Annotated in this window: 58 protein-coding genes and 1 pseudogene; 31 read left to right on the top strand and 28 right to left on the bottom strand. The window is 64.2% G+C overall.

Annotated features, from left to right (window positions below):
- Positions 1–9: 9 nt before the first annotated feature.
- A complete protein-coding gene (locus Q7T26_12355) occupies positions 10–174 on the top strand; it encodes an abortive infection family protein (GenBank protein ID MDO8532932.1) in 165 nt (54 codons plus the stop codon).
- Positions 175–336: 162 nt separating this feature from the next.
- On the opposite strand, the gene Q7T26_12350 is transcribed toward Q7T26_12355, so the two are convergent.
- The 5 genes from Q7T26_12350 to queF form a co-directional block, all read right to left on the bottom strand.
- Complete coding sequence (locus tag Q7T26_12350; GenBank protein MDO8532931.1) at positions 337–867, bottom strand: 2-oxoacid:acceptor oxidoreductase family protein; 531 nt, start codon at positions 865–867, stop codon at positions 337–339.
- Positions 868–870: 3 nt separating this feature from the next.
- Complete coding sequence (locus Q7T26_12345; GenBank protein ID MDO8532930.1) at positions 871–1,731, bottom strand: thiamine pyrophosphate-dependent enzyme; 861 nt, start codon at positions 1,729–1,731, stop codon at positions 871–873.
- Positions 1,732–1,733: 2 nt separating this feature from the next.
- A complete protein-coding gene (locus Q7T26_12340) occupies positions 1,734–2,894 on the bottom strand; it encodes a 2-oxoacid:acceptor oxidoreductase subunit alpha (protein MDO8532929.1) in 1,161 nt (386 codons plus the stop codon).
- 1 nt (position 2,895) lies between these two features.
- Positions 2,896–3,126 (bottom strand): 4Fe-4S binding protein, encoded by a 231-nt coding sequence (locus Q7T26_12335; protein MDO8532928.1) that lies wholly within the window; start codon positions 3,124–3,126, stop codon positions 2,896–2,898.
- A gap of 109 nt (positions 3,127–3,235) precedes the next feature.
- Positions 3,236–3,664 carry a preQ(1) synthase gene (queF, locus tag Q7T26_12330; protein MDO8532927.1) on the bottom strand — a complete coding sequence of 143 codons (429 nt, stop codon included), beginning with the start codon at positions 3,662–3,664 and terminating at the stop codon, positions 3,236–3,238.
- A 373-nt stretch (positions 3,665–4,037) separates the two neighbouring features.
- Between queF and ilvA the strand changes: the two genes are divergently transcribed.
- Entirely contained in the window at positions 4,038–5,297 is a 1,260-nt protein-coding gene (ilvA, locus tag Q7T26_12325) for a threonine ammonia-lyase (GenBank protein ID MDO8532926.1), read from the top strand.
- 4 nt (positions 5,298–5,301) lie between these two features.
- The gene (gene recJ / locus Q7T26_12320; GenBank protein ID MDO8532925.1) at positions 5,302–6,999 is read left to right on the top strand and encodes a single-stranded-DNA-specific exonuclease RecJ; all 1,698 of its coding nucleotides are present in this window, start codon (positions 5,302–5,304) and stop codon (positions 6,997–6,999) included.
- On the opposite strand, the gene Q7T26_12315 is transcribed toward recJ, so the two are convergent.
- Both Q7T26_12315 and Q7T26_12310 read right to left on the bottom strand, forming a co-directional pair.
- Entirely contained in the window at positions 6,996–7,547 is a 552-nt protein-coding gene (locus Q7T26_12315) for a TlpA disulfide reductase family protein (GenBank protein ID MDO8532924.1), read from the bottom strand. The genes recJ and Q7T26_12315 overlap by 4 nt on opposite strands.
- 10 nt (positions 7,548–7,557) lie before the next feature.
- Positions 7,558–8,283 carry a cytochrome c biogenesis protein CcdA gene (locus tag Q7T26_12310; GenBank protein MDO8532923.1) on the bottom strand — a complete coding sequence of 242 codons (726 nt, stop codon included), beginning with the start codon at positions 8,281–8,283 and terminating at the stop codon, positions 7,558–7,560.
- A 268-nt stretch (positions 8,284–8,551) separates the two neighbouring features.
- On the opposite strand from Q7T26_12310, the gene xerD reads away from it, so the two are divergent.
- The 5 genes from xerD to Q7T26_12285 all read left to right on the top strand — a co-directional run bounded on the left by xerD (position 8,552) and on the right by Q7T26_12285 (position 12,612).
- Positions 8,552–9,478, top strand: coding sequence for a site-specific tyrosine recombinase XerD (gene xerD, locus Q7T26_12305; GenBank protein MDO8532922.1), 927 nt, complete (start codon positions 8,552–8,554; stop codon positions 9,476–9,478).
- 53 nt (positions 9,479–9,531) lie between these two features.
- Positions 9,532–9,978: an RpiB/LacA/LacB family sugar-phosphate isomerase gene (locus Q7T26_12300; GenBank protein ID MDO8532921.1), complete on the top strand. Its 447-nt coding sequence runs from the start codon at positions 9,532–9,534 to the stop codon at positions 9,976–9,978.
- Between the two features lie 118 nt (positions 9,979–10,096).
- Complete coding sequence (locus Q7T26_12295) at positions 10,097–10,810, top strand: cytidylate kinase-like family protein (GenBank protein MDO8532920.1); 714 nt, start codon at positions 10,097–10,099, stop codon at positions 10,808–10,810.
- A 1-nt stretch (position 10,811) separates the two neighbouring features.
- The gene (locus tag Q7T26_12290; GenBank protein ID MDO8532919.1) at positions 10,812–11,978 is read left to right on the top strand and encodes an XdhC family protein; all 1,167 of its coding nucleotides are present in this window, start codon (positions 10,812–10,814) and stop codon (positions 11,976–11,978) included.
- On the top strand, positions 11,944–12,612 hold the full coding sequence (locus tag Q7T26_12285) for a nucleotidyltransferase family protein (GenBank protein MDO8532918.1): 669 nt from the start codon (positions 11,944–11,946) through the stop codon (positions 12,610–12,612). The genes Q7T26_12290 and Q7T26_12285 overlap by 35 nt, the downstream gene beginning before the upstream one ends.
- On the opposite strand, the gene Q7T26_12280 is transcribed toward Q7T26_12285, so the two are convergent.
- The 3 genes from Q7T26_12280 to Q7T26_12270 all read right to left on the bottom strand — a co-directional run bounded on the left by Q7T26_12280 (position 12,609) and on the right by Q7T26_12270 (position 15,185).
- On the bottom strand, positions 12,609–12,971 hold the full coding sequence (locus tag Q7T26_12280) for a hypothetical protein (GenBank protein MDO8532917.1): 363 nt from the start codon (positions 12,969–12,971) through the stop codon (positions 12,609–12,611). The genes Q7T26_12285 and Q7T26_12280 overlap by 4 nt on opposite strands.
- 94 nt (positions 12,972–13,065) lie before the next feature.
- Entirely contained in the window at positions 13,066–13,545 is a 480-nt protein-coding gene (locus tag Q7T26_12275) for a DsbA family protein (protein MDO8532916.1), read from the bottom strand.
- 140 nt (positions 13,546–13,685) lie between these two features.
- Complete coding sequence (locus tag Q7T26_12270) at positions 13,686–15,185, bottom strand: MFS transporter (protein ID MDO8532915.1); 1,500 nt, start codon at positions 15,183–15,185, stop codon at positions 13,686–13,688.
- Between the two features lie 169 nt (positions 15,186–15,354).
- Between Q7T26_12270 and Q7T26_12265 the strand changes: the two genes are divergently transcribed.
- Positions 15,355–15,750: a cupin domain-containing protein gene (locus tag Q7T26_12265; protein MDO8532914.1), complete on the top strand. Its 396-nt coding sequence runs from the start codon at positions 15,355–15,357 to the stop codon at positions 15,748–15,750.
- Between the two features lie 10 nt (positions 15,751–15,760).
- Here the strand turns inward: Q7T26_12265 and Q7T26_12260 are convergent, their stop codons facing one another.
- A complete protein-coding gene (locus tag Q7T26_12260) occupies positions 15,761–16,030 on the bottom strand; it encodes a hypothetical protein (GenBank protein ID MDO8532913.1) in 270 nt (89 codons plus the stop codon).
- A gap of 148 nt (positions 16,031–16,178) precedes the next feature.
- Between Q7T26_12260 and Q7T26_12255 the strand changes: the two genes are divergently transcribed.
- The 6 genes from Q7T26_12255 to Q7T26_12230 all read left to right on the top strand — a co-directional run bounded on the left by Q7T26_12255 (position 16,179) and on the right by Q7T26_12230 (position 20,957).
- Positions 16,179–17,237 carry a hypothetical protein gene (locus Q7T26_12255; GenBank protein MDO8532912.1) on the top strand — a complete coding sequence of 353 codons (1,059 nt, stop codon included), beginning with the start codon at positions 16,179–16,181 and terminating at the stop codon, positions 17,235–17,237.
- A gap of 42 nt (positions 17,238–17,279) precedes the next feature.
- On the top strand, positions 17,280–17,582 hold the full coding sequence (locus Q7T26_12250; protein ID MDO8532911.1) for a hypothetical protein: 303 nt from the start codon (positions 17,280–17,282) through the stop codon (positions 17,580–17,582).
- A gap of 63 nt (positions 17,583–17,645) precedes the next feature.
- On the top strand, positions 17,646–17,849 hold the full coding sequence (locus Q7T26_12245) for a hypothetical protein (protein MDO8532910.1): 204 nt from the start codon (positions 17,646–17,648) through the stop codon (positions 17,847–17,849).
- Between the two features lie 132 nt (positions 17,850–17,981).
- Positions 17,982–19,184 (top strand): CoA transferase, encoded by a 1,203-nt coding sequence (locus Q7T26_12240; GenBank protein MDO8532909.1) that lies wholly within the window; start codon positions 17,982–17,984, stop codon positions 19,182–19,184.
- Between the two features lie 11 nt (positions 19,185–19,195).
- Positions 19,196–20,419, top strand: a complete 1,224-nt coding sequence (locus Q7T26_12235; protein MDO8532908.1) for a CoA transferase — start codon at positions 19,196–19,198, stop codon at positions 20,417–20,419.
- A 73-nt stretch (positions 20,420–20,492) separates the two neighbouring features.
- Positions 20,493–20,957: a universal stress protein gene (locus Q7T26_12230; protein ID MDO8532907.1), complete on the top strand. Its 465-nt coding sequence runs from the start codon at positions 20,493–20,495 to the stop codon at positions 20,955–20,957.
- Position 20,958: 1 nt separating this feature from the next.
- Here Q7T26_12230 and Q7T26_12225 read toward each other — a convergent pair whose 3' ends face one another.
- The 4 genes from Q7T26_12225 to Q7T26_12210 form a co-directional block, all read right to left on the bottom strand.
- Positions 20,959–21,276, bottom strand: a complete 318-nt coding sequence (locus Q7T26_12225) for a hypothetical protein (GenBank protein ID MDO8532906.1) — start codon at positions 21,274–21,276, stop codon at positions 20,959–20,961.
- A gap of 664 nt (positions 21,277–21,940) precedes the next feature.
- Positions 21,941–23,875 (bottom strand): molecular chaperone DnaK, encoded by a 1,935-nt coding sequence (dnaK, locus tag Q7T26_12220; protein ID MDO8532905.1) that lies wholly within the window; start codon positions 23,873–23,875, stop codon positions 21,941–21,943.
- A gap of 8 nt (positions 23,876–23,883) precedes the next feature.
- Positions 23,884–24,471, bottom strand: a complete 588-nt coding sequence (locus tag Q7T26_12215; GenBank protein MDO8532904.1) for a nucleotide exchange factor GrpE — start codon at positions 24,469–24,471, stop codon at positions 23,884–23,886.
- A gap of 15 nt (positions 24,472–24,486) precedes the next feature.
- Positions 24,487–24,852, bottom strand: coding sequence for a MerR family transcriptional regulator (locus Q7T26_12210; protein MDO8532903.1), 366 nt, complete (start codon positions 24,850–24,852; stop codon positions 24,487–24,489).
- A 209-nt stretch (positions 24,853–25,061) separates the two neighbouring features.
- On the opposite strand from Q7T26_12210, the gene Q7T26_12205 reads away from it, so the two are divergent.
- Entirely contained in the window at positions 25,062–25,208 is a 147-nt protein-coding gene (locus Q7T26_12205; protein MDO8532902.1) for a hypothetical protein, read from the top strand.
- A 69-nt stretch (positions 25,209–25,277) separates the two neighbouring features.
- On the opposite strand, the gene Q7T26_12200 is transcribed toward Q7T26_12205, so the two are convergent.
- Positions 25,278–25,847: a sulfite oxidase-like oxidoreductase gene (locus Q7T26_12200; GenBank protein MDO8532901.1), complete on the bottom strand. Its 570-nt coding sequence runs from the start codon at positions 25,845–25,847 to the stop codon at positions 25,278–25,280.
- A 211-nt stretch (positions 25,848–26,058) separates the two neighbouring features.
- On the opposite strand from Q7T26_12200, the gene Q7T26_12195 reads away from it, so the two are divergent.
- From Q7T26_12195 to Q7T26_12135, 13 genes and pseudogenes are all read left to right on the top strand, one after another.
- A complete protein-coding gene (locus Q7T26_12195) occupies positions 26,059–28,014 on the top strand; it encodes a cytochrome c-type biogenesis CcmF C-terminal domain-containing protein (protein MDO8532900.1) in 1,956 nt (651 codons plus the stop codon).
- Entirely contained in the window at positions 28,011–28,376 is a 366-nt protein-coding gene (locus Q7T26_12190) for a hypothetical protein (GenBank protein ID MDO8532899.1), read from the top strand. Before Q7T26_12195 ends, Q7T26_12190 begins: the two co-directional genes overlap by 4 nt.
- 8 nt (positions 28,377–28,384) lie before the next feature.
- Complete coding sequence (locus Q7T26_12185; GenBank protein MDO8532898.1) at positions 28,385–29,560, top strand: carboxypeptidase-like regulatory domain-containing protein; 1,176 nt, start codon at positions 28,385–28,387, stop codon at positions 29,558–29,560.
- Entirely contained in the window at positions 29,550–30,275 is a 726-nt protein-coding gene (ccmA, locus tag Q7T26_12180; GenBank protein MDO8532897.1) for a heme ABC exporter ATP-binding protein CcmA, read from the top strand. The genes Q7T26_12185 and ccmA overlap by 11 nt, the downstream gene beginning before the upstream one ends.
- Complete coding sequence (locus Q7T26_12175; protein ID MDO8532896.1) at positions 30,272–30,946, top strand: heme exporter protein CcmB; 675 nt, start codon at positions 30,272–30,274, stop codon at positions 30,944–30,946. The genes ccmA and Q7T26_12175 overlap by 4 nt, the downstream gene beginning before the upstream one ends.
- Positions 30,947–30,952: 6 nt before the next feature.
- On the top strand, positions 30,953–31,669 hold the full coding sequence (ccsA, locus tag Q7T26_12170; protein ID MDO8532895.1) for a cytochrome c biogenesis protein CcsA: 717 nt from the start codon (positions 30,953–30,955) through the stop codon (positions 31,667–31,669).
- Position 31,670: 1 nt separating this feature from the next.
- Positions 31,671–31,841, top strand: a complete 171-nt coding sequence (locus tag Q7T26_12165) for a CcmD family protein (protein MDO8532894.1) — start codon at positions 31,671–31,673, stop codon at positions 31,839–31,841.
- A 99-nt stretch (positions 31,842–31,940) separates the two neighbouring features.
- A complete protein-coding gene (locus tag Q7T26_12160) occupies positions 31,941–33,098 on the top strand; it encodes a MaoC family dehydratase N-terminal domain-containing protein (protein ID MDO8532893.1) in 1,158 nt (385 codons plus the stop codon).
- Between the two features lie 320 nt (positions 33,099–33,418).
- Positions 33,419–34,912, top strand: coding sequence for an ABC transporter substrate-binding protein (locus Q7T26_12155; GenBank protein ID MDO8532892.1), 1,494 nt, complete (start codon positions 33,419–33,421; stop codon positions 34,910–34,912).
- A 79-nt stretch (positions 34,913–34,991) separates the two neighbouring features.
- Positions 34,992–35,435, top strand: a complete 444-nt coding sequence (locus tag Q7T26_12150) for a Zn-ribbon domain-containing OB-fold protein (protein ID MDO8532891.1) — start codon at positions 34,992–34,994, stop codon at positions 35,433–35,435.
- 19 nt (positions 35,436–35,454) lie between these two features.
- Entirely contained in the window at positions 35,455–36,606 is a 1,152-nt protein-coding gene (locus tag Q7T26_12145; protein MDO8532890.1) for a thiolase family protein, read from the top strand.
- A gap of 99 nt (positions 36,607–36,705) precedes the next feature.
- Positions 36,706–38,013: a hypothetical protein gene (locus Q7T26_12140; protein ID MDO8532889.1), complete on the top strand. Its 1,308-nt coding sequence runs from the start codon at positions 36,706–36,708 to the stop codon at positions 38,011–38,013.
- A 129-nt stretch (positions 38,014–38,142) separates the two neighbouring features.
- Positions 38,143–38,733, top strand: a pseudogene (locus Q7T26_12135) (DNA adenine methylase).
- Positions 38,734–38,974: 241 nt separating this feature from the next.
- On the opposite strand, the gene Q7T26_12130 reads toward Q7T26_12135, so the two are convergent.
- Genes Q7T26_12130 through Q7T26_12115 form a run of 4 tightly spaced genes read right to left on the bottom strand, consistent with a single transcriptional unit; the run spans position 38,975 to position 42,177 of the window.
- Positions 38,975–39,841, bottom strand: a complete 867-nt coding sequence (locus Q7T26_12130; protein ID MDO8532888.1) for a metal ABC transporter permease — start codon at positions 39,839–39,841, stop codon at positions 38,975–38,977.
- Between the two features lie 7 nt (positions 39,842–39,848).
- Positions 39,849–40,697 (bottom strand): metal ABC transporter ATP-binding protein, encoded by an 849-nt coding sequence (locus Q7T26_12125; protein ID MDO8532887.1) that lies wholly within the window; start codon positions 40,695–40,697, stop codon positions 39,849–39,851.
- A gap of 9 nt (positions 40,698–40,706) precedes the next feature.
- Entirely contained in the window at positions 40,707–41,723 is a 1,017-nt protein-coding gene (locus Q7T26_12120; GenBank protein ID MDO8532886.1) for a metal ABC transporter substrate-binding protein, read from the bottom strand.
- A gap of 1 nt (position 41,724) precedes the next feature.
- Entirely contained in the window at positions 41,725–42,177 is a 453-nt protein-coding gene (locus Q7T26_12115; GenBank protein ID MDO8532885.1) for a Fur family transcriptional regulator, read from the bottom strand.
- Between the two features lie 232 nt (positions 42,178–42,409).
- On the opposite strand from Q7T26_12115, the gene Q7T26_12110 reads away from it, so the two are divergent.
- Complete coding sequence (locus Q7T26_12110) at positions 42,410–44,953, top strand: hypothetical protein (GenBank protein MDO8532884.1); 2,544 nt, start codon at positions 42,410–42,412, stop codon at positions 44,951–44,953.
- Positions 44,954–44,968: 15 nt separating this feature from the next.
- Positions 44,969–45,739, top strand: coding sequence for a hypothetical protein (locus tag Q7T26_12105; GenBank protein MDO8532883.1), 771 nt, complete (start codon positions 44,969–44,971; stop codon positions 45,737–45,739).
- 161 nt (positions 45,740–45,900) lie between these two features.
- Here the strand turns inward: Q7T26_12105 and Q7T26_12100 are convergent, their stop codons facing one another.
- The 8 genes from Q7T26_12100 to Q7T26_12065 all read right to left on the bottom strand — a co-directional run.
- A complete protein-coding gene (locus Q7T26_12100) occupies positions 45,901–47,073 on the bottom strand; it encodes a CaiB/BaiF CoA-transferase family protein (GenBank protein ID MDO8532882.1) in 1,173 nt (390 codons plus the stop codon).
- Between the two features lie 108 nt (positions 47,074–47,181).
- Positions 47,182–47,592 carry a Zn-ribbon domain-containing OB-fold protein gene (locus tag Q7T26_12095; protein MDO8532881.1) on the bottom strand — a complete coding sequence of 137 codons (411 nt, stop codon included), beginning with the start codon at positions 47,590–47,592 and terminating at the stop codon, positions 47,182–47,184.
- Positions 47,593–47,608: 16 nt separating this feature from the next.
- Positions 47,609–48,769, bottom strand: coding sequence for a lipid-transfer protein (locus Q7T26_12090; protein MDO8532880.1), 1,161 nt, complete (start codon positions 48,767–48,769; stop codon positions 47,609–47,611).
- 203 nt (positions 48,770–48,972) lie between these two features.
- A complete protein-coding gene (locus tag Q7T26_12085) occupies positions 48,973–50,019 on the bottom strand; it encodes a hypothetical protein (GenBank protein MDO8532879.1) in 1,047 nt (348 codons plus the stop codon).
- Between the two features lie 66 nt (positions 50,020–50,085).
- Entirely contained in the window at positions 50,086–50,313 is a 228-nt protein-coding gene (locus Q7T26_12080) for a hypothetical protein (GenBank protein ID MDO8532878.1), read from the bottom strand.
- Between the two features lie 39 nt (positions 50,314–50,352).
- The gene (locus Q7T26_12075) at positions 50,353–50,661 is read right to left on the bottom strand and encodes a hypothetical protein (protein ID MDO8532877.1); all 309 of its coding nucleotides are present in this window, start codon (positions 50,659–50,661) and stop codon (positions 50,353–50,355) included.
- Between the two features lie 301 nt (positions 50,662–50,962).
- Complete coding sequence (locus Q7T26_12070; protein ID MDO8532876.1) at positions 50,963–51,100, bottom strand: hypothetical protein; 138 nt, start codon at positions 51,098–51,100, stop codon at positions 50,963–50,965.
- Positions 51,101–51,306: 206 nt separating this feature from the next.
- On the bottom strand, positions 51,307–53,157 hold a 1,851-nt coding region (locus tag Q7T26_12065; protein MDO8532875.1), incomplete at its 5' end, for a hypothetical protein.

Below are 53,157 nucleotides of genomic sequence, written 5' to 3'. Positions count from 1 at the left end.
TGCATCGCTATTGTTGAGGGTGTAGGCGCTATGAGGAACAAGTTGAGCGATGCACATGGCAAAGGCATGAACTCTCCAGTCCCCGATGACAGACATGCAGAGCTAGCAGTCATCCTAGCAGGAGCTATAGCACTTTTCCTTGTAAAAACTTGGAAGGAGACTAAACAACCATGAGCCCGCAAGATGCCGTTACGCGGCATTGCCAAGATTCAGACGTAGTGTAAAGAACGCCTACCCCTGCAGTTACAGCGGTGGGCATTGCGGTTTGAGTAACACTATCAAAGTTAGATTGTCCAGACAACTTGCTTCCTCGCCGCCGTCCGCTTGACCTCTAGCTTAGGGATCGACGCCATAGCCAAGCTGCAGCGCCTTCAGGTTCACCTTCTCCGTGCCCTTCGGCACGCGCGCCAGCACCGCTTTCTCCAGCGCCTCGTAGGTCACGACGCCGGTGAGCTTCGTGAACACGCCCAGCATCACGATGTTGATCGCCTTGCGCGTGCCCGCCTCGTCGGAGAGCAGCGTGATGGGCGCGACGTACGACTTCGCCTTCAGGCCCGCCGGTAGCTGCGTCACATAGACCGAGTCCACGATGACCAGCCCGTCCGGCCTCACGTCCTTCCAGCCCGTGTCCAGCGCCGACTGGGCCATCGCCACGAACACGTCCGCGCGCTGCACCCACGGGTACGTGACCGGCTCTGACGCGATAATGACATCGCCGGTGGAGGGGCCGCCGCGGATGGCGTAGCCGTAGAACTGCGTCTGGACGGCGTGCAGCCCCTGATAGACGCCCGCCGCCTCCGCGAGGACATGGCTCGCAAGGACGACGCCCTGCCCGCCGATGCCGCTGAACCGAATGTCTTTTCTCATCGCTTACCCCTTCTTCTGCACGCGTGCGATGAGTTTCGCGTACTCCTCGCCGATCTCCGGCTTGTCGCTGCGCACGAACTCGCCGATGACGAACTTGCCCTTCACCTGCTCCGGCGACATCTCCTTCGCCTGCGCCACCGTAATCGAGTCGTCGCGGTACCAGTTGAGCATCTGGCTCGCCTGCGGCATGCCGTTCCGCCTGCCCCACAGCTCGTGGCAGTTCTGGAGCACCTCCACCACCGAGAAGCCCTTGTGCGCGATGGCGTTGGCGACGCACTTGGTCAGGTGCCACGCGTGGTACACCGTGCTGCGCGCCACGTACGTCGCGCCCGCGCCGATGGCGAGCTGGCATATATCAAAGGAGTTCTCGATCATGCCGTAGGGCGACGTCTCCGTCTTCGAGCCGAGGGGCGTCGTCGGCCCGCCCTGGCCGCCCGTCTCGCCGAACACAAAGTTGTTGAAGACGATGACTGTTATGTCAATATTACGCCGCGCCCCATGCACGAAGTGCCCCGCGCCGATGGACACGGCGTCGCCGTCGCCCTGGAGGCAGATGACAGTCAGCTCCGGGTTGGCGAGCTTGATGCCCGTGGCCGCCGCGGCGCCCGCGCCGTGCGGCCCGTGGAACTGGTGCGCTTTGATGTACTGCCCCATGACCGCGTAGCACCCGCTGCCGCTTACCGTCACAATCTTGCTTGGGTCCAGCTTCAGGTAGTCGAATGCCCGGACGACGGCGCTCTGCGCCAGCCCCAGTCCGCAGCCGGGACAGTAGCGGAAGTGGTCGTCCACCGCCGGCATGATGGCGTAGTTCTCTATGTAGTGCTCCATCGGGAGCGGCTTGTAGGTCTTCCGCACGGTCGTCATGGCTACAGCACCCCTGTCAGCTTGTCCAGTATCTCCTCGGGCGTAATCGGGTCGCTATGCAGATGGTTCACGCCCAGGACTTCGGCGGGATGGCGGCGCAGCGCCTTGAGCACCTCGCCTTGCACCTGGCCGGTGTTCATCTCCGGCACCAGAACGACCTTCGCCGCGCGCGCCGCCTGCTTCACTTCCTCGTACGGGAAGGGCCATAGCGTGATAAGCCGGAGCATTCCCGCCTTCTTGCCCCGCGCGCGCAGCCTGTTCATCGCCTCGTGCGCCGAGCGCGCCTGCGTGCCGTACGCGACGAAGAGCACCTCCGCGTCGTCCGTGTGCAGGCTCTCCGTCATGATGATCTCGTCGCGGCGCGACTCTATCTTGGCGTGGAAGTGGTTCAGCGTGAACTTGAGCGCGTCCTGGCCGGTGCGCCCGGCGTAGTTGTGGTTGGGTACGTAGTGCAGCACGCTGCGGTACTTCGAGCCGAAGTCCGCCATCGGCGATATCTCGTCTATCTTGTGCAAGGCGTACGTCTCGTACTTCTCAGGCGGGCCGCTGGGCCGGGGCCGCTCGATACGCTCTATTTTGCTGTAGTCGGGCAGGTCAATCACCTCCCGCATGTGGCCGAGCAGGCCCTCGGTCAACAAAATGACGGGCGTGCGGAAGCGCTCCGCCAGGTTCACCGCCTTGACGGTGAGCCAGAACGACTCCGCCACCGTCGAGGGCGTGAGCGCGATGACGGCGTTGTCGCCGTTGGGGCCGTAGCGCGCCTGCATCACGTCGCACTGGCCGGAACCGGTGGCGTCGCCCGCGCCCGGGCCGGGCCGCGACACCACGACGACGACCAGCGGTATCTCCATCGCCGCCGCGGAGCCGATCCCCTCCTGCATCAGGCCGATGCCTGGGCCGGATGTGGCGGTCATGGCGCGAGCGCCCGCGCCGGACGCTCCCATGATGGCGTAGATGCTCCCCACCTCATCCTCCATCTGGACGTACTTGCCCGCGACTTCCGGCATACGGCGGGACATGTACTCGGCGATCTCGGTCGCGGGCGTGATGGGATAGCCTGCGTAGAACCGGACGCCCGCCGCGATGGCCCCTTCGCAGATGGCCTCGTTGCCCATGAGCAGCCTGCGTGTCGCTTTTGCTGTCGCTGTTATTGTCGCGGTCATGCTATTTCACCACCACGTTGATAGCCCAGTCTGTGCACAGCCACTCGCAGAGGCGGCAGCCGGTGCAGGCGGGCAGGTCCACAACCCTGGCCTTAAGCAGGGGCTTCTCCGCGATGAACACCTTCTCCGGGCAGAGGTCAATGCAGATGCCGCATGAGCGGCAGCGCTGCTCGTTGACGACGACCTGGATGTCGCGGGCTTTCCTAAGGGCGGATGGTGGCTTCGTCGGCACGGGAAACCTCCTTGCGGGCGGCTATGCCGGGAAGGGCTGAAAGCCGCCCCGATGCTAGCAGAGGCGTATGTGCGTGTCAACCGCGGCCCCGTCCGCGGTTGAGCGCCTGTCAGCGAGCGGTCGCGCGCCCCTTGTGCTCAGCCGCCGCGCGCGTGCCCAGCCCGCCGCGCTGGTTGAACCACGCCTCCACGCGCATCGAACGCGGCCTTAGCAGCTTCACCAGGTCGTTCAGGATGCGATTGACGGCGTGCTCCTGGAGAATGCCCACGTTGCGGTAGGAGGTCAGGTAGTACTTCAGCGACTTCAGTTCCACCAGCCACTTTCGCGGCTCGTAGGTGATGACCAGCTTGCCGAAGTCCGGCAGGCCCGTCCACGGGCAGACCGACGTGAACTCGTCCGTGTCGTAGCTCACCATGGTGGCCGACTCCGGGTACTCGAAGGGCAGACGCTCCAGGACCGCCGCGTCAATGGCGCTCACGTCCGCCGCGTCGTAGCGGCGGGCCGAGTACTTGTCTCCGATGTCTGTCTCAGGACACATAGGGTATCTCCTCGGGTTCTCCTGCAAACGCCTTATGATAGGCCGCATGCCCGTCGAGATGCAACGTCAGTCCGACGGCCATCCCCCTTATTCCCCCTTCCGCGGGGAAGGGGGAGAATAGAGTAGAGATTGTGGGAGGACACCTCCCACACCCTCCGGCGAGGGGCTTCGCCCCTCTGCACACCCCCTGTCATTCCGAGTCCTTCCGGAGAAGGGCGAGGAATCTCCGCCGCAGCGCCCACGACTAGAGAGATTCCTCGGTCGCCCTTCCAGGGATGGACTCCATCGGAATGACACTGAGCGTCGCCCTTGACACCCGCCACTCCGCCGTCTATCGTGGCCTCAATTGCGAAGGAGGCGGGACACCGACACGATGGTCACTCGCAGCGACATTGAGCAGGCCCGCCAGCGCATATCGAGCCTGGTCCACCACACTCCCCTGCTCACGTCCGCGACTCTCAGCGTCATGGCGGGCGCTGCTGTCCTGCTCAAGGCGGAGAACCTTCAGCGCACCGGCTCCTTCAAGCTCCGCGGCGCGGCCAACCGCATCGCGCAGCTCTCGCCCGCCGAGCGCAGGCGCGGAGTTATCGCGGCCAGCGCGGGGAACCATGCCCAGGGGGTCGCCCTCGCAGCCAGTCGCATGGGCATACCCTGCGTCATCGTCATGCCCCGGCGCGCCTCGCTCGCCAAAGTGGAGGCCACCCGCGGCTACGGCGCGCAGATGGAGCTGGCCGGGGACAGCTACGACGATGCGCAGCGCCGCGCGAAGACGCTCGCCGACGAACGACGCCTGGTCCTGGTGCACCCCTTCGACGACGCGCAGGTCATCGCCGGGCAGGGCACGATTGGGCTGGAAATACTGGAGGACGCCCCCGACGTAGGGACTATCGTCGTGCCCGTGGGTGGCGGCGGCCTCATTGCAGGCATAGCGGTCGCGGTGAAGGCAATGGCGCCGCGGGTGCGCGTGGTCGGCGTCCAGGCGGCCGCTGCCCCCGCCTGCGTCGAGTCGCTCCGCAAAGGCCGGAGGGTGGCTGTCAGGCCCAGGCCCACCGTCGCGGACGGAATCGCCGTGGGCCGTCCCGGACAGCTCCCCCTGGAGCTAATCCGGCAATACGTGGACGACGTAGTGACTGTGGACGAGGAGGATATCACCCGGGCCATTCTCCTGCTGCTGGAGCGCTGCAAGCAAGTAGTGGAAGGGGCAGGCGCCGTGGCGTTAGCCGCGCTACTGGCGGGCAAGGCGGGAGGCGGGCGTCAGAAGGCGGTCGCCGTCCTCTCAGGCGGCAACATAGACCCCACGGTCATTGACCGAGTGGTGGAGCACGGCCTGGCCCACGCGGGGCGCTATCTCATGCTGCACGTGGTCTTGCTCGACAGGCCAGGGCAACTTGCCCGCCTGCTGAACGCCATCGCCGTGGCGGAGGGAAACGTGCAGGACGTAAGCCACCTCCGGCGCGGACTCCACCTTGCCATCGATCAGGTGGAGGTGCAGGTCTCCGTGGAGACACGCGGCCCGGACCACATCCAGCAGGTGCTGGAGCGACTGACGGCGTCGGGCTACGAGGCCGTCGCCGGGCTGCCGGACTCCGCTGTGCCTGTGCGCGCATTCCAGGCGCGGCAAGGGATTACGTAAGCGCATGGGCCACGCGATGAAGTACCGCTGGCGCGTCCCGCCTCCCGTCCCGCCCAACGAGAGGGCCGCCCTGGCGGGACTCTCGCCCGTCCTCGTCCGGCTGCTCCACAATCGAGGCATGCGCGGCAGGGCCGAGGCGGATGCTTTCCTGGCGCCCGGGCCAGAGCTTCAAGCCGACCCGTCGCTCCTGCCGGACATTGACCTCGCGGTCGCACGCCTGCTGAAGGCGACGCGCTCCGGCGAAGCCATCGGCGTGTTCGGCGACTTCGACTGCGACGGCGTCACGTCCGCCGCCGTGCTCGCCCTGGCGCTGGAGGGCCTCGGCGGGCGCATCGTGCCCTACATCCCCGACCGCGTGAGCGAGGGCCACGGCCTGAACGTGGCCGCGCTGGAGACGCTGCGGCGGGCCGGTTGCCGTCTAGTGGTCACAACGGACTGCGGCGTCAGCAATGTCGCCGAGGTGGCGCAGGCGGTAAGCATGGGCATGGACGTCATCATCACCGACCACCACACCGTGCCGCCGAGCCTGCCGCCCGCCTTGGCCGTCGTCAACCCGCGCCGGACCGACTCCCGGTATCCGCCGTCGGACCTGGCGAGTGTCGGGGTCTCCTACAAGGTCGCCCAGGCGCTCTACCAGGCGGCGGGACAACCGGAGCGCGAAGACCTGTTGGACCTGGTCGCGGTCGGGACTATCGCTGACCTATCGCCACTCCTCCGCGAGAACCGCTACCTGGTGACGCGCGGGCTTGCCGAACTGAACCAGACGCAAAAGCCCGGCCTGCGCGCGTTGCTGGCGCAAAGCGGCGTCAAGCCTGGCGCCGTTGATGTGCAGACCGTGAGCTACGCCCTCGCCCCGCGCATCAACGCGGCGAGCCGCATGGACCACGCCAGCGCAAGCTATCGCCTGCTTGTCACGCCCTCGGCGGACGAGGCACGGCAGATCGCCGCGGAGCTGGACATGCTCAACGGCGAGCGCAAGCGCCTCACCGAAGAGCTGGCGGCCCGCGCGGAGGAGCAGGTGGCCCAACGGGGGCTGGCGCCGCTCCTCATGGTGCAGGGCGCCGAGTTTCCGCCGGGTATCGTCGGGCTTGTGGCCAGCCGCCTGGTGGACGGGTACGGGCGTCCCGCGGTCGTGGTGTCGGCGGGCGACCAACTAAGCCGTGGGAGCTGCCGCAGCATCCCCGAGTTCAATATCGTTGCGGCGCTCACGGAGTGCAAGGACTTGTTCGTGCAGTTTGGCGGCCACGCTCAGGCAGCGGGCTTCACCATCGAAAGCGCCAAGCTGGGGACATTGAGAGAGCGTCTGGTGGACATCGCGGCGCGGCAACTCGCGGGCGTGGACCTGCGTCCCGTTCTGGACGTTGACGCCGAGGCGGGGCCGTCGGCCCTGGTCGGCCCGCCCTGGGTGGACATTCAGCGCATGGCGCCGTTTGGCGTCGGCAACCCTCAGCCAACGTTCGTAGCTCGGGGCGCACGGGTCGCCGCATGCAGGCCCGTGGGCAATGGCGGCAAACACCTGAGCATGTCGCTCAGGCACAACGGCGCTATCTGGAGCGGAATCGCCTTCGGTCTGGGAGACATCTCGGTGCGCTCCGGCGATTGCGTGGACGCGGCCTACACCCTGCTTCTGGACACATGGAACGGCGAAACGACGCTCAAGCTGAAGGTGCTGGACGTGGCCCTCGCGGGTCCGGGGCGCTAGAAGTTGATGATCGCCTGAAGCTGCGCCACCACGTCCTCCTCGGAGACAAAGGGGCCTATCTTCATGGAGCGAATGACGCCCTTCCTGTCAATGAGGAAAGTGGTGGGCAGGCCGAACACGTTATACTTGCCGCCGCTGACGCTCTGATCACCGTCCACCACTGCGGTAAACGTGTACCCGTATCTGGACAGAAACCCCTTAGCCTTCTCCGGCGTTTCGCCTACGTCCACCATCAGCATCTCCACCTTGTCCCGCCCGCCCACGGTCTGCCAGGCTTTTTGCATGTGCGGCATCTCAATCTGACACGGCCCGCACCAGGTCGCCCAGAAGTTCAGCAGCACGGGCTTGCTGCCCCGATAGTCGCTCATCCGCACGGTCCGCCCGTCCAGGCTCTGCAACAAAAAGTCCGGCGCTAGAAAGCCCACCTTTGGCGCCTCCGGCAGAGAGCCTGCCTCTCCGGCTGCTCCCTCAGCGGGGACACAGCTCGCGACAAGCAGACTTGCTATCGCAATGACCGCGAACAGAGAGTGGATTCGGTGGATCCGCATGAACTTCTCCTTAGATGCCGCTGCCCAGGCCAAAGAAATCAAAATACTGGTTCAGGAAGACTAACGCGTTGAAGAAGACCAGGACGCCAACGCCCACCACCAGCGCGCCGCTCACAATCTCCACGGGGCGCAGATAGCGGTTCATCTTGCGGAAGAACCCCATCAGCCGGCTTACGCCCAGCCCCGCAAGCAGAAAAGGCAGACCGAGGCCCGCGGAGTAAACGGCCAGCAGCAGCGCCCCCTGGGCCGCCGTCTGGGTGGTCCAGGCCAGCGTGAAGATGCCCGCCAGAATGGGGCCTACGCAGGGCGTCCAGCCCGCGGCGAACGCGCCACCGATCATAAGCGAGCGCCAATAGCTGGGCCGGGAGCTTCCCACATAAGAGAATCGCTTGTCATAGTAGAGAAAAGGGATGCGGAACACTCCCATAACATGAAGGCCCAGCACCACCAGCAGTACGCCGGCAACCCGCCGAAGCAGCGGCATGTAGGACGAGAGCACGGAACCCAGCAACCCTATGGACGCTCCCAGCGAGACGAACAGAACAGAGAAGCCAAGGACGAACGCCAGTGAATGGAAGAAGGCCACCTTCTGGCGGCCCTGAGCAGCGTCCGCGGAGGCGCCGACGCCCGCCAAGTGCGCCAGGTACACGGGCACCAGCGGGAGGCTGCACGGCGAGAGGAAGGACAGGACTCCCGCCCCAAAAGCTATGAGAAGGGTTATGCTTTGAGTGTCCACGGGCCTCTGCCTCTGCCGCCTGGTCCGCTCGCCAGCGCGCATTCCTGGAGACACGCTCTGCTTTTTTGATGCGCGCCGCGAAGGTTCCAGACATTTATTGTAACTACCACGCGTAGCTAGCGTCAAGAAACAGACGTGGCCACCGACAAAATAGAGTACAAAAGTACCCCGCGGCCTACTGGACGAAAAGAAATCGTGTGGTAGAATAGGGCCAGTTAACCACTAACGTTCTGTAAAGCTGGCCTTGGGCCCGCGAGGTTGATGTACTATGACAATGAGAGAGCGCGTTGACGCATTCCTCGATCACCTCATGGTCGAAAAGGACTTCTCCGGCAACACCACAGCCGCCTACCAGAATGACCTGACTCAGCTTGCCGACTTCATGGCCGCCCACAAGAACTCCACGGACGGCGCCGTGAGATGGGAGGCCGTGGACCGCGCCACCCTGTCCGAATACATCATCCATCTGCGCAACGAACGGGGCTACGCGCCGACGACGGTCGCGCGCAAAGTGGCCGCGGTCAAGTCGTTCTTCGCCTTCCTGCTGGAGGAGGGAATCGTCAAGGCTGACCCCACGGAAGAACTCAGTGCGCCCAAGGTGGGCCGCTCACTGCCCAAGCCCATCTCCCCTGAGGCGGTCGCGCTCCTGCTGCAGCAGCCCGCCAAGCGCAACACCCCGGAAGCGAAACGGGACCAGGCCATGCTCGAACTCCTGTACGCCTCAGGGATGCGGGTCTCCGAGCTCGTCTCGCTGAACCTGCCGGACGTAGCCACCCAAAGCGGACAGGGGCAGGTGCGCTGCCTGGGCAAAGGACGCAAGGAGCGCATCATCCCCATCCACGACCAGGCGGTGGACGTGCTGAAGCACTACGTTGAAGATGCGCGGCCCGACCTGTTGAGGCAGGACGCCAACGAGCAGGCCCTTTTCCTCAACCGCCGAGGTGACAGGCTGACACGCCAGGGCTTTTGGCTTATCCTGAAGAACTACGCCAAGGCTGCCAACATTCAGGGGGACGTCACCCCGCACACGCTGCGTCACAGCTTTGCGACGCACATGCTCCAGGGTGGGTCAAACCTTCGGGAAGTACAGGAGCTTCTGGGCCACGCCAACATCTCGACGACTCAAGTCTATACTCAACTTACCACCGACTTCGTCCGCGGCGAATACGATAAGGCCCATCCGCGGGCCAGCTAGACAGCCCTATCGCCTTCCGCTAACATTAACATAATCTCTTGGATGGCGGGAGTATGCGGCTCGCAGTTGGTAGCGATGAGTGCACCCCTCTTGCCGAGGCCGTCGTGGCCGAGCTACGGCGCCGCGGCCATCAGGTGCTGCTCTTCGGGGCGCTCGCTGGCGTGAACCCCCAGTGGCCTGACGTGGCGCGCCACGTCGGCGAGGCAGTCGCCCAGGGCCAATGCGACCAGGGTGTCCTCTTCTGCTGGACGGGAACGGGCGTCAGCATCGCCGCAAACAAGATCACGGGCATTCGAGCCGCCCTGTGCGGGGACGCCGTGACGGCGTCCGGCGCCCGGCGTTGGAACGACGCCAACATCCTCTGCATGAGCCTCCGGCACACCTCCGAGGCGGTGGCCAAGGAGATACTGGACGCCTGGTTCACGGCAAACCCTGACCCGACTGAGGCCGAGAACATCCGGAAGGTCCAGGAAATGGAGCGGACGCGCGTGGCGCACTAGGTACTACCGCTCCTAGACCACTTACCTTTCCCGCGCAACCCTGTCGTAGCCTGGAGGCACACGGTCAAGGCGGCCAACTTAAACTAGCGGGTGGGTCCCCCCCACGGAGGTGACTGAGATGCCAATCATCACTATTGACGGGCAGATCGGCAGCGGCGGACGAGAGATAGGCCTCATGGCGGCCACCGCGCTGGGCGCTGAGTACTACGATCAGGCCATCATCAAGCAGGCGGCGCACCGCCTGGGGGCCACTGTCGAGGCCGTCGAAGAGAAGCACTCGGTGCCCGTCCGCGCACGGGACCGGGTGGTCCGTTTCTTAACGAACTTCCTGGAAAAGTCCGCGGCGGCGGGCGCCGCGGGCGACCCCTTCCTCGGCCCCACCGGCATTGAGCTTCTCCTGACCCGCACTTATCCAGAGGCATCAGTGCCCACCATCACGCGGGCTCAGGAGCTGGACGACAAGCACTTCATCGAGGTGCATCGAGCGGTACTGCGGGATATCGCCGGCACCGGCAACGCCGTCATCCTGGGTCGCGGCGGCGTAGTCGCGCTTCAGGGGTGGCCGGGTGCCCTCCATGTGGACACGGTTGCCCCAATTGAGCAGCGGATCAAGAGGACCATGGAACGCCTGAAGATGGACGTCACCACCGCCGAGAAGCATGCGCGGGACACGGAAGCAGCCCGCCTCGCCTACTTCCACAAGTACTTCAAAGTGGACGCGAATGACCCCTCGCTGTACCATATGGTCTTCAACACAGCCCAGCTTCCGCTGGACTTTCTTGCGAACCTTGTGGTTGAAGCGGCGCGCAAGATGCAAACGTTGAAGACGTAAGATGCACGCGGTGTTCAAGGAGGCCGTGGCCCTGCTGGAGCAGGGGCGACCCTTCGTCCTGGCGCGGGTGGTCCGCACGCGCGGGTCCACGCCGCAGAAGCCCGGCGCCATGCTGCTGGTGCGGCCTGACGGCACAATCGTCGGCACCCTGGGCGGGGGATGCGTGGAAGCGGAGGTCTGGGCGCGATGCCGCGACCTGATGCAGCGAGGCGGCGGCCCTGAGCTGAGCACGTTCCACCTTTCGGACGACCTGGCCGCGCAGTCCGGCATGGTCTGCGGCGGCTCCATGGACATCTTTATTGACCCGACGTCCGCCCGGCCTGAGTTCCTACCCGTCGCCCGCGCGATAGTCGGCGCCTACGAGGACAGTGGCAGCGTCGTGATGGCCACCGCCGTCTCTGGCCCCTCGCCGGGCGCGTACATGCTGGTGCGCGAGAACGGCGTCCGCGCGGGCAGCCTGGGCAGCGCCACGCTCGACGACATGGCCGCGGACACGGGGCGCGCCCACCTGCACCGGGGCACATCAGAGATTGTCACAGCCCAAGACGGCACACACGTGCTCGTGGAGGCGTTCACGTCTCCGCCCACCGTCCTTGTCGTCGGGGGCGGACATATCGCCCTGGCGCTCTACGAGCTGGGCCAGATGCTGGGCTTCCGCTTCATCATCATTGACGACCGGCCTCAGTTCGCGAGCCGCGAGCGCTTCCCCAACGCCGTGGCCCTTGTTGTGGACGATTACGCCAGCGCCTTCCAGAAGGTGCGCATCACCCCGGGCATGTACGTGGTGGTGGCGACACGCGGGCACAAGCACGACGACGACGCCCTGCGCGCGGCGGTGCTCTCCCCCGCACGCTACGTCGGACTGGTGGGCAGCCAGCGCAAGGTACTGCTCATCTACCGCCACCTCCTGCGCGAGGGCATTTCGATGGAGCGGCTGCGGCATGTCCATGCCCCCGTGGGCCTGCACATCGGCGCGCGCACGCCCCGCGAGATTGCCATGAGCATCCTCGCGGAGATGCTTATGGAGCGCTACGGAGGCAGCGGCCAGCCGATGATGCTGCCTGAGAAGTTGCTCCAGAAAGCCGCCGAACTGGCGTCCCACGGCTCGACGTCCAACGAGGATGTGCTGAGCCATGCGGGCGCGCAAGTCCCATCCGCAGCGCCCTAGCCCTCACATGGCCGCCGTCGCCGCACTGCTCCTGGCCGCCGGCGAGTCCCGCCGCATGGGCGCCGCCAAGGCCTTGCTCCGCTGGAAGGGCACCTTCCTGCTTCAGTACCAGATACGCCAGCTTCTGCAGGCGGGCGTCAGTGAGATCATCGTCGTGCTGGGGCACGATGCCGACCGCCTCTTGCCCGAGGTCCAGAACGGACCGGAGGTCACAGTAGTAGTCAATCCCGACTATCGCCAAGGCAGAACGACGTCCATCAAGGCGGGGCTGCGGCGCCTGTCACCCGCATGCGCTGGCATCATGGTGCTGGCGGTGGACCAGCCACGTCGCGCGGACATTCTGCGACGGCTGGTGGAGGAGTTCGAGCAGCGCCCGTCCGCCATCGTGGCCCCGGAATATCAGGGTCGCGGCGGACACCCGGCCATCTTCGCGCGCAGCCTGCTGGACGAGATGCGGGCGATAACGGAGGCGAAGCAGGGCCTCCGTGAGGTGACGCAACGGCACCGGGCTGAGCTGCGGCTCGTCCCCTTCGAAACGCCGGAAGTGCTCCTGGACATCAATACGCCCCAGGAGTACCAGGACGCGATGGAACAGTACGGCGGGCCAGAGGCCCGTCCGCCGAACCAGCCCTAGCCCTTCTTGTTGACCGCCTTCGCTTTGGCCAGGCTGACGGGGACACCCGGTATATTCAGCGCCTTGGACGCGGATGTAACCTCAAACATGGACTCCGTGTGGCCGGCCATGATAGCGTCATGAAGCCGGGAGCGGATGGCCACCGTATGGTCCATGGTCGCCATCCGGTTGGCGTCCTCACGGCTGTTGTACACCGCGATCCGACCGACCTCTCCCTGGTGGTCAAAGCTGCTCATCTGGATGCCAAAGAGATACCCCGGCTGCTGGGAGACCCACGCCTCCAGCTCCTGAAGGAGCCGCTCTACCTCCTGCCGACGGCCCGGCACAGGTCGCATGATGGAGATACGGACGACTGGCATAAGTGTTCCTCCCTTTAGTTTTCTTTCAGTGCCCGCTGGACCGCACGCCGGTACATATCCACAGGAAGCGCCCCCACCAGAGGATAGCTTCCGTCTAACACCACGAACGGTATGCGAGGGCCATGCTGCTGTAGGCATCCTTTGCAACGTGGTACTCCTCCAGCAGCGCCTGACGTTCCTCGCCAGTCCCCATGTCACGGGCGAAGCGCAGCACGTCCAGCCCCACGGTATCCGCCATCTCCATCAGGACGTTCTGGTCGCGGATGTCCTTGCTTTCGCAGAAAAAGCCGCTGAAAACGGCCATGTCATACCGGTCAGACGCTTCGGGACCCTGTCGCGCCGCGCATCGGGCGGCCTCCAGCGCAGGCAGGCTGGACGTGGGATAGCCGTTGCCGGACCAGGGCGTGATACCACACACAGGCTCGGCTTCCGCCGCTCGGGCGCGCCCCTGCACACTGCGCGGGCTGACGTGGTTGCCTGGCAGTTCGTCCGGTAAAAGCGGGAAGCCGCGCCAGTGCACCACCGCTCTGTCGCTGAACTCCGTGACTATGCTGCGCAAGCGTACCGCCGCCACATAGCACCACGGTCAAAGGTAGTCTAAATAGACCTCAACGTGAAGGAGCGCATGCATTGCCGTTCTCCCTCCGCGCCTTATTCTACACGGTCAGCCCAACATCGGCAAAGGTATCTTCGACCAGTAGACCGCGAAGTCCCCTAGCATGGACGCGAAGGCCGACTGCCGACGACCGGTGACCCGCCCAGCGCCGGCGCGTCCTCAACGGGAGCGAGTCGCGGCCCACGCACCAGAGACGCCAGGCAGCCCGCGAACGCAAACGCCGCGCCAGCCAGGTAAGCGGCGTGCATGCCGTCTAGAAAGGGTTGGACCTGGGATGCGGAGGCAGGCGCTCCGGAGGCTAGCGACTCCATCGCTCCCCCCATGACAATCGTAACGATGGTGCCCGCCACCGCAATACCGGTCACCTGCCCGGTGTTGCGGGTAAGATTCAAGAAAGCGGCCGTCGTCCCGTAGGACGCCCGCGGCACCGTGCTCAACACCGAGCTATTGTTCGGCGACTGGAACAGCCCAATGCCCGCGCCCACCATGGCCAGGGCCACCAAAACCTGGACGTAGCTGGCATCCCGAGGGATAAAGGACAGCCACAGCAGGGCCAGTCCTACGATACCCAGGCCAATGGACGAGAAGGCCCGTGCTCCAAAGCGGTCCGACAGCCTCCCGCTGATAGGGCCCATGACCGCGAGCATGACGGCCACCGGAGTGATCATCAGTCCCGCCTGCCGGGCCTGATAGCCCTGCACCGTCTGCAGGAAGAAGGGCATCAGGAACTGGTTGGACGACATGGCTAGAAAGGTCAGCAACGAGGCGCCGACCCCTGCCGCGAATGCGCGGTTCCTGAAGAACGCAAGGTCAATCATCGCGTCCGCACTGCGTCTCTCCACCACGATGAACGCTACAAAGAACACAATGGCGGTGGAGAGAAGCGCCAGCGTGGGGAGCGCCGCCCATCCCCACACCTCGGCCCGTGACATGGTGAGAATGAACGCTCCAAGAGTCACCGCTGACGTTACCGCCCCAGGCCAGTCGAAGGATGGCCGCTTGTCACCCGTGGTAGTCACCAGTTCCTCGCGGAGCACCAGGTGGGCCATCGCCATCCCAATCAGACCCACGGGCAGGTTCAGATAGAATATGGAGCGCCATCCCAGGGCGTCCACAAGCAGGCCTCCCAGCGTCGGGCCAAGGGTGGCGCCCACGGCCACCGTGGTGCTATTAAGGCCCAGCGCCTGGCCGCGCTGACGGGCCGGAAAGATGGCGGTCGTGATAGCCAAGCCATTGGCCATGGTCATGGACGCCCCCAGTGCCTGTATCATCCGCGCCGCGATCAGCCACCCCACTCCCGGCGCGACGCCGCACAGCGCCGACCCAAGGATGAACACCCCAAAACCGGCCCGATAGACTTTCTTGCGGCCCACTATATCCGCCAACCTGCCCATGGGGAGGAGCATGACACTGATGGTCAGCAGGTACGCCAGGACGACCCACTCCACCGTGATCAGGTCCGTGCGGAATGAGGTCATGACGCTGGGCAACGCAATATTGACGATGTTGGAGTCCAGCACCGCCATGAACACGCCGATGGACACGGTGCCGAGCACCCACCACTTGTGGTTCTCGCCCTGGGTGAACTCCAGCCGCATTCTCCCGCCCTCTCGCGCTCTCCGCGTCTGTCTTCAGCCTGATCTGGCGGGCGCGTCCCGGGCCTGAACAGCTTCGCGGCGCGTCCGCGTGGCCTCTTTCCCTTCGCGCACTCTTGGCCTATACTGTAACCAGAGTCATCCGGCCAAATATACTACCGAGGGAATAATCATGGCAAGGACGGCGCGCACGACACGACCGAAAGGCACGTCCCGGAAGACTACAACCAGGGCTAAGGCCAACCCAAGCCTGGGCGCCTACGGGGTCATCTCCTACGTCGAAATGCCCGATTGCAGCCTGCGCGTACTGCGACTGGACGGCGACAAGGAGGTCAACCTCCACTACCATAGCAAGTGCAGTCAGGTCTATTTCATCCTGAAGGGCACGGCGGAGGTCTCCATCGGCGGCAAGGTGACGAAGCTCAAGGAGCACCAGACCGCGCGCGTACCCGTTCGGGCGGCCCACGGCATCCGGTCCGATGACGGGGCCATCGCCCTCAGCATATCCATACCACCCCTTGACCTGGCGGACCAGGTCCCGGTGCAGGAGGGCTACACAAAGCCCTAGCGCCCTTAGTCTAGCTGTCCAGCAGGTGTCGGATGCGTCCCAGGGCCTCGTCCAGCGCGGCGCGCTGCTCTGGCAGCGGGAGGGCGGGCCGGGCGCGGGAGAGCCGCTCCAGCAGACCCCGGCAACGGGCGCGCCAGTCCGCCAGCGTGAGGTGGCCGCCGCCACTTTCGCTACCGGCCATGCCGCGACGCGGATCGGCCACCTCCAGCATGTCCGCCAGATGGACCAGGCCCTCGACCAGCGCCTCCTGTTCGGCGCGGCCACCATCGTCAGGCTGCATCAACCCTCAGCACGAGACCAGTGATCGTACGGCAGCGCCATTGTACCCCACATGCGACACCAGGGGGAAGCATGTTCGGCTCTATTGACAATCTCGTACTCAGGTGCTACATTCCGGACGATAAATAAAGCTAGAAAGGGGGCCCGTCGTGACCCTGACCTCGGAACGCATTGAGCTAGGCGGCTACCATGAATGGGTGGAGGCCGCATTCGAGCGCGGCTGGAGCGATGGCCTGCCGGTCATCCCGCCCACACTGGATCGCGTCCAGCAGTTTGTTGACTACATTGGCCGCAAGCCCGAGGAGACGCTCGGCGACGTCCCGCCCAAGTACGGAGAGGCCACCATCGAGAAGCTCGCCATCCAGTGCGTCATGGCCGGATGCAAGCCGGAGTACTTCCCCGTGGTCGTCGCCGCGCTGGAGGCCATGCTGGAGCCCGCATTCAACCTGAACGGCGTCCAGACGACCACCCACATGAACGAGCCTCTGGTTATCGTCAGCGGGCCTATCGCCAAGAAGCTGGGCATGAACTGGGGCACCCGCGTCTTCGGCTCGGGGAATCGCGCCAACGGCACCATCGGACGCGCGGTCAAACTCATCCAGTGGAACATCGGCGGGAGCTTCCCCGGCGAGCCGGACAAGTCCACATTCGCTCATCCCGGCCAGTGGAGCTACTGCATCGCGGAGGACCCAGATAACAACCCGTGGGAGCCGCTGCACGTGGAGCGCGGCTTCAAACCGGAGCAGAGCTGCGTCACCGTGTTCGGCGCGGAGCCGCCGCACAGCATCATCTGCTTCGGGCTGGCGCACGAGGTTCTCGCCCGCATCACGGACCACCTGAGCGGCACCGGCCCCAACTACTACGACGTCATGGGCGAGACGCTCCTGGGCATCAATCCTACGAACGCCGCCATCCTCGCGGAGGCAGGCTACACCAAGAAGACGATCAAGGAATACATCTGGTACAACTCCGGCATCACACTGGGCCATCTCAAGCGCACCGGCATTCAGATAGCGTACGTGGAGAAGACGTTCCCCAAGTGGGTGAACTACGGCTACGACGAGCAGCGCATCCCCATCGCGGTGAAGCCGGACGACCTCCACATCGTCGTCGCGGGCGGCGCGGGCAAGTTCTGCGTCGCCTGTCCCGGCTGGGGCGCCCTCGGCGGCTTCGCCATCACAAAAGAGATTAAGGAGCCCCGACGCTAGAGGCCATCAATTTGTCTCAAGGGAGACATTGAGGAGGAAGTCATGACTACAACCCAGGCCAGGCTGATTGTCCTGAACCCGGAAGGAAAGGCCCGCGCCGTCAAGCAGACGGAGCTGGCCCGGCGCATTGACCGCATTGAGGGCAAGACCATCGGCATCATTGACGACGGGCTGTCCGGGTCGGACTACTTCATGAAGGGCATCCAGAGCCTCATCGAGAAGACGTACCCGGGATCCAAGGCCGTTTACTACCCGAAGCCCATCCTGTCCCGTCCGTCTCCCAAGGAGCTGATGGAGCAGGTGGCGAACCAGTGCGACGCCGTCATCGTCGGCATAGGTGGCTGAGGCTCCTGCACGTCGGGCTGTACGCACGACACAGCAGTCCTGGAGAAGCGGGGGATTCCCTCTGTGATGATCGCCTACCACTCGTTCGCTGAGGCCGCGGAGCGCCAGGCGAAGCTCCTGGGCGTTCCCAGCATGAAGTTCGCCGTCGTCGAGTACCCCAAGCCCACGGACCCCGAGGAGCTGAACCGCAAGAAGCTGCAGTACCTCTTCGAGAAGTCCGTGGAGGGCATAATCGCCCCCGCGAAGAAGGTGCCCGCGCCCAGCTAGGCTGTCGAGTATTACCCGCCTCTATCTTCGGCCCGCCATCACGGGGATGGTGAGGTTTTCCTGAGCGTATCTGAGGGGGCGGCGCGCGCAGAGGTCGGCCCGCGCCCAATCAAGGAGGCCCAGGTGCCCGAAATGGCGCTGGAAGGCGTCCGTGTTCTGGAGCTGTGCGAAATGGTGGCCGGGCCGTACTGTGGCCGCCTTCTGGCTGACATGGGCGCGGACGTGGTCAAGGTAGAGCGGCCAGGCAAGGGCGATACGGCGCGCCGCTACGGCCCGTTCCCCGACGATATACCGCACCCGGAGAAGAGCGGCCTCTTTCTTTACGCAAACCTGAACAAGCGCGGCGTGACCCTGGACGTGGATAAGCCCACGGGCCGCCGCCTCCTGGCCGACCTGGTCCGCCGGGCCGACGTGGTGCTGGAAGACAGGTCGCCTCACGAGGCGCGGCGCCTGGACCTGGACTACACGGCCCTCAGCGCCGTCAACGACCAGATCATCGTCACGTCCGTCACCCCATTCGGACAGACCGGGCCTTACGCCAACTTCAAGGCCTACCCCCTGAACACCTTCCACGCCAGCGGCGAGGGCTACTTCCTCCCCGGCGGCGCCGAGTGGCTGAGCCGTCCGCCTGTCCACGGCGGCGGCGCTTTCCTGGGCGACTATGACAGCGGCCTGGCGGCGGGTATCGCCACCGTCGCCGCTCTGTACGACCGCACTGTCAGCGGACGCGGCCAGCACGTGGACATCTCCCGACAAGAGGTGCTGATGGCCCTAACCGGGCTGGACCTGACCAGATGGCAGAACGGAGGCAAGTTGGAGTCCCGCGCCGATCGTGGGCAGCGCCTGGGCAGCACCTTACGGTGCAATGACGGCTACGTGGAGATCAACGTCAACTTCAACCACCACTGGGACGCTTGTGTCCGCGCGCTGGGCAGCCCCGCATGGGCGACCGACAAGCGGTTCGCCTATTACAAAGGGCGGCTGGAGAACGACAAAGAGCTACGGGCGAACTTTGAAACGTGGTCCATGTCCCAGACCAAGCGTGAGGTCATGGAGCGCCTCCAGTCCCACGGCTGTCCGGCGGGCGCCGTGAACGACCCGGCGGACGTCTTGGCGTCGCCGCAGCTCCAGGCGGGTGGCTACTTCGCAGAGGTCAGCCACCCGGATGCGGGGCTTTACAAGTACCCCTCGGCGCCTTGGAAGCTCTCGGCTACGCCCGCCCGCTATGAGCGGCCCGCGCCGCGCCTGGGCGAGCATAACGCCCACATCTTCTGCCGCGAGCTTGGCCTGCCGCCCGCGGAGCTCGCCGACCTGCGCCGCGCGGGCGTCATCTGAACACGATGCAAATGACCCCTACGCTTCAGCCCACTCGCCGCCAGGAAGCAACGCGTCTGCCGCTCACCGGCGTGCGCGTCCTGGACTTGACGCAGATGGGCGCCGGGCCGTACTGCACCCAGCATCTCGCGTTCCTGGGCGCCGACGTGATCAAGCTCGACACACTGGAGCGCATACGTCTTCTTCGCGGACGGTCGGCGCTCCCCTGGGTGTTGGACCAGCTCAACATCTACAAGCGCAGTGCGACGCTGGACCTGCGGAATCCAGACGCCATTCAGCTTTCCAAAAGCATTATCCCGCTCTGTGACGTCGTCGTCGAAAACTACCGGCCCGGAGTGCTGGACAAGATGGGTCTGGGCTACGGTGTCCTTCGACGCCTCCGCCCGGACATCATCCTTGCCTCCGCCTCGGCCTGCGGCGCACAGGGACCCTACCGCCACTTCGGCGGCTTCGCGCCCATCTTCAGCGCGATGGCGGGCCTCTCCCACCTTACCGGCTACGAGGACGGGCCGCCCACGGAAATGCGCATGTCCATTGACCTTCGGGTGGGCACCGCCTGCGCCTTTCCCATCCTTGCGGCGCTGCGGCATCGCCAGCGCACGGGGAAGGGTCAGTTCATTGACGTCAGCTTTGTGGACGCCATCACCAGCCTGGTGGGCCACACTATGCTAGAGCCCCAGATGACGGGCCGCACGCCCGCCCGGCGCGGCAACAGGGATGACAGCGTGGCCCCGCACAACTGCTACCCATGCCAGGGGACCGACCGATGGGTGAGCATCGCGGTCGGCGGCGAGGAGGAGTGGCAGGCCTTCTGCCGCGTCACCGGACACACGGAGTGGGCCGAGGACCCGCGCTTCGCCGATGCCTACGCCCGCAAGCGCCACGAGCCGCTGCTGGACGCACTCGTGGCCCAGTGGACCAGGGAGCGGACAGCACGCCAGGTGATGACGACGCTCCAGGAGGTCGGCGTCGCGGCCATTCCCACCTTCGACGCCCGCGACCTCGCTGAGGACCCACATGTGCGCGAGCGCGGCTTCTATGCCCCCTATAGTACGGGAGAGGGCGGCACTCGGGTCGCCGCCGGGCCGCAGTGGCACCTGCCGGATGCGCCCGCCGACAGCCGCGAGCGGGCCATCCCCATGCTCGGCCAGCACAACACATACGTTTTCCAGGAGATGCTCGGCATGGACGCGGACGATGTGGAACGGCTGACGCACGCCAAGGTCATTTCCTAAGAGTTGGATAGACCTTTGAGACGCTTCCCGGCCAGGCCATGGATGCACGAAAGAAGCACAGGAGGAAGATGCCATGTTCCGAATCTTGCTGGCAACCGACGGCTCTGTCTACGCTCTCAACGCCGCTGACTACACCGCGGCTCTCACCAAAAAGATAGCGGACGCGGAAGTCACCGTCATCCACGTGGTGGACACCAGCTACATTGCGACGGTGGCGGCGGCGGGTCTCGGCATGACGGTCTCCCCCGCCGCTATCTTCCCGGAAGAGTTGGAGAAAGTGGGAGAGAAAGCCCTTCAGATGACGCAGGAGCGGCTTTCCGCCGCTGGCGTCCAGCCCAAGACCCGCATGGAACACGGACGCCCCGCCGAGCTCATCTGCTCCATCGCCGAGAAGGAGAAGTACGACCTGATCGCTGTCGGAAGCAGTGGCATGGGCCACATCGCGGGCATCTTCCTGGGCAGCGTCAGCGACAATGTGACCCACCGGGCGCGAGTGCCTGTCCTGGTCATTCGCGGCGTCGGGGAGGACCAGGCTTAGGCTATTTGAGGCGCTTGGTCAGGAAGCCAACCCGGCCATCTACGACGACGAGGGCCTCAATCCGCGTCTTGCACCCACGGATGTCCTGGGCCAGCTTCTGGTCGCCTATGACATCCCTGATCCAGTTGCCGAAGTCGTTCTTCTCCGGATTGACATGATAGACGAAGTGGCCGTCCTGCATTCGCTCCAGAGCGGACTTCAGGTCGCGCAGGTTGTTGTAAACCTCGCCGTTGACGCAATAGAAGACCTTGTCTCCCGGCACAGTGCCGAGCCATTGCTGCGCCTGAGCCTTGCTAACCCTCTGAACAGGGACCATCATAACCTCCTGAGTGTAGTGTGTGGAGAGAAGTTCTGCGTTAAGAGTCCTACACCCGCATTATACCGCAGACGGCCTCCAACACTTGGAATTGTCGGCCATGCATACGAGGCGTTTCCGACATGAAAAGCGGAGGCCCCTTGTGTAAGGGGCCTCCGCTTTTGCGTTCGTTGCCGAGCGCTTACTTCTTGGGCTTGGCGCCGCCCTTCTTAGCAAACATCTTTCGTGTCACCCCCTTTCTGCGGGCTTCCGCAACAAACCCCCGGTGGGGCGGAACAAGCGTCTTTTCGCAGGCAAAAAATAATGGAAGGGGTTTCAAGTTACACCCTTCCATATCTGCTGCGCGCTACGTTGAGGCCACCCAGACTACGCGCCTTCTTCCCACAAAAGGTACGGGGTAAACCCTCCCTCGCGGGATGTTTCAAGGCCACCGACTGCGGCGTTTCTAGGCGTTTCATATATACTTGGTTTGAGTCTGTTTTAGCACCAATGCCTATGGTTGTCAAGCCATTTGCACATCTATCGCGGGCCAGTTTATTAAAAGATGTTTAAGACCCTTTTGGTAAATAGATGGAGACCGCTTGGGTGATTGCCCAGCCTTTTCCGCGCAAAAAAGTGGCGCCCGCAGGTTCGTTTGACTACGGACGCCACCTTTCGCGCTATTGATCTAGACCTCTCGGAACTCACCCTCCACGGCGCCGGACCCGGACTCGCCAGGTCCCGCAGGGCCGCCCTTCGGCGGCTTCTCCGGACCGCCCGAGCCCGCCGGGCCGGCCCCCGCCTGTCCCTGCGCCTGGCTGTACACGGCCTGTCCGACCTGCTGCAGCGTCGCGGACAGCGTCGCCGAAGCCTGCCGCGCTTTGGCGGCGTCTTTGGCCTGTACGGCCTGCTTCACCTCGCTGACCTGTTTCTCAAGGTCCGCTTTCAGGTGGGCGGGCACCTTGTCGCCCTGCTCGCGCAGCAGCTTCTCGGCGCTGTAGGCCAGCGAGTCGGCCTGGTTGATGGCCTCCACCTCCTCGCGCTGGCGCTTGTCCGCATCCGCATGCGTCTCGGCCTCCTTGACCATGTTCTCAATCTGGTCCTTGGAAAGACCAGAGGAGGGCTGGACGATCACCTTCTGTTCACGCCCCGTGCCCGTGTCCCGCGCCCGCACGTTCAAAATGCCGTTCGCGTCTATGTCAAAGGTGACCTCAACCTTCGGCACGCCCCGCGGCGCCGGCAGAATGCCGTCCAGAATGAAGCGGGCCAAGGACTTGGTCTCCCGCGCCAGGGGCCGTTCCCCCTGCACGATGTGGATCTCCACGCTGGGCTGCCCGTCGGCTGCCGTCGTAAACGTCTCGGACTTGGACGTCGGGACCGTGGAGTTGCGCGGGATGAGGGCTGTCACCACGCCGCCCAGGGTCTCCACGCCCAGAGTGAGCGGCGTCACGTCCAGCAGCAGGATATCCTTTACATCACCTTTGAGCACGGCCGCCTGGATGGCGGCGCCCTGGGCAACCGCCTCGTCCGGGTTGACCGACTTGCTCGGCTCCTTGCCGAATATCTCCGCCGCCTTCCGCTGGACGGCGGGCATCCGGCTCATGCCGCCCACGAGGATGGCCTCGTCAATCTGATGAGGTTGGAGCTTGGCGTCCTCCAGAGCGCGGCGGCACGGCTGCTCCAGCCGCTCAATCAGGTCGGCGCAGAGCTGCTCCAGCTTGGCGCGGCTCAGGTCCTTGACGAGGTGCTTGGGCCCTCTGGCGTCGGCTGTGATGATGGGCAGGTTTATCTCCGTCTGCGCCTGTGAGGACTTCTCGATCTTGGCCTTCTCACCCGCCTCCTTGAGGCGCTGCAGGGCCATCCGGTCCTTGCGCAGGTCTATGCCGCTCTCCCGTCGGAACTCGTCCACCAGCCAGTCCATGATCTTCTGGTCGAAGTCGTCGCCGCCCAGATACGTATCGCCGGATGTGGACTTGACCTCGAAGACGCCCTCGCCGATGGTGAGGACGGAGACATCGAATGTGCCGCCGCCCAGGTCGAAGACGGCAACCGTCATGTCCTTCTTCTTTTTCTTGTCCAGCCCGAACGCCAGAGCCGAGGCGGTCGGCTCGTTGATGATGCGCAGGACCTCCAGGCCGGCAATCTTGCCCGCGTCCTTTGTGGCCTGTCGCTGGGCGTCGTTGAAATACGCGGGAACGGTGATGACCGCCTGCGTAATCTTCTCCCCCAGCCTGGCTTCGGCGTCCGCCTTCAGCTTCTGCAGGACCATGGCCGAGACCTCCGGCGGCGAGTACGCCCGGTCGCCCATCACCACATGCGCGTCGCCGTTGGCGGCCTTCACCACTTTGTAAGGCAGCCGCTTCATCGCCTCCTGCACCTCGCGGTCGTCGTACTTGCGGCCCATGAGGCGCTTCACGGAGAAAACGGTGTTCTCCGGGTTGGTGATAGCCTGACGCCTTGCCAGAAGGCCCACGTACCGCTCCCCCGTCTTGGGATTGACGGCGACGACGGACGGGGTCAGACGGGCCCCCTCCGCGTTTTCGATAACGTTCGGCTCGCCCCCCTCTACAACGGCCACGACGGAGAGGGTGGTGCCGAGATCAATGCCAATAACCTTTGCCATAAATATTGCTAGCCTCCTTTGGTCTCGTTACGAGTGTCAGGCGCGGGCGCCTCCGCTTTTTCCGGCCTCCGGGCGACGACAACCTGGGCAGGCCGAAGCACCCGCCCCTGCAGTTTGTAACCGGCTCGCACGACCTGGACTACTTTCCCCTCCGCGTGCTCTCCCGTCTCATCATACATGACGGCCTCGTGCTCCCACGGGTCGAACGCCTTGCCCCCCGCCTCGATGGGCTTCAGCCCTGCGCCCTCCAGGACGCTCTGTAACTTCCGTTGCGCCAGGCCCAGGCCTTCGCCCCAGGGAGATTGCGCCACCGCCGGGGGCATGTTGGCCATGGTCCTGTCCAGATCGTCCAGCGCAGGGAGCAAGACGACGAGGATTCCCGCAGCGACCATGCGCCGCGCCTCCTCCCTCTCCTGCTCCATGCGCTTGCGATAGTTGCTAAAATCAGCCTGAGTGCGCAGAAGGATGTTCTTTAGCTCATCCCTGTCGCGCAGCACGCTTTCCACCGTGGGCGACGCTGCGCCTTCCGGAGACTGCGTCTGCCTCCCCGCGGCGGCGGCCTCCTGCTCTTGCTGTCCCGGGTCACTGGCAGTCATAAGGCTCCTTCGTAGTTATCGGTCTTCGCTGTCGTCGGATGACTCAAGAAGCTCAAAAATACCATCCAAGTGCTCTTCAACCGCCCGACGCAGGTCTCTGCCATTGCCGGCCTCCGCGAGCGATTCTCGCAATGTGACGAGGCGGTCCCAAATCTGAAGGCTCAACTCCACCCCGGCCAGGTTCAGATCTTCGTTCTCTACTAGGTGCTTGATGAGCCGCAACCGCTCCATGTCCCGGTCAGAGTACAAACGGAGCATGCCCAGCGTGCGGCTGGGAGTTATCAGGCCGAGCCTCTCGTATTTCCGCAGGGTCTGCGGGTGCATGGCGAGAAGCCGGGAGGCCACGCTGATGATATAGACGCCGCGGATACCTTCTTCCATACTGCACATCCAATCGCCCGGCCAGGAACGGCTTTCCCGCCCCTATGCTTTGCGCCGGGCGGCCCTTGGAGGGCCTGCCCACCACCGGCATGTTTGCCAACGACTACGATTAAGATACCACTTGACACAGACCATGTCAAAGAGTATTATTTCGACTGCATCAATTCTGGCGTGCTCTCAAAGGCGTGGACCAGAGGAAGAGGCAGGAGGTGAGCGCGGTGCTCTTTTTCAAGGCATGTCCCCGGTGCAAGGGCGACATGGCGGCGAACCGGGATATACACGGGTCTTACCGTGAGTGTCTCCAGTGCGGCTACATGGTGGACACACCCGCGGAGCCAACGCATAACAAGGCGTAAGCCGCAGCGCGGCGCCAGGCTGAAAGCGCCCGCGGCCAGGCCGCAGCCCCTTGAGGCTGCGGCCTTTTGTTATCCCGAATACCGCTCTTCCCGCCACGGGTCCGCAACGTTGTGGTAGCCGTGTGTCTCCCAAAAACCAGGCCGGTCCTCGGTCAGGAACTCAAGCACATGCACCCATTTGGCGCTCTTCCATGCATAGCGCTTGGGCACTATCAGGCGCACGGGCCCGCCGTGCTCCGCGGGCAGGTCGAGTCCGTCGTGCCGGCAGGCCAACAAGACATCATCGTCCATCAGGGCCACCAAGTCCATGTTGGTGGTGTAGCCTCCGTAGCAGCCCACCGCCACGAAGCGCGCTTCAGGCCGCGGCTGCGCCAGCCCTGCGATTTCCCTGAAGCTGACGCCCTCCCACTCGTTGTTGAGCCGGCTCCAGCCGGTGACACAATGGAAGTCCGCGGCGCACCTGATGCTGGGCAGCGCCTGGAACTGCTCCCAGGTCAGCTCAATGGGCCGGGCCACCAGGCCCGACAGCACGAGCCGCCAGTCCTTCGCTGCAATCCGCGGCGTTGCGCCGTACGTGAGGACGGGGAACTTGGTGGTCACGTATTGATCAGGCGGCACCCGAGGCTTGATGTCTTTCATGGTCCCTCCCCTGGCAGGCGGCGCTCCGAACGCCTGGACGCTTCGTCACTTATGCTAGCTTAGCACGGAACCGCACTCCCGCGAAGGGCCCAGCGGCGCCGGTCTGGCCCGCTGCGCTTGCGGAGACCGTCGTCGCGGTGTATCCTTTTCGTTAGCGTGCTTCGTTTCGTCAGGTCTTCTGTTCTCCATAGGATACAAGGGGCGGGAATCCGTGGCTGACCTCGGATACGTTGCCCTCCTCCTTTCGTTCGCTTTGGGTCTCTATAGCGCGCCCGCGGCCATCATTGGCGCGCGCCGCAATCGGCCAGAGCTAGTCGTTAGCGCCCGCAACGGCCTGCTGGCGATCACGCTGCTATTGACGTTCGCGGCGGTCAGCCTCTGGTATCTGCTCGTCACCAACAGCTTCCAGGTGAAGTACGTGGCCGGCTTCAGCAGCCGCGATCTTCCTCTGAGCTACCTGTTCGCCTCGCTGTGGGCGGGGAACGAAGGGTCCCTCCTGTGGCTGGCGTGGGCACTCTCGCTGTTCGGGGCCGTGGCCGTGCTCCTGCATTGGCGCCGCGACAGGGCTCTGATGCCGTACGTCATCGCCACCATCGCCGTCGTCGAGCTCTTCTTCATCGCCATGATGACGTTCACGGCAAACCCTTTCCATCTTCTCCCCTTCGTCCCTCCGGACGGCCAGGGCCTGAACCCCTTGCTTGAAACGCGCTGGATGGTCATCCATCCGCCCGCGCAGATGACGGGATTCATCTCTTGGACCATCCCCTTCGCGTTCGCCGTGGGCGCGCTGGCGTCGGGACGGCTCGGCAACGAGTGGATTGACAGCGTGCGCAAATGGGCCATCGTGGCGTGGCTGGTCACGGGCATGGGCCTGCTTCTCGGCTCCGCGTGGGCCTACGGGGTGCTCGGCTGGGGCGGCTACTGGGGCTGGGACCCGGTGGAGAACTCCGCGCTCATGCCCTGGCTCGTGGGCACCGCATTCGTCCACTCCATCGTCATCCAGAAGCGCCGGGGCATGCTCAAGGTCTGGAACATGGTGCTCATTATCGCCGCTTTCGGCCTGTCCATGCTGGGCACGTTCCTGGACCGGAGCGGCGTGCTATCCTCCGTCCACTCCTTTGCCTCGAACGCTTTTGCTCCCCTGTACCTGGGCTTCATCCTCGGCTCGGTAGGCGTGAGCGCCGCGCTGCTGGTGTACCGCCTGCCCATGCTCCGCAGCGAAAACACACTGGAGTCAGCGCTCTCCCGCGAGGCCGCATTCCTTCTGAATAACCTGCTGTTTATAGCCGTGGCCTTCGCCACGTTCTGGGGGACCCTCTTCCCGCTTGTTTCCGAGGCCGTGCGCGGCGTCAAGGTGACGGTGGGCGCGCCGTTCTTCAACCAGGTGAACGGGCCGCTCTTCCTGGGCCTTGTCGGCCTGATGGGCATCGCGCCGCTGATAAGCTGGCGGAAGGCGACGCCTTCGTACCTGGCGCGCAACTTGGCTGTCCCTCTGGGCGCCGCGCTCCTGGGCGCGGGGGCGCTGCTACTCCTTGGCGTCAGACAGCCGGTCGCCGTTGTCGCCGTCGGCGCGTGCATCCTGGTGGTCGGAGTCATCGCGCAGGAGTGGGTGCGCGGCACGGCGCTGCGCCGCCAGACATTCGCCGAAATCTGGCCTCTGGCCTTCGCGCGGCTCATCATGTCCAATCGCCCGCGCTATGGCGGGTACATCGTCCACCTGGGCATCGTGCTCGTGGCCCTGGGCGTCGTCGGCTCGTCCTTCTACCAGCTCACGACGGATGCCACCCTGTCCAAAGGTGACGAGATGCGCCTGGGCACGTACCGTCTGCGCTACGACGGGAAATCCGACAAACTGACGGGAAGCAAGCTTGTCACCACGGCGACCCTCACCGTCTATGACGGCAATACAACAACGCCCATTGACACGCTGGCGGCCCAGCGCTCCATTGACTTCCGCTGGAACCAGCCGGTCAGCGAGGTGGCCCTACGCTCCACTCCTCTGGAGGACCTGTATGTCCTGCTGGCGGACGCGGATGACGCGGACAAGGCGAGCTTCCGCGTCTTCGTCAATCCGCTCGTGCTGTGGATATGGGTCGGCGGACTGACTGTCCTGCTGGGCGGCGTCGTGGCCCTGTGGCCCGGCCGGGAGACAGGGGCGCCGTCGTGAGCGCTTTCGTTGCTGCGGGCGCGCTGGTCCTGCTGGCCTGGGTGGTCGCGTTCGTGGGCTATCCGCTGTTGGAGGCACGGGCCGGACAGGCGACAACTGAGTCCGAAGCGGAGCGCCGTCGCAAGGAGCTGCGCTTCCAGCGCGACACGGCGTACGCGGCCATTCGAGAGCTGGAGACAGACCACGAGCTGGGAACCCTCTCCTCGAACGACATGACGACGCTCCGGGAGCAGTACACGCTCCGGGCCGCGATGGTGCTGAAGGAGTTGGATGATCTGGAGGCGGGCATGACACGGCAAGCTGACGCCGATATAGAGGAGGGCGTGGCGCGCTATCGGCGCTCCCGCCCCTCGGCGGACTAGAGAGTCCCGTGCCGCGCGTGTGGACCGCCGCCCTCGCTATAGCTCTGGCCGTTGCCCTGCTCGCGCCTGCTGGCGTGGCCCTGGCCGCCGACCCCCCGCAAGGCGGGGCGGTCGAGGGCACGATCACGAACGGCACCGCCGACGGCAAAAGCATCGCCGGACTGGCCGTCACCCTCTCCGTCCTTCAAAACGGCGCGGAGAAGGAGACGCGGCAGGCGAAGGCCGACTCCCAGGGCCGGTACCGCTTCGAGGGCCTCACCCGCGACCCGGCTCTCTCCTACCAGACCAGGGCGGTGTTCGAAGGCATCACCTACAGCACCGACCCCAAGACGTTCCCCGCCGAGTCCGGCACGCTTCCGCTCAACTTGACCGTCTACGAGACCACCGATAGTCCGGCGGCGCTCCAGGTGAGCAGCCTGGGCATCCTGGTTACAGTTTCGGACGGACTGCTCACCCTTCTGGAACACTACGAGGTCACAAACTCAGGGAACCGCACCTATATCGGCACAGAGTCCAGTGAGTTGCGGCAACAGACCACGCTGAGCTTCGTCCTGCCCAACAACTCCGGAGCCCCGGACCTGATGCAGGGGTTTGATAAGAACAAGGCGTTCATCACGCGGAAAGCCATCTTCGACACGCAGCCAGTGCCGCCGGGGACGAAGGAGATGATGTTCGCCTACCACGTGGGCTACACAAATGCAACCTACACCGTCAGGCGACCCCTGCTCTACCCGGTCAAGCGCGTGGAACTGCTGTTTCGCTCCGAAGACCTGGGGCTGGCGTCGCGGCGATTATCGAAGGAGCCACTGGCCACGATTGGCGGCCAGCGGTACCAGCGTCTCGTTGGTTTCGACCTGGTGCGCGGCGAGGTCATTGATATCACATTGAGCGGCCTGCCGGTCCCGCGCGAGCAGGAGTACATCCGCATCGGGGGCATTGGCCTGGCGGTGGCCGGCCTCGGCTTCGCCGTCGCGTACGGGTTGAGGCGTCGCCCGCTGAGGCCAGAGGAAGAGGGGGAGCGCGAGCGGTACTTGCGCGAGATAGCCGCGCTGGACGACCAGCACACCGAAGGACGCATCTCCGACGAGGAGTACACTCCTCGTCGCGCCGCGTGCAAAGCACGTCTCCTGGAGATAGCCGGGAGCGCCACGGCGGCCCGGACGGAGGCCCCCCGTGGACCATAGCGGCCCGCCGACGGTGGAGGTCCGCAAGCTCTCCAAGGACTTCGGCGGCCGCCGAGCTTTGCGGGGCGTGGAGCTGCGCGCTCAGGAGGGGGAGTCCCTCGCTATTTTCGGGCCGAACGGGTCCGGCAAGACGACCCTTATCAAGATACTGGCCACCATCCTCAGGCCCACCGGCGGCTCCGTGTCCGTGGCGGGGCTGTCCCTTCCGCAGGAGGCGCTGGAGGTGCGGCGGCGCATCGGCGTTGTCACCCATCAGAACTATCTGTACGACGAGCTGACCTGCCACGAGAACCTGACCTTCTACGGGCGCATGTACCGCGTCCCGGACATTCCGGAGCGCATCCGCACCGTCATCGCGCAGGTGGGCCTGGAGGCGCGCCTCCACGACCGCGTGCGCACCCTCTCGAACGGCATGCAGCGGCGCCTGGCCATCGCCCGCGCCGTGCTGCACAACCCATCGGTGCTGCTGCTGGACGAGCCTGAGGTGGGACTGGACGAGCACGCCGTCAACCTTCTGGAAGACCTGCTGGCCCGGCTGAACGACGGCCGGCGCACGGTCATCATGTCCACCCACAATCTGGAGCGCGGCCTCCGCATGAGCGACCGGGTGGCGATCCTCGTGGACGGACGTATCGCTTATCAGGCGACGCGAGGCGCGCTGGACGTGGAGCGCTTGCGCGGGACATACGCCCAGCTTGCCGGAGCGCGCGTGTGAAGGACTATCTAGCGGGCGTAACGACCATTCTGTGGAAAGATGTCCTGACCGAGCTGAGGACCAAGGACATCCTGCTTTCGGTGTTCATCTTCGCCCTCCTGTCGCTGGTCATCTTCAGCTTCGCGCTGCGCGCGGACCGGGCGACGGTGGCCGGCATCGCGCCGGGTGTGCTGTGGGCGGCCTTCTCCTTTTCGGGCATTCTGGCGCTGAACCGCGCCTTCGCCACCGAGCGGGAAAAAGGCTCACTGGAGGGCCTGGTGATCACGCCGGTCTCGCGAGATGCCATCTACTTCGGCAAGATGCTGGGCGTCCTTATCTTCATGCTGGCCGCGGAGATTGTGCTGCTGCCCGTCTTCGTCGTGCTGTTCAACGTGCCGCTGGACCTGCCGCGGCTCCTGCCGATCATCTTCCTCGCGACGCTTGGGTTCGCGTCCGTCGGCACCGTGTTCTCCGCCATCGCCGTCAACACCCGGTCGCGGGAGATCATGCTACCCGTGCTGTTCCTGCCTGTGGTGGTGCCCGTGGTCATCAGCGCCGTGGAGGCCTCCGCGCGGGTCATGGCGGGCGAACCGTGGAGCAACGTGAGCGTGTGGCTGCAGGTGCTGGTCGCCTTCGACGTCATCTTTGTTGTAGTATCTTCTCTGGTGTTTGAGTACGTGCTGGAGGAGTAGCGCGCCATGACACAAGACACGCTTCTGGGCCGGACGACGCTTCTGAGCCGTCTGTTCCTGGCCCTTGCCTTCATAGGCATTCTGGTCAGCCTGGCCCTGGTTTTTCTGTGGGTGCCCAACGAACGCCAGCAGGGAGTGGTATACCGCATCTTCTTCTTCCACGTGCCCGCCGGGCTGCTCTCCTTCGTGGCCTTCGCCATCGTCTTCGTGGCGAGCATCGGGTACCTCTGGAAAGGCAATCGCATGTGGGACATGGTGGCCCACTCGGCCGCGGAGTTGGGCGTTGTTTTCGCCACCCTGAGCCTGACGACCGGCTCCATCTGGGCGCGCCCTATCTGGGGCGTGTGGTGGACGTGGGACCCGCGCCTCACGACCATGCTCATCCTGTGGCTGATCTACGTGGGCTACCTGATGCTGCGGGCCTACGGCACGGAGGACACGCGCGTATCGCGCTTCGCCTCCGTGGTCGGCATCATCGGTTTCGTGGACGTGCCCATCGTGTTCTTCTCCGTCCGCTGGTGGCGGACGCAGCACCCGCAGCCGCTGCTGAAGCCCGGCGACGAGTTCGGGCTGACGCCGGAGATGACGATGACGTTCCTCATCGCCTTCGCGGCGCTCAGCTTCTTGTTCGGCCACCTCCTGCTGGAGCGGCTCGCCATGCGGCGCATGTCCGCCGATGTACAGGAAATGCGGCAGGCCCTGTCTGCCGAGAAAGGCGTCTAGCATGAACGAAGCCCCAACGAATCCCCTGGTCTACCTCTTTGCCGCGTTTCTTGTCATATGGGTCGTGTTCTTCATCTACGCCATTTTCATGGCCCGTCGGCAGAGCATGCTGCGGTCCGAAATCGAGGCGCTGAAGAAGGAGCTGGTGGAGAGGGACCGGAAGGCGCGGTAGCGTCATGCGGCTGGATGCATCCCGTCCCCGGTGTCACCTTGTCACCCCCGCACAGGATGGTTATGATAGGGCCAATATCCAAGGGAAAGGAGCGCATACATGGCGCAGGGTCAGCATGCGGTCATCACCGAGCAGATGCTCCAGGATGTGCGGAAGCGCATCGGCGTGGAGTGGACGCCCAAGGACCCCTTTTACAACAGGCAGGCATCCTGTGACACCATCCGGCACTTCTGCGATGGCATCGGCGACGACAATCCCCTCTTCCGCGACGAGGCGTACGCGAAGAAGACGCGCTGGGGCAGAATCATCGCACCACCCAGCTTCTACTACAGCGTCTTTCTCGTAGGTCGCGGCGCCGGCCTGCCGGGCATTCACGGCTGGTTCTCCGGCGGCGACTGGGAGTTCTACCGGCCTCTGTTCCTTGATGAGTTCGTGACGCCTGTCGTCAAAATGACCGACATCACGGAGAAGAAGAGCACGCACGCGGGACGCATCTTCTTCCAGTATTCCCAGGTCACGTTCAAGACGTCCCCCGGCGAGGTCTCCGCCAAGGCCATCGGCTGGACGGCGCGCGCGGAGCGGCAGTCGGCGGGCGAGCACGGGCGGGAGAAGCACAAGGCCATCAAGCCCGCCACCTACACGCCGGAGGAGATGGACCGCATCGTCAAGGCCGCCGTAGTGGAGAAGCCCCGGGGCGCCACGCCGCGCTTCTGGGAGGACGTGCAGGTCGGCCAGGAGATGGAGCCTATCGTCAAGGGGCCGCTCAGCATACGCGACATGTACGCATGGCTTATGGGCGGCGGCTCCCCCTTCATGAAGGCGCACGGCATCTTCTACAAGTACGTCGCGCGCCACCCGGGCGCCGTCATGGTGGACTCCACTACGGGGCGGGTTGACGTGCCGGAGCTGGTGCACATGGAGCAGAGCCGCGCCAGCGAGATCGGCGTGGCGGGCGCGTACGACTACGGCCCCCAGCGCATGGCGTGGGTGGCCAATCTGGTCACCAACTGGATGGGCGACGACGCCTTCCTGTGGAAGCTGTACGCCGAGATACGGCGGTTCAACGTCGTCGGCGACACCAACTGGCTCAAGGGCAAGCTGACGCGCAAGTACGAGGAGAAGGGCATGCGGCTGGTGGACCTGGAGATATGGGCGGAGAACCAGCGCGGCGAGATCACCGCGCCGGGCCGCGCCACGGTCAGCCTGCCGTCGCGCCAGCATGGGCCCGCGGCGTTGCCCCCCAAGTACAAGGGATAGAGCCGTAACATTTGACGAGGGCTCAATAATCGTAGACAATCGCAGCAAGTCTGACAAACGCATGGAGGTGCAAAGTGCGTAGTTCTCGCTCACTTGTAACCCATAAAGGTCTCATGCTCGTATCGCTGGCTGGATGCGCCCTTTTGGTGCTCAGCGCATGCGCGCCAGTCGCACCCACCGCACCCGCGAGCCAGACTAGCGCGCCGCAGCCTGTTGCTGGCAGTCCGGCGCCGTCGCCGCAAGCCCGCGCGACTGAAGGGCAACCGGCCAAGTCAACCACGCCCTCAGCCCAGGCCTCTCAGCCCCGATACGGAGGCACATTGGCGATTGTATTGGCGGGAAACCCTGCGGACTTGGACGCGCAACAGGGGATCGGCATAGATAGTCACACAGTCACTGCCCCCGCCTATAACCGTCTTGTCCAATACGACACTGAAACAAGCTCGAAGGTCATTCCTGATCTCGCGGAGAGATGGGAAATGTCCCAGGACGGCAAGGAATACACGTTCTACCTGCGGCAGGGCGTGAAGTTTCACAACGGGGACTTGTTCACCGCGGATGATGCAGCATTCAATTTGGAGCGCCTGCTGAGTCCTCCCAAGGGCTTTCGCACCAAAGCCGCGCCGGTCCTGGGACCTGGGTTCGAAGGCGTCCAAATACGTGATGAGCGTACTGTTGTGCTCCGCCTGAAATTTCCCCTGGCTCCTACCCTTCCTGTCCTGGCTCTAGATTCAGCCATTATTTACCCAAAGCGCCTGGTGCAAGCAAAAGGCGATATGAAAACGGAGGTCGTAGGAACAGGGCCATTCAAGTTCAAGAGCTACACGCCAAGCGTGGGAGCAGACCTCGTTAAGAACCCGGACTACTTTATCAAAGGCCACCCCTATCTTGACGCGATCTCGCTGCGTATCATTCCCGATGCCTCGACCCGGCTCGCCGCGCTGCGCACGGGACAGGTGCATATGGCAGCGCGCGGGTTTAGCACGCTGACTCCCTCGGAGGTGGCCCTGCTCAAAAGCAGCGTACCGGACATGCAGTTCTTTCCAGCGCCTTCTCCTCTCAGCCCCTTTTTCTTCATGAACATCCGTCGCCCTCCCTTCAGCGACATACGCGTGCGCAAAGCCATCAGTCTTGCTCTGGACCGGCAGGCTGCCATTAAAGTCATAGCGGAAGGTTACGGCGAGGTGGGAAAACTTGTCCTGTTCGGCGATTGGGGCGTTCCGGCCAAGGAGGTCTCGTCGTGGCCCGGATGGAGACAGCCGAAGGACCAGGACCTCGCCGAGGCAAAAAAGCTCCTTGCGGACGCTGGATATCCCGATGGGTTTGACCTCGATGTCCTATCTCGAACAAACCGCATCACGCAAACGGGCGCTATCTTCATGACAGGACAGCTCCAGCAGATGGGCATCAGAGCCAAAGTGAAGGTTCTGGAAGATGCCATTTTCTGGGAGACAGGAGGCAAGGCACAGCATCAGGCGATGGTTTACACCCCGGGATACAGCACGCCGGACCCGGGATCAGTTCTTGGCACATTCTACATCCCCAACGGGAGCCTCAACTTCTCGGGAAATGACAACGATCAGCGCATAAAGGAACTGAACAATGCTCAGATGTACGCGCTGACCGAAACGGAAAGACGGAAGGTCCTTCAGGAAGCCGAGGTTTACGTCCTTCGCGAGCAGTTGATCGGCATTCCTATCGTTTGGCCGTACAGCTTCATACCAGTGAACTCCCACGTCAAAGGCTTTATTCCGGGGATTAGCGACTACGTGCACAATGGCAACCTGTTGGAAGTCATGTGGCTTGCGCAATGAGAACCACCATCTTCCGGCGCTTCATATCAAGCTGCTCCAGGTCTATACCGGAGGCACTGTGGGACAAGGAGTAAAGCTCGTGGTTAGATCGTCCGCCCCCTCTGTATCTCGCGTCCCCATCCGTGAGGGGTTCTTCGACTCCCTCGACCAGCCGCTGAACAAGGTGCGGCTGGCCGGTTCCCGCTGCCGCGCGTGCGGCTACACCTTTTTCGGGCGCAGGACCGGCTGCGAGAACTGCGGCAGCGACAACCTCAAGGACATGGCGTTCAGCAGGCGCGGCACCGTGTGGAGCTACACGGTGCTGCGCTACCATCCGCCCGGCGACTACAAAGGCCCGGAGCCGTACCAGCCCACGCCCGTCGCCGCCGTCGAACTGCCGGAGGAGGTGCGGGTGCTCGCGCCTCTGGCAGGCGTCGCGCCGGACAAGGTCAGAGTCGGCATGGCGGTCGAGCTTGTCGTGGAGCCGTACTACACGGACGCCAGCGGCAACGAGGTCATCGCGTACAAGTTCCGCCCGGTCTAACGAGCAAAGGAGAAGGGCCATGTCGTCACATGACGTCGTCATCGCGGGAGTCGGCATCCATCCCTTCGGCCGCTTCGACGGCAAGACTGCCGTGGACTTCGGGCGCGACGCGGTCACGCAGGCGCTGAAGGACGCAGGCATCGCGTACAAAGACGTGCAGGCGGCGTATTGCGCGTGCATGTACGCGTCCGCCACCACGGGGTCGCGCGTCCTCTACAACCTGGGCATGACCAGCATCCCCATCGCCGACGTCGAGGCGGCGTGCGCCAGCGGCGGCGTCGCCATCCGGCAGGCCTACATGGCCGTCGCGTCCGGCATGTACGACTGCGTGCTCGCCTTCGGCACCGAGAAGATGCCGAAGGGCTTCATGGACCCCAGCCAGATCTTCGACAAGTGGCAGATAGACATGGGCCTGACGCAGAACCCCGCCTACTGGGCGATGCTGGCGCGCAGGCACATGGAGGACCACGGCACGACGCCCATTCAGCTCGCCAAGGTCTCCGTCAAGAACCACAAGAACGCCATGAACAACCCGAATGCCATGTTCCACACCCCCTTCACCATCGAGGAGGTGCTGAACGCCAAGATGGTGTGCGACCCCTTCACCGTGTACATGCTCGCGGCCCCCAACGAGGGCGCCGCCGCCGCCGTGGTGTGCAGCAGGAAGTTCGCGAAGGAACACGGCGTCCGCAAGCCCGTGACCATCCTCTCCTCCGTGCACCGCACGACGATGCACCCGTGGTTCCGCGGCCCGGCGTATAGCTGGAGCACGCGGACGGACAACCCTCCCCTGACGGGCATCGCCGCGAAGGAAGCATACGAGCGCGCGGGCGTCGGCCCGACAGACCTGGACGTGCTGGAGGTGCAGGACACCGACTGCTTCTCCGAGATCATGTTCACGGAGCAGCTCGGCCTCTGCCCCATCGGCGAGGGCGGCAGGCTGGTGGACGAGGGCGTGACGGAGATGACCGGCAGGACGCCCGTGAACACCACGGGCGGCATCCTGAGCTGCGGCGAGCCAGTGGGAGCGTCGCACCTGCGGCAAGTCCACGAGCTTGTGCTGCAGCTTCGCGGCGACGCCGGCCCGCGACAGGTCAAGAGCGCGAAGGTGGCGCTCGGCCACGTCTTCGGCGCGGGCGGCAACTGCGCGATTACCATTCTGAAGCGATAGGCGGCACAGCCGCACTGGCCCGGAGGGACACATATACTTAACAGACTAGGTATGCTATAGTCCTGGCAGTCTCCAAGCCTCTACACGGAGGTGCCAAGTATGCCAGAAACAATCCCGATCCGCGTCGCCGACTTACTTGTCGATGAAGAGAATCCCCGCCTCACGCAGCCGAACAAAGGGCAACGCGAGACCCTTCGTGCGCTGGCTAGCTACCAAGGGCGAAAGTTGCAAAAGCTGGCCGAGGACATCCTCACCAACCGCCTTGACCCCAGTGAACTTACGATGGTCATGCCCGCAGGGGGCGACAAGGACAAGGGCCGGTACATCGTTCTTGATGGCAACCGGCGACTAACCGTGCTCAAGGCGCTGGAGAATCCCGAGTTACTTGTGGATGCCGTTCCTGCGAGCGTGGTCACTGCCATACGGAAACTGAGCCAATTGTACCAGCAGGCTCCGCTAGACTCGATTCCATGCGTGGTTTTCAAGGGCCGACCCGAAGCTGACCACTGGATAGAGCTGCGGCATGCGGGAGAACGTGAAGGCGCAGGGCTTTTGCGTTGGGGTACAGAAGAGAGAGGCCGCTTCAACGCTCGGCGCGGCGGACGATTGGATATACGCATTCAGGCGTTGGACTTTTTGGAGAAGCGCGGAGACATCACGCCTGAATTCCGCCGTCTCATCCCCACGACCACGTATAAACGCCTGCTTGATGACACAGCAGTGCAAGCTAAGGTTGGCATCGGCTTTGAGGATGGGAAGCTTGTCCTCCTGCGGAGCGATGAGCAAGTTGCCAAGGTGTTGCTCCATATCGCCAAAGATATTGAGTCCCACGGCACAAAGGTTACTCAGGTCTACTACAAGCCGCAACGAGTCGCCTATGCCAATGGGTTGCCGAAAGACATTGTTGTTGCCAAGGCCGCGGACGCTAACACGGCCCAAGCAGGAACTCAGAAGCCCGCCGTCGCGAGAAAAATCAAGCCGCGCGACAACTTGATTCCCTATGATTGTGTCCTTAACGTCACCGATCCACGGATTCAGGAGATTGAAACCGAACTGCGACGACTGAGCCTCGAAAACTATCCAAACGCCATCAGCGTCTTGTTCAGGGTGTTTTTCGAACTGAGCGCAGATAGTTACATCGACCGAGCTGGCATCACGATGCCAGACAAAGCCCAATTCGGGACCAAGGTGCAGGGTGTTACGAGCGACCTAGTCGCCCACAAAAAGCTTATAAAGCAGCAAGCGAAGCCGGTCAACAAAGCCTGCCAGAAGAACAGTTACCTTGGGCCATCGATCACCTTGATGCACGACTACATTCACAATCAGTACATGTTTCCCGCCCCATCAGACTTGCGCGCCGATTGGAATAGCCTGCAACCGTGGTTCGCGGCTGTCTGGTCTCTGTAGTTCAGAGGTATGGCCAGCCGCTTGGGTTTGTATTAGAATTGGGACATGCCGTTCTACACACCTTTACGTTACCCAGGCGGTAAGCGCCGACTGGCGGCCTTCGTGATGCGTCTCCTCGAAGAAAACAAGATGCGAGACGTGCAGTATGCCGAGCCTTACGCGGGCGGTGCTTCACTGGCTCTTGCCCTACTGCTAGAGGAGTATGCCTCGACCATCCACATCAACGATCTGAGCCGCCCGGTGTATGCGTTCTGGCACTCGGTTCTCAATAACACACGGGAGCTGTGCCTGAGGATTGAGCACACGGAAGTCACTATGGAGGAGTGGCATCGGCAGCGGGCTGTCTATGACAAGCGAGAGTCCGCCGACCTCATGGAACTTGGATTCGCAACCTTCTTCTTGAACCGCACCAATCGCTCTGGAATCATCTCAGGTGGTGTGATAGGCGGCAAACACCAAACTGGAGCTTGGCCAATCGACGCTAGATTTACCAAAGCCGAACTTATCCAGCGCATCCAAAGGATCGGAAGGTACAAGAACCGAATCAGACTTTATCAACAGGACGCCCTTGATTTCACAAATCGGGTGCTTCCACAATTGGGCCCGAACACCTTCGTGTTTTTTGACCCACCGTACATTGAGAAGGGTGAAGCCCTTTATCTCAACGACTACAACATCGATGACCATCGCCAACTAGCCGAACGTGTCGTACATCTCGAACAGCCCTGGATAGTTACTTATGATTATGAGGCTGCGGTTCGACACAATCTGTATCAGTCGCAGCGACGTTTGGTGTATCGGCTTCCATACAGTGCCCAGGCACGATACGGAGGCGAGGAAGTGATGTTCCTCTCGGAGCGTCTAAAGCTTCCGCGTGATTGGCGCCCCACTGCCACTGTCCTGATGTCAGGGTCTCGCAGCGAGTATCCGCTGTACGGCACGATACAAGCAATCAAAAAGCCTACGCCGTCGGCGCGGAGTGCTCGCGGGACGGCCGGCGCTCCGACACGTCGGAGGGCCGCCGACCGCGCCGCAGGCTCGTCAGCGCGAGCACCACGACGAACAGCGCCGCCGCGACGAGCACGACGCTCGCGCCGGACGACACGTCCAGGTAGTAGCTCAGGTAGATGCCAACCAGCCCGCACGCCGCGCCCAGCGCCGTCGAGAGCGCGACCATGCTCCTGAAGCTGTCGGTGAGCAGCCGCGCAACGACGGGCGGGATGACGATGGCCGCCGCGATGAGCGTCACGCCCAGCACCTGCATGGACACGACAATCGTCGCCGCCAGCACCAGCGAGAACAGGGTGTCCACCCAGCCAGTGGGCAGCCCGTAGAAGCGCGCCACCTCGGAATCGAACGTGTTGAACAGGAAGTACTTGTAGCCCACGAAGAACACCACGCCTACCGCGATCGTCACGCCGATGATCGCCGCCATGTCGCCCTGCGTGACTCCCAGGATGTTGCCGAAGAGCGCCGCGTCGAAGTTGCGCGTGAAGGTCTTGTACCGGCTGATGAGCGCGACGCCGAGCGCGAAGCTCGCGGTGGTGACGATGCCGATGGCCGCGTCCGCGCCTATCTTCTGCTTGCGCGTGGTCAGCGTGATGAGCACCGCCGAGAGGAAGCCCCAGACGCTCGCGCCTATGTAGAAGTTCAGCGCCATGACGTAGCTCACCACCGCGCCGCCGAACACGGCGTGCGACAGCCCGTGGCCTATGTACGCCATGCGGCGCAGGACGATGTACACGCCCAGCAGGCCGCACAGCCCGCCCACCAGCGTGGCGGCCACCAGCCCGCGCACGAAGAACTCATAGTGAAAAGGCTCGAACACTCCCGCCCTACCTCTCGCCGTCCGCGCCCTCGCCGACGCCCCGCCGCTCCCGCCGCCCGTAGTGGTGCGGCGTCTCGGCGACCATTGTCATCCCCTCATACTGCGTCACGTGCATCTCAGCCCCGTAGGTGGCCTGCAGAGTCGCCGACGTGAACACCTCGGCGGGCGGGCCTTCCGCCACGATGCGCCCGTTCAGGCACACCACCCACGGCAGATGGGCCGCCACGGCGTTGATTTCGTGCGTGGTCATGAGGATGGTCACGCCCTGGTGATTCAGATCGTGCAGCAGGTGCAGGACGTCGTCGCGCGTCTTGATGTCCACTCCCGCGGTCGGCTCGTCCAGGAGCAGCAGACGCGGGCTGCTGGCCAGCGCCCGTGCGAGGAAGACGCGCTGCTGCTGGCCGCCGGAAAGCTTCCGGATGTGCCGTCCCGCCAGGCCCAGAATGCCCAGCCGGTCCATCATCTCCCGCGCAATCTCCCGGTCCTCGTGACGGAACCAGGGCAGCAACGGGTTGTCGGCGGTGCGCCCCATCATCACCACCTCTTCCACCGTCGCCGGGAAGTTCCAGTCAATCGTCTCCAGTTGGGGCACGTAGCCCGTCCGGGGCCTGCGCCGCCGCACGGAGACGCCGTCCACCAGCACGTCGCCCTCGTAGATGTCCACGGCCCCCAGAATAGTGCGCAGGAGAGTCGTCTTGCCGGAGCCGCTCGGCCCGAGCAGCCCGACGAAGTCGCCCGGCAAGATGCTTAGACTTATGTCGCGCAGTACGGACTGGCCGCCATAGCCCGCGGTCAGCGACCTCAGCTCGACGACAGGGCTTTGCGGGGTACGCTCGTGAGGAATGGGGTGAAGCACTGGACTCTCCTACCGGATATAGACCGCGCCGCTCGGCCCTTCAAAGACGGGAGCGGGGTCAAAGCCCTTGAGCGCGTCAACGTTCCCACCAAGCGCGGAGACCATGCTATTCATGTTCTCCAGCATCAACCCGAAGTACGTGTGAAAGGGTTCCCCTGGCTTGCCCGGCAGCTCGTCGTCCCGCAGCTTGTCCACGAACGTGGCGCCGCCCTCGCGCGCTATCTGCTCCAGCACCTTGCTGGGGTACACATCCGACCCGAACACGGCGGGCACCTTCTCCCGCTTGATCTGGTCAATGAGTTGGGCGACCTCCCGTGCGGACGGCTCCTTGAAGTCCGATGGCTGGACAGCTCCGATGACCTCCATGCCGTAGCGTTTGGCGAAATAGGCCCACGAGTCGTGGTAGGTCAGCAGCTTGCGCTGGCCCGCCGGGATTGTCTGAATGACCGCCTTGATGCCCGCGTCGAGTCGCATGGTCTTGTCCCGGAACCGGGACAGGTTCGCGGCGTAGTAGTCCGCGTTCGCCGCGTCCATCTTGGCGAGCTGCTGCTCGACTAACTCGGCGTACCGCAGAGCGTACATCGGATTGATCCAGAGATGCGGGTTGGGGTGTCCTTCGGACTCCGGGAAGCTGAAGTCGAATATCCAGTCGGCGCGAGTGATGGTGCTTTCGCCCAGCATCAGAATGACCGCGTCCGCTTTCTTGTTGGCCTTCGCCATCTGGAGCGTGGGGTCCTCCAGAGACAGGCCGTTCACGATGATGAGGTCCGCACCGGACATCACGCGCGCCACGGACGGAGCAGGCTCGAACGTATGCGAGTCGTTGCCCTCCGGTATGACGCCGATCAGCGCTATGCGCGACCCGCCGATGTTCTCCGCGATGCTCGTGAGCGGCGCCACCGTCGTGACGACGTTGAGCTTGCGCGCCGCCGCCGGGCCTCCCGACGCGGCATGCTGAGCGGACGGAGCGCAGCCGACGAGCACCAGGGACAACGCTATAACAACGCCAATGGTGGCCCGCGACATTCTAGGTGGCCTTCCTTCCCACTCTCCGTTGCGTCCGCGCGCAGCGGGCGCACACTCCGGTAATCGTGAAGTTGTCCAGGTCCGGCGTGAAGCCGAACTCCCCGACAAGCGCGGTACGGAATGCGTCAAGATAGCTGGGACTCAGGTCGAACGCGCCGCCGCAGGCGCGGCACACCATGTGATGGTGTCTGCCCTGGGGGTCGGTCAGCTCAAAGCAGAGGCGGTCGCCCATCGCCACCTCCGTGACCACGCCCAGACCCTTGAACAGATGCAACGTCCTATACACCGTGGCCGTGTCCATGTACGGGTAGGACTTCTTAGAACGACCCAGCACCTCGCGCACGTCCAGGTGGCCGTCCGCCTCGCCCAGCACCGAGAGGATGATGAGGCGCTGCGGAGTTAGACGACACCGCTTATCCCTCAGCGCCTTGATAGCCTGATCACGCCTATCCATGCGACCTCACGTTGCTGCAAACACTTGCAACTTCTATTATTATTAGCAAACGTAAGCGGCCTGTCAAGCTGCACCTGCCGTCTGGATGGGACGACATCGCGGTGATAGCTCCGCATGCAATGGTGTTTGACAGGGCGGCGGAATCCGCCTAGCCTTAAATCAGGCCCGCGCGATCAGACACGATCGGCCTCCCTCCCTGGCGCCACGCCCGGCGTGGACACTAAGGAGAACGATGAGATTGCGTGCCTCGCTTCTGACCCTGCTCACCATTCTGGTGGTGGCCGCCCTGTCGCTCCCCATCGCCGACGGGTGGGCGCCCTCGGTCAGCGCGCAACAGCCGCCGATCACGCCGGTCATCCCCACGCCGCGCATTCCCATCCTTCCCACCCCACACCCGCCCGTCCCCATTCCTAAGGGCATCGGCGTTGACATCCCCGCCGTAGCGCGCAAGGCTGTCCCGGACAAAGACTTCGTGGAGGTGTTCTGCCTCACATCCCGCTGGCAACTCGAACGGTTCAGCGCCTCCATGGACGTCACAGGTGAGGCCATGACGGAGTTGAAAGCGAAGGTCGGCAGCATCGGCGTACAGCTCACCGTGCCGGACACCGCCGCGCTGAAGACAGAGGGCAAGGCCAAAGTGGACGCCATCTGCGCCGCCGCCACGCTGGAGGCCGCGCAGAGCGCCCTGACCGATTTCCTGGGCTTCGGGAACAGCGTACAGGACCGCTTCCAAGGCATGGTCCGCGAACTGAACGCCAAGTTCCAAGAATTCGGCGTGCGCGTCCAGGCCAAGGTGGAAGCGGACGCCCGCGCGTACGGCGACCAGGAGAAAACGCGCCTGCAACAGGAAATCCAGGACTCGGTCAACACTATTGTAAAGCAAGCGTTATCCAATATCGGCCCGACATCCGACCCGAAGGCTATCCAGAAGAACATCGAAAACCAGATCAACGTCATAGTGCAGGGCAAAGTCCAGGACCTGAGCAAACGCATTGAAGCCCGCGTCCTGGCCATCGTGGAGCAGGAGATCAAGCCCATCCGCGAGATCGAGACTCTGATGATCAACGCCGGCGCGCGCATAGAGAAGGTAATGACCACAGACACGCCGCAGGGCGCGGCCTTCAAGCGTCAGGCCATCACCAAGCGCAAGGAGATGCTGGCACGCATCGCGGACGCCAACATGGCCCAGGCCAAAGAGCAGTTGGAAAAGGCGCGCGCCGACCTGGACGCCGCCAAGAAACTCGACCCCTCCGTCAAATCGGTGGACGAGATCCTGGCCGAAATCACGCGCGACCGGGCGACGATGGAGCAGAAGATTGACGCCGTCCTGAACGCGGACGCCCTGGCGGTGGACGCGGACGTCCGTGTGCAGGCCGCCATAAATGAGTTCGTGAACAAGTGGGCCGCCATGGCGAGCAACGCCGACAAGCAGCGGATGAGCGCTGTCCGGCTCCGCGAAATGGCGAGACCGCAACTGGTCACCGCCAGAGCGCAAATCGCGCAGGGCGTGCAAGGCCTCGACCAGGTAATGGAACAGCTCAACCGCCTGCGCCAGACACCCGGACAGGGCGGCCCCGTTCCGGCTCCGGGCGGCGTGGTCCCCGCGCCCGTGTCCACGGGCGACCTGACGCCGCTCCGCGAACGGATGAGCGCCCTCATCACGCGCATTGACGCGGCGATTGCCGCGCTGGACAAGGCCACAGCGGACACGCCCGTTCAGCCAATCATGGATATGCTCAGCGCCATCCAGCGTGAGCAGGAGGCGCTGCAACAACTGGTGGCGGGCCTGAAGGCGAAGGACGCGGGCAAGGAAAGCATCCTTATCCAGGCTGAGGACGAGGTCGCCGCGTCCGTCGCGAAGCCGGGAACGAACTGGGACTCCACGGAGGAGATCAAGCCCTCCTGGCGCAAGGGCTGGACCGGCGCCGGTGACTGGTACCTCTCCCGCGGCGGCGACCGGCTGACGTACTCTTTCAAAATCCAGAACCCGGCTGCCTTCCAAGTCTGGGTGCGCGACTGGGATGACGGCAAGCACCCCGTCGGCTCAGGCGCCATAGACATGCTGTTCACCTGGAACGGCGGCTCGGCGGAGCTGCGCAACGCGCCGGAGAATTCCGTGCGCAACAGCCAGCACCAGTGGCATAAAGTGGGCCAGGTGACGCTCAACGCGCAGCCCGGCGCCGCCATCTCCCTGAGCGTAGTGAAGAGCTCCTCAACATCCAAGGCGGCCGTACTGGACGCCTACTTCCTCACCTCCGACCCGAATCAAGCGCCGCCCGACGTACCGCCCCCTCCGGCGCCGAAGACCACGGAGAACTTTCTGATTCAGGCGGAGAATGAAGTGGACAAGACCCTGTACCCGCAGGGGACGACGTGGGACTCCACGAAGGAAAAGTCCCCCTCGTGGCGCAAGGGCTGGACCGGCACGGGCGACTGGTATCTCTCCCGGGCGGGCGAGAGTCTGGTGTACGAGTTCACGACAAAGGCGGACGGCGCGTTCAGCCTGTGGGTCCGCGACCTGGACGACGGCAAGCACCAGGCTGGCGCGCGCACGATCACGGTGGTCATTGACCAGTTCCAGACCGGCGGTCAGGTGCTTGGGGACTTCCCCGAAAACACGGTGCGCAACAACGAGTTCCAGTGGCACAAGGTGAAGGACGGTATTCAGCTCAAGGCGAGCAAGCACACCATGACCGTTTACAAGAAAACGACCACGTCGGCGGCGGCCACTCTGGATGCGTTCTTCCTGACCAGCGACCCCAACGTGCAGCCCTAGGATGACGGTGCGATCATGACGCGAATCCGGTCGGCTCGCAACATGGCGGCGATAGCGCTGGCTCTGGCGCTCACCGCCATTCTGGCCGCGTGCGGCGGCACGGCGCCAACGCCGCCTCAGCCCACCGCCACGCAGCCGCCTGCGCCGACGGCCACTACGGCTCCCGCCGCGACGCCGACTCCCGCACCCGTCGCCACGCAGGTCCCGCCGACGCGGGTCGTTCCGCCCGTGGTCGCGCCGACGCAAGCGTCGCCGACGCCCGCGCCGACCGCGACGCCAACGCGCACGCCACAGCCGTCGCCCACTCTGGTTCCCGCCGCCACGCCGACTCCCGCGCCGCCAGCCGCGCCGACTCCCAGTATCGTACAGTCCGCTCTTGACAATCTGACCATTTCGCAGATCACCACGCAGGACCAGCCTGTCCTGAGCGCTCTGGAGGGCCTGGACGTGGCGGATGTAACGCTGCTCAGTACCATGACCTCTGGCATCAAGTTGGACCTGAACATCCGCACCGACAGCCTGTTCGACCTCCAGACCCCCGCGATTCCGGATATCTCGGCCATATCGGCTATACCGCAGATTCCGTCAATCCCCGGCGTTCCGACCATGCCATCGGGTCCGCCGTCAGCGATTCCCACCATGCCGGCTATTCCATCGGGCATCCCCTCCGGCATTCCGTCCACTCCGGGCATCCCGACCTTCCCCTCGGGGGGCATTCCGCCGGGCGTCATCCCATCGTTCCCCGGAATCCCCACCATTCCAGCGTTTCCCGCGCCGCCGCAATAGAGCGTCTCCGTCACAACGCAGGGCTGAACGACCGTTGAGGGGACGGCTCTTACTCACGTTGTCAGCCAGCCTGCGCGCAAGGCCATGACCGCGTGCGTCGCCAGGCCACAGACGGGTAACCAGCAGGAAACCGTGGAAGGGAGCAGGCGCGGAGGTTGCCGCTATGCCCCGATGATGACCTTCCGCTCCCGGAGCCGCGCCATAGCGGCGTCGCTGAGGCCCAGGACGCCGCCCAGTATCTCGGCGTTGTGCTCGCCCAGACGCGGGATGCCCCGGATCTCGGTGGGCGTTTCGGACATCTTGATGATCATGCCGGGCATCAGCATGGTCTTGCCCTCTCCACCCACGGGCATCTCCACCATGGCGCCCCGCGCCTTAAGGTGCGGGTCGTGGAGCACATCCATGATGCTCCGCACCGGAGCGCAAGGGACGGCGTTGGCCTGGAGGGTTTCCACGACCACGTTGACTTGCTTGTCTTCCGCCCAGAGGCGGAACAGCTCGATGCGCTCTTCCGACTTGGGACTGGTCCACATGGGCGCCGTGAAGTCGGCGTCGCGGGCCAGGTCGTGAAAGCCCATCAGCTCGAGCAGCTTCTTCCACATGACGCCGCGGGCGGAGCCGGTGATGATCCAGCCGTCCACGCACTTGATGAAAGTGCCCCCGCGCAGGAATTCGTCCGTGCCGGTTGAATGGGCCATCGCCAGCGCGACCTCTTCGTAGCTGATGCCCGCGTCCAGCATGGCGACGTCAATGAACTGGCCCATGCCCGTCCTGTCCCGCCAGCGCAGCGCGGCCAGTACGCCTACCGCGCCATGCATGGCGGTGAGCCGGTCCATGATAGGCCCCTCCGCAAGGATGGGCTGGTCAAATGGCCGCCCTGTCTGGTGCGCGATGCCCGACATCGCCTGAATGATGGGGTCGTAAGAGCGCCATTCCCTGTAGGGCCCGTACTGGCCGAACCCGGAGACGGAGCAGACGATAAGGGTGGGGTTCAGCCGCCGCAAAACGTCCTGGGGAAACCCCATGATGTCCAGCGTGCCGGGCTTGAAGTTCTCCAGCAGAACGTCGGAGCAGCGCAGCAGGTCGGCAAGGAGCGCCTTGCCTTCCTTTGCGCGCAGGTCCACCGTGATGCTTTTCTTGCCCCGGTTGTAAGCGGCGAACTGGATGCTCTCACCATGGACGAATGGCCCTGTATGGCGCAGGTCTTCCCCCTCCAGCGGCTCGACCTTGATGACCTCCGCGCCCAGGTCAAGTAGCAGCAGCCCGCCCCGCGGCAGCGCCTGATACCGCGCCAGCTCGACGATGCGGACGCCTTCCAGGCATGTCTTCAGCATAGCCCCCACCCCCTGGCTAGATATATCGCACCGACAGTGCAGCGCCTTACGTGAATACACCCTTCGAGAAGCCGGACATAGGGAAGCCCCTTCCGCCAGGGCGGCTCCTTACGCCACCACCCGGAACTTGGGCAGGGCGACCTCCGCGCTCACATCCTCGAAGACAACCTCGACGGGCAGCCCTATGCGGAGATCGTGGGGAGCGCACCCGACGACGTTGCTGATCATGTGCACGCCCTCCTCCAACTCCACGTCAACAATCCCCCACGGCGTCTTCCCGCGTAGCGCGGGATGCACCGCCTGATGCGTCACCACGAAGCTATGGACCTTCCCGCGGCCACTGGACCTGACCCACTCCCGACGCGTTGAGCCGCACACGACGCACCCCGGCCGGGGCGGAAAGGTGTAGTTGCCGCAGTCCTGGCAGCGCTGAAGCAAAAGCTCTTGACGCTTAACCCCCTGCCAGAACTCCAGATTGTCCAGGGTCGGCGTCGGCAGGGGCAACTGAGGGTCAGGCATCACATCTCTCCCTGTGCTATCGGCGCAAGATAAGGCCGCCCAGGCCGCCCCCGCTCTCACACAACACCAGTTCGCAGTCCGGCACCTGGCAGGTGGAGACTCCCCGAAGCTGGCGCACAGCCTCGATGATGTGGTTCACCCCCTGCAGGTACACCTCGGACATGTTGCCGCCCGCCGTGTTCACCGGCACCTTGCTCCGCGGCCCTTCGATGTTGCCCGCCTCGACGAACGGACCACCCTCCCCCGGCTTGCAGAAGCCGTAGGCCTCCATTCCGAAGATGACGTTGGGGGTGAAGGGGTCGTACAACTGGACGCAGTCAATATCCGCGGGTGTCACGTCGGCCATGCGAAAGAGGCGCGGCGCCATGTAGCGGGATGGCGTTTCGGCCAGCTCGTAGGCGGACGTATCGCTGTACGTGTGGCGGGGCCTGCCGCCGCTCACCAGGTGCTGCGTGGCGGCCCTGATGTACACGGGCCGCTGCTTTCGGTCGCGCGACCGCTCGGCTGAGGTCACGACCACGGCGCACGCGGCATCCGTCTCCAGGCAGCAGTCCAGCAAATGGAGGGGGTCGTGCACGATGCGCGACGCCTGATGGTCCTCGATGGTGATGGGCTTGCCGTACATGACCGCGCGGGGGTTCATGCAGGCGTGCTTGCGCAGGGCCACCGCCACCGCGCCGAACTGGCGGCTCGTCGTGCCGTACTGCTGCATGTGCCGCCGGGCCGACAGGGCCGCCCACTGGCCGGGCACGAGCATTCCGTACGGCTCCCAGAAGGCGGCGTTTCCTCCGCCGCCGCGTGTTGTGGCGCCGCCGCCGTAGCGCTGCGCCGAGCGACCGTTGAGCGAGCGGTACACCACCACGTTGTCAGCCATCCCGCAGGCCACGGCCATGGCCGCGTGCGCTACCAGACCACAGGCGGCGGAGCCCAGCGGCCCCGCCATACCGAAGAAGCGGAGGCCCGTCAGGCCCAGCGACGCGGCAAGCTCCGCCTCGGTCACCCGGTCCACCTCAAAGCGGAGCATCCCGTCTATGTCGTTCAGCGCGAGGCCCGCGTCCGACACGGCGTTGCGCACCGCCTCCCCGGCGAGTGACAGCTCCGAGCGGCCTGAATCGCGGGAGTACGCGGTCTCGCCAATGCCCACGATGCAGGCCTTGTCCCGCATGAACTCAACCATCTGGCCAACCTTTCACAAAGCGCGTGGGATGGGGAGCGAGAAACACGGGCAACCTGAAATGAAGCCTCATCATAGCGGCGCTTACCACGCTCGTCAATGCGCGCCCTCCCCCGCCCCGCATGGCGGGGTCCGGCCGCCGGCGGTGTGCGGGCCAGTGGAGCCGACCTTGACCGGCGCTCATCGCGCGGCGCCTTGGCCCGCGTCTACTCCTCGATGCGCTTGGTGACGCTGCGTGTCAACGGGGGAATGCAGGCGCTCTGCTTGCCGGGGCCGCCCGCCACGATCACGATGATCTGGTTCTCATCCGGGCACAGCGGTATCATGTCGTGGTCGTCCAGGCTCTCGTACCAGGCGGGCCACGTACGGAAGGAGTACATGCCACCGGTCTTCAGCTTGTAGTGCGGCAGGCGCGCCTTGTTCCAGATGAACTTCTTCACGTCCTGTTTGCTGAAGCCGTCCTGGGCGCAGTTGGCGGCGTGCTCCGGGCCCAGCATGAGGACGGGGTCGGAGTTGTGCCGGAAGATAATATTCATGCCCAGGGTGCACATGGTGTCGGCGCAGACGCCCAGGACTCCCTTGCCGGTCGTGTTGTCGTGGTCGTTGATGTTGTGCGGGCCTTCCGTCAGCAGGACGGTGACGCAGCTATCCTCTTTCTTGAACCCATGCTCCACGTGCAGCGGCTCCCAGGGGCTGTTCTCCTCGTTCTCACCGATGCACATCGTGTACTTGCCCGGGTGGGCGTGCGTGTCCTTGTCCATCACCCCCGGCGTGCCGCCGCCGATGTTCAGCATGCACAGGCGAACGGCCCTGCCGATTGTGGCGTTGGCGCGCCAGCCGGGGCCAAACACCCCATAGCCGGAGTTGAGCTTGATGCGCTGGCGGACAGGCCCGTTCACGATGATCAGCGGCGCCTTCGGGTAGGTGGTGGCCTGATAGCCGTACAGATTGCAGCGCTCATGTAGAAGGGCCTCCAGGGCGGACAGGACCACAGGCATGTACTCAGGGCGACAGCCCGCCATGACGGCGTTGGCCGCTACTTTCTCCACCAGGACATCGCTGTTGGAGGGCGGTATCTGGCCTAGCGACTTGTCCGGCGCAAGCCGGGTCCCTCCCAGCATCTGCCGGACGCGCTCCTCCGTGGGCGGGATGATGGGCAGGCCGTCAGTCCAGCCGCGCTCCTCGTAGTAGTCGAAGATAGCCGACGCATCGTCGGGAAGGGGAATGCGCTCGGATGCAATTGTCTCCGTCATGAAGCCCTCCGCAGGCAAGAATCGCGAGGCGACAGGCGGCGAAGTCCCTGTCGTATAACGTCGGCGCTACGCCCTGGACTTGGGCGCCTGCTCCTGCGCCACCAGGGCGCTGAGCGCTTTGTCCACCATGGCCGCCGCCCGCTGGCGGATCACCTTCGGGTCAACGCCGCCGATGGGGTGCGGCGCCTCGACGACCGCCAGGTCAGGGATTCCCTGGTACCCTGCGTTGCGTCGCGCCAGGTCCACGAAGGGGGTGGACGCCACCAGGGCGGTAGGAACCCCACGCTTCTCCAACTCAATCGCGTCGTGGAGACTCCACGTGGTGCAGGAGCCTCAGTCGCCGGAGCCGGTGATGACCACGTCGCACTCGCGGGCCAGCTCGTCGAACAGCGCCTTGCCCGCCGACTGGCTCACGTACGCCTTCTTGCGCATCATGACCCGCGCTCCGGGGTAGCGCGCGGCGACGAGGCTCGCCATCTCCGTCATCAGGACATCGGCATTGGGCTTTGTGTTCCACAGGACGCCAATGGCCTTTCCCCTGAGGTCGGCCGGGCGGGCGGATACAGGCCGTGCTGTCTTCTTGACCACGCCCGTGGGATTCAAGCAGTAGATGGTGCGCGGAACGACTGTCTCAGGGGTCATGCTTCCTCCTTCGCCGAGTGCTCGCGGTTGCCACATGCGATCGAGCGCAGTCCCAACGGACGGCATTATGTCCGCCCGTTCACGCGGTGTCAAGTGTCCTTGCTACACGCCCCCGATGGATCGGGGCGCGACGATGTGCCAAGCAGGTGATGTCTCAGCTTGCCGGTGAGCGCACCGCCGGCTCACCCACAGACGCAAAAGAGGCGGGGCGCGGCGGCCCCGCCTCTTTTGTTCCCGCGGTACCGTCTATTGCACCCGCAGCTCGTACGTGTAGACCAAATTGCCTTGCATGCGCGTCTCGTTAAAGGTACCGCCGGGGGTCGGCAGCCCGCTCGCCTGCGACCCGAATACTGAGCGGCGGGCCGTCCACCCGCCCTCCCGGAACGGGGAACTCGTACGACATGGGTGCCGTGGGCGTGAACGCTGGATCGCCGGTCACACTCCCCCTGCGGCCCGCGCCCGCAGACGCGAAAGCACCTCTCACGGGTTCCGTCCCGAACATCATCTGGATACTCACGCTCCCGCTCGGAAACTCCACCCAGGTCTTTTGGTTGTACACGGACCCCGCGTCCTGAGTCGAAAGCGTCCCCTTGAACGTCTGGCCCACGGGCAGGCTGGTGGGCGGCTCCGTCCAGGTGAAGCGCCCTAAGGCCCCCAGGCCAGATCGACACCACCGTAGACAGAGAAATCTGCCTTGACCAGTTGCCTGGGCTCGCTGCCATTGGGCTTGAGCACCCACACGCCGCCATTGGCAGGGGCCTCTGCCCGCACGACCGCGATGTAGTTGGCATCCGGCGAATACGTCGCCGCACCGATCTTCCAGCCCTCCGGACTGACGCGCGCCGGCGCGCCGCCAGATGCCGGTATCGTCCATAAGGCTCCTTCGGATATGAACAGGATGTTCTTCCCGTCGGGCGACCATTTGGGTTTGCGCGCGTTGTTTGGGGCGCCCGCGATCTTGGTGACGGCACCCGGCCGCAGGCTCCTGAACCCTTGTTGTTCGGCCTGCTGACTCCATATCTCGTACTTGGGGTCAAACTGGTAGGCGCCCTTCATGACGTCGTCCACCAGATATAGGCCATTGCCGGAGATTCCCCCTATCACCAGGCGGTTGTCGGTGGGAGACCAGGCCGGATAGTTTCCCTCCCAAATGGCCCAGAAGGAAGTCTTGTCCTTAGACTTGTCCGGGGAATACTGGTACAGGTGCAAGTCGGTGGTGCGGCTTACCGCTAAGGTGAGGCTGTCCCTGGCCCAGGTCGGGTTGGTCAGTTGCTCTGGACCTTTGCCGGGGCGCACCTCGAAGACGCTTCGCAGCGATTTGTAGGCGGGGTCCTTGGCGTCGAAGATGGCAAGCTGCGGGTCTCCTGGGCCTCGCCCGGTCTCCGCCAGCATCCCTGCTGCCAGCTTGGTGCCGTCTGGGGAGATGGCCACGCCTTGAATAGCCCGCGGGCTTATCTGCCGGGATTTCCCATCGTTCGGGGTGATTAGATAGAGCCCGTGTGTCATCTCGGCCTCTTTTTGATAGGGATAGGCGCCCAGGTAGATGTTACCGGGCAGTCTAGCGATAGGTGGTTGGATGTCTCCGGTTTGATAACGGACCGTGACGTACCGGAAGTCCACGTATTCCCACTTCTCGTTGACCTTGCCGTAGATAGCAAACCCCAGTTTGTTCTCGCCGGGTACGAGGGTGAGCCGCGACGAGGCATCCGGATTGAGCTTTTGCCCATCGCGATAGACGACCTGCCCGAAACCGCCTTCGCGTGGGCCGACTCTCACTGGGTTGACGCTTATAACAGCACCGTCATTCAGAGGCTGCACCTTGCCGTCCTTGTCAACGTAGCCCAGGGTGTACTTCGGGAAGCGGTCGTTGCCGATGGCGCCGCTCTTGACCTCAGCCCAGCGGCGCGCGATGAGGCTCCAGTCCACGGTGAACGTCTTGGCGGCGTACTGGATGGTCTCATAGGCCGTGCCATTGCCCGCGTCGATCTCCTTTTTGTTCGCCCCCGAGTTGTACGGCTTGAACTTGCCGTTCACAAAGTCGATGCGCCGGTCGTTGTTGCCCGGATAGTTGGGGTCGGCGATGTATATCTGGTTGTCCTTGATACGGTAGCCAATCATGTCGTGCCCGCCGCCCTTGCTGGAAAAGAGGCCGACCTCCTGCGGCTCGCCGGTGAGCTGCATGGAGTAGGCGAACGCCTTGAAGGTCAACTCGTCATCCACGCCAGCCAGGTTTTCCTGGAGCTTGTTCGCGAAGCTGTCCCAATTAATGTCCTTCTGAATGACCGAGGCGAAACGATAGCCGTAGCTGTCGTCCTGCCATATCTCCGGCGTAGCGGGGGAGAGACGATTGTTGTCATAGCGGTCATACAGTTTCACTTCCTTGCCGTCCGGCTTGTTCACGTAGTACCAGAGGGCGGTGAGAGCCTGGCCGGCGCAGTGGCCGCCGGGCGCGATGTACGAGCCGCGATTGACGAACTGCCAGTCGTCAATGCCCGG

Source organism: Dehalococcoidia bacterium, from assembly GCA_030648205.1.
GTDB lineage: Bacteria > Chloroflexota > Dehalococcoidia > JAUSIH01 > JAUSIH01 > JAUSIH01.
Note: the sequence above shows the minus strand (reverse complement) of the source record. Positions and strands in the feature narration are given on the sequence as shown.

Bases quoted from the DNA above. Each gene is read 5' to 3' on its own strand.
- Q7T26_12350 (MDO8532931.1), bottom strand. From the start codon at position 867: ATGAGAAAAGACATTCGGTTCAGCGGCATCGGCGGGCAGGGCGTCGTC.
- Q7T26_12345 (MDO8532930.1), bottom strand. From the start codon at position 1,731: ATGACGACCGTGCGGAAGACCTACAAGCCGCTCCCGATGGAGCACTAC.
- Q7T26_12340 (MDO8532929.1), bottom strand. From the start codon at position 2,894: ATGACCGCGACAATAACAGCGACAGCAAAAGCGACACGCAGGCTGCTC.
- queF (MDO8532927.1), bottom strand. From the start codon at position 3,664: ATGTGTCCTGAGACAGACATCGGAGACAAGTACTCGGCCCGCCGCTAC.
- ilvA (MDO8532926.1), top strand. From the start codon at position 4,038: ATGGTCACTCGCAGCGACATTGAGCAGGCCCGCCAGCGCATATCGAGC.
- recJ (MDO8532925.1), top strand. From the start codon at position 5,302: ATGGGCCACGCGATGAAGTACCGCTGGCGCGTCCCGCCTCCCGTCCCG.
- Q7T26_12315 (MDO8532924.1), bottom strand. From the start codon at position 7,547: ATGCGGATCCACCGAATCCACTCTCTGTTCGCGGTCATTGCGATAGCA.
- xerD (MDO8532922.1), top strand. From the start codon at position 8,552: ATGACAATGAGAGAGCGCGTTGACGCATTCCTCGATCACCTCATGGTC.
- Q7T26_12300 (MDO8532921.1), top strand. From the start codon at position 9,532: ATGCGGCTCGCAGTTGGTAGCGATGAGTGCACCCCTCTTGCCGAGGCC.
- Q7T26_12295 (MDO8532920.1), top strand. From the start codon at position 10,097: ATGCCAATCATCACTATTGACGGGCAGATCGGCAGCGGCGGACGAGAG.
- Q7T26_12290 (MDO8532919.1), top strand. From the start codon at position 10,812: ATGCACGCGGTGTTCAAGGAGGCCGTGGCCCTGCTGGAGCAGGGGCGA.
- Q7T26_12285 (MDO8532918.1), top strand. From the start codon at position 11,944: ATGCGGGCGCGCAAGTCCCATCCGCAGCGCCCTAGCCCTCACATGGCC.
- Q7T26_12280 (MDO8532917.1), bottom strand. From the start codon at position 12,971: ATGCCAGTCGTCCGTATCTCCATCATGCGACCTGTGCCGGGCCGTCGG.
- Q7T26_12270 (MDO8532915.1), bottom strand. From the start codon at position 15,185: ATGCGGCTGGAGTTCACCCAGGGCGAGAACCACAAGTGGTGGGTGCTC.
- Q7T26_12265 (MDO8532914.1), top strand. From the start codon at position 15,355: ATGGCAAGGACGGCGCGCACGACACGACCGAAAGGCACGTCCCGGAAG.
- Q7T26_12260 (MDO8532913.1), bottom strand. From the start codon at position 16,030: ATGCAGCCTGACGATGGTGGCCGCGCCGAACAGGAGGCGCTGGTCGAG.
- Q7T26_12250 (MDO8532911.1), top strand. From the start codon at position 17,280: ATGACTACAACCCAGGCCAGGCTGATTGTCCTGAACCCGGAAGGAAAG.
- Q7T26_12240 (MDO8532909.1), top strand. From the start codon at position 17,982: ATGGCGCTGGAAGGCGTCCGTGTTCTGGAGCTGTGCGAAATGGTGGCC.
- Q7T26_12235 (MDO8532908.1), top strand. From the start codon at position 19,196: ATGACCCCTACGCTTCAGCCCACTCGCCGCCAGGAAGCAACGCGTCTG.
- Q7T26_12230 (MDO8532907.1), top strand. From the start codon at position 20,493: ATGTTCCGAATCTTGCTGGCAACCGACGGCTCTGTCTACGCTCTCAAC.
- Q7T26_12225 (MDO8532906.1), bottom strand. From the start codon at position 21,276: ATGATGGTCCCTGTTCAGAGGGTTAGCAAGGCTCAGGCGCAGCAATGG.
- dnaK (MDO8532905.1), bottom strand. From the start codon at position 23,875: ATGGCAAAGGTTATTGGCATTGATCTCGGCACCACCCTCTCCGTCGTG.
- Q7T26_12215 (MDO8532904.1), bottom strand. From the start codon at position 24,471: ATGACTGCCAGTGACCCGGGACAGCAAGAGCAGGAGGCCGCCGCCGCG.
- Q7T26_12210 (MDO8532903.1), bottom strand. From the start codon at position 24,852: ATGGAAGAAGGTATCCGCGGCGTCTATATCATCAGCGTGGCCTCCCGG.
- Q7T26_12200 (MDO8532901.1), bottom strand. From the start codon at position 25,847: ATGAAAGACATCAAGCCTCGGGTGCCGCCTGATCAATACGTGACCACC.
- ccsA (MDO8532895.1), top strand. From the start codon at position 30,953: ATGACACAAGACACGCTTCTGGGCCGGACGACGCTTCTGAGCCGTCTG.
- Q7T26_12165 (MDO8532894.1), top strand. From the start codon at position 31,671: ATGAACGAAGCCCCAACGAATCCCCTGGTCTACCTCTTTGCCGCGTTT.
- Q7T26_12160 (MDO8532893.1), top strand. From the start codon at position 31,941: ATGGCGCAGGGTCAGCATGCGGTCATCACCGAGCAGATGCTCCAGGAT.
- Q7T26_12145 (MDO8532890.1), top strand. From the start codon at position 35,455: ATGTCGTCACATGACGTCGTCATCGCGGGAGTCGGCATCCATCCCTTC.
- Q7T26_12140 (MDO8532889.1), top strand. From the start codon at position 36,706: ATGCCAGAAACAATCCCGATCCGCGTCGCCGACTTACTTGTCGATGAA.
- Q7T26_12120 (MDO8532886.1), bottom strand. From the start codon at position 41,723: ATGTCGCGGGCCACCATTGGCGTTGTTATAGCGTTGTCCCTGGTGCTC.
- Q7T26_12115 (MDO8532885.1), bottom strand. From the start codon at position 42,177: ATGGATAGGCGTGATCAGGCTATCAAGGCGCTGAGGGATAAGCGGTGT.
- Q7T26_12110 (MDO8532884.1), top strand. From the start codon at position 42,410: ATGAGATTGCGTGCCTCGCTTCTGACCCTGCTCACCATTCTGGTGGTG.
- Q7T26_12105 (MDO8532883.1), top strand. From the start codon at position 44,969: ATGACGCGAATCCGGTCGGCTCGCAACATGGCGGCGATAGCGCTGGCT.
- Q7T26_12100 (MDO8532882.1), bottom strand. From the start codon at position 47,073: ATGCTGAAGACATGCCTGGAAGGCGTCCGCATCGTCGAGCTGGCGCGG.
- Q7T26_12095 (MDO8532881.1), bottom strand. From the start codon at position 47,592: ATGCCTGACCCTCAGTTGCCCCTGCCGACGCCGACCCTGGACAATCTG.
- Q7T26_12090 (MDO8532880.1), bottom strand. From the start codon at position 48,769: ATGGTTGAGTTCATGCGGGACAAGGCCTGCATCGTGGGCATTGGCGAG.
- Q7T26_12085 (MDO8532879.1), bottom strand. From the start codon at position 50,019: ATGACGGAGACAATTGCATCCGAGCGCATTCCCCTTCCCGACGATGCG.
- Q7T26_12075 (MDO8532877.1), bottom strand. From the start codon at position 50,661: ATGACCCCTGAGACAGTCGTTCCGCGCACCATCTACTGCTTGAATCCC.